We start from the raw sequence: 56469 nt of genomic DNA, 5'->3' as shown, positions 1-56469 counted from the left end.
GGAACCCACGACCATCGACCTGGAGACCGTGCGGCGACTGGTGGAGACCAACGTCATCGGCGTCATCCGGGTCACCAGCGCGATGCTGCCGTTGCTGCGCCGTTCGGCGCACCCGCGGATCGTCAACCAGTCCAGCCACGTCGGCTCCCTGACACTGCAGACCACGCCCGGCGTCGACCTCGGAGGGATCAGCGGGGCCTACGCGCCGACGAAGACCTACCTCAACGCCGTCACCATCCAGTACGCCAAGGAGCTGAGCGGCACCAACATACTGATCAACAACGCCTGCCCCGGTTACGTGGCCACCGACCTCAACGGCTTCAGCGGGACCCAGACCCCCGAGCAGGGCGCGGCGATCGCCATCCGGCTGGCGGCCCTGCCGGACGACGGCCCGACCGGCCAGCTGTTCGACGAGAACGGGGCCGTGCCCTGGTGACCTTGGCCTGACCTTCGGATCGGTGACTCGGGCGCGAAGCGGGTCTTGGGCAGGGCGCGGCTGTTCCGCCAGCGGAGACAGGCGGCGATGGCGGCGTGTGGCTCATCGACCATCTCCTCGGTGAGCAGCGGGGCGCTGGCGGTGATCCGTCCGACGCGCGGCACATCCTCCGGTAGCTCAGGTTGGTGCCAGGCGGCGTCAGGCTGAGGCGGATTCCCAAGTCAGCGCATGGTCGAGCGAGCTGGGGCACGACTGCATACCCGGGTATGTGGCGAGACTGATCAGCACGTCGAGTCGGCGGCCCGCGTCCTGCAATTCGGCGACCTTCGCTTTGATACGGGAACGCTCGTCGAGCAAGCGTTCCAGCAGCTCAGGGTCGACTTGGCGGGCATCGATGGCGGGCAGGAGGGTCGCGATCACGCGGCTGCCGAGGCCTGCTGCGTAGAGCTGCTGGATGATCCCCACACGGTCCACGGCCGACTCCGGATAGACGCGCTGACCGCTGGTCGTGCGCTGGGGCTGCAGCAGGCCCTGTTCCTCGTAGTAGCGCAGGGCGCGCGTGCTGACCCCGGCCTTGTTGGCCAGTTCGCCGATACGCATCGTGACTGCTCCTGCCGGCGACGCCGCCTGTCGCGACTTGCCCTTGACGTCAACGTGAAGTCTTAGCGTAGGGCGCTGCGGGGCGGAAACGAATCTCCCTCCGCCCACCGAAAGGAACGATCATGGATATTGCCGGTTCCACCGCACTCGTGACCGGAGCCAACCGCGGGATCGGTCGGCGCTTCGTCGACGAGCTCCTGGCCCGGGGAGCCAAGAAGGTCTATGCCACTGCTCGCCGCCCGGAGCTGATCGATACGTCCGACTCGCGGGTCACGCCGCTGTACCTGGACTTGCTGGACGAGAAATCGATCGCGGACGCAGCCGCAGCAGCGCAGGACGTTGCGGTACTGGTCAACAACGCCGGCATCGCGACCGGGGCGCAGCTGCTGACCGATGACTTGGACCAGATCCGGCAGGATCTGGAAACTCACCTCTTCGGTACGCTCCGGGTCATTCGCGCCTTCACTCCACACCTCGCTTCCAACGGCGCAGGAGCGATCGTGAACATTCTGTCCGTACTGTCGTGGGTCGCCACCCCCCAGGGATCGGGGTCCTACTCCGTGGCCAAGGCCGCGGAGTGGAACATGACCAACGGCGTGCGCGTGGAACTCGCCGATCAGAAGATCCTCGTCCAGGGCGTGCATCTGGGGGCCGCGGATACCGACATGATGGCGGGACGCGATGCCCCCAAGATCGACCCGGCCGAGGTGGCACGAGCCAGCCTCGACGGCGTGCAGGCCGGGGCCATCGAGGTGCTCGTCGACGACCCCAGCCGCTTCGTCAAGGCCGCCCTCTCAGGCGACCCTGCGCAGCTTTACAGCGTGCCGTCCGGGAACTGACCCGTCCCGGTGCGCCCAGACCGCGGCGCCGGTTCTCGCCCAGCACTGAGCGGGGCTCGGTGCCGGCTTGCGGCCACTTCGGACCAACCGGCGCCGCGGACATCAGGACACCGGCTGACTTGCCGTGGCCGATCGGGTGTGGCAGCGGTTGAGTGAGCAACTCGCCGACGAGAGGGCCCACGTCGGATCGCCGGTGGTTCAGGTGACGGGTCGGGCAGTGAGGGGGTCCCGGAGCGTGGGCCGGGAGTTTTGGAGTCCGCGTTGCCGGCGGACGGAAGGTCATATTCGGCGCGGTACGGCCCCGTCCTGCCAGCGGTAGAGATCGCGCAGCAGGGAAATCTCGGCGCCGTGATGGATCAGCTCCCTGTTGACGTGCAGGACGATGCCCTCCATGGGAAACCGCTCGGGACCCACCGTGGGCGGATTCTCCAGGTCAGCGTCCGAGAGCTCGCGGACCCCCGCGTTCCATCTCTCATACATCTCATCGAGCTGTTTCAGCGCCTCGTCAGCGGTCGCCGCGTAAGCGAATGTCTGGGAGTCGACGTCCTGGCCTCCGAAGTGCCATCCGACCCGATATCCCAGACAGGAGACGATGATGTGCGCCAGCCGCCAGGCAATCGTGGTCACCGGCGCCGGCACCGGGTCAGGGGACGCGGAATCCATCGTCCATTCCCCCGAACCTGCCGACATCGGTGCGGCCGACGAGCCACGTGGGCGGATGCTCCAGCAGCCACGCACCGGCTCCCAGAAGTACTCCTCATCGGCAAGACCGTGCAGCCGCGGCCGCAGGTTCTTGTGCCAGTGCCGGTCCAGCTGGTCCGCGATTCGCTCGCTTCTCGTCATTTCCGCACACTACATACAACGGAGACCTGGCTGCGCCCCTGGCGGACGCCGGCACCGAGAACATCAGCGCGTCTCTGACTCACGGCGTGCTGACGGTGCACGTCCCCGGGCACCAGGCCCAAGCATCGGATTCCAATCGGGTGAGGCGAGTCCGGGGCGGCGCGGAACCGGCCGCGCTTGACGACAAGTGCCCCGGGCGAAGGGAGGTCACGATGGACGTCCTGGTACTGATCGGCCGCATCCTGCTCGTGGGGTTGTTCCTCAGCTCCGCCGCCGGTCACCTCACGAGGACAAAGGCCATGGCCGGGTACGCATCCTCCCGGGGTGTCCCCGCCGCAGGTCCTGCCGTCTTCGCGAGCGGCCTGCTGCTCCTGGCGGGCGGCCTGAGCGTCCTGCTCGGGATCTGGGCCGACCTCGGGGCCCTGCTGCTGGCTGTGTTCCTGCTCCCCACCGCGTTGCTGATGCACGCCTTCTGGAAGGAGACAGACCCGCATGTCCGGCAGAACGAGCAGGTCCATTTCCTCAAAGACGTCTCCTTGGGCGGGGCGTGCCTGATGCTGCTGGCGCTGTTCTCGTACGCCGGTGCGGAGCTGGGCCTGACCATCACCGGCCCGTTGTTCGACGTCGGCTGACCGGGCCCGGGGGCCACGCACTGGCCGCGGCGGCCGGCGGACGGGCCCGCAGCGGTGCCAGTCCTCGCCACGAGGCTGCCTGAGCTGCGTCGGCATCGGCCCGGCAGGCTGGCCGGACGGGCGGGTGCGCGGGGCATCGCCGACCATGCCATGCCCACGCAAGTCTGGCCTTCGTACACGCCGCGCTGCGGCGTCCCCGTCACCCGCACAGCGCAGTCCGGCCACCGTCCCCCTTCGGCATCGAGCCGCAGACCGGCGCACCGACGGGTTCCCTCCCCGCTGTGGCTCACCAGGCGCGGTGGGCGACAGCTCGCGCAGGATGGTGCCTGTTGCCCGGCCGTGCCTTTCCGCCTGCGGCGCAACGCTGCCCATTCCTCGTTCTTTCAGGGAGCATCCTATGGCTGTGACAACGGAGGAACTCGTACCGATGCTGGAGGATGCGCGCCAGGCGCATGCCGCGGTCCTCGACCGGTTCCGTGCGGATGTGGCGGTCACGCCGCCGGGACCGCACCGGCAGCTGCTCGAGCGTCATACCGATGAGGTGGAGGAGAGTGTCGACCTCATCCAGCACCAGGTGCGCCGACTCCAGCGGCGGGGCCTCGTCGGCTCGGCGGCTGCTACGGCGCGGTTCGTCGCGCGGGGCGTGGCGGGCACGGCGCTGCTGCCGCTGCGGGCCGGTTCAAAAATCGTGACGGGGATCGTGTACGGCACGGGTCCGGCCGATGCGCGGCAGCTGCTGAGGAACACGGAGGAGGAATACGCGGCCGCGGCGCGGGCGCTGGCGGCGTCGCGGGCGGGTGAGGTCCTCGCCGAAGGGGTGGATGACCAGGCAGCCGCCGATGCGCTCGGCTCGGTCCGCCGCCAGGACGAGGAACTGCTGCAGGCACTGGAGCACAGCCTCGCCGAGCACGCCCGCGCCGTGGCCACGCGCACCAACGGCTCCCGGCCGGCCCAGGGCCGCGGCGGCGCTCTGGCCGACGCGGCAGGCCAGGCGGTGCGGGGCGCTTTCGAACGTGCTCGCGAGATGACGCTGCGCGGCGGCCGACAGGCTGGGGGTGCGGCCGAGGGCGCGCTGCGGGAGACGGCTCAGCCCGGCCGCATGGCTGAGGAAGTTCAGGGAGTGGTCACGCGGGAGGAGGATCTGCCGATTGCCGGGTTCAGCCAGCTCAGTACTGAGAAGATCCAGCAGCGGCTGCGCACGCTGTCTCAGTCGGAGCTGACGGTGATCGAGGGCTACGAGCGCGCGCATGCCCACCGCAAGGGGGTGCTGGAGGCGATCGAGCGGATGCGCGGCAGTGAGCCGTGGGACGGCTACGACGCCATGGGCCCGGCCGAGATCGCCGCGCGGCTGCAGGACGCCCCCTCCGGGGTGGCGCGTCAGGTGAGGGAGTACGAGCGGCGCCACCGGCAACGCCTGGACGTCATCTCCGCCGCTGAGGCCCGCATCCCCAGCAGCTGACCGGGCACAAAAGGAAGCCGCCCCGGGGCACTCATGTATGCGGGTCCCGGGGCGGCACACACCGGCGTGGGCCCGCCTGCCGCGCGTGCTACTGCCTGTGGGGCGGGGCACGTCGCGCGGCGGCCCGGGCTGGGCCTGTGCGTGGTGCGGTCACTCGCCGGTCGTGATCTCGATGTTGCCCAGGCGCCCGAAGAGGTCGTTGAATTCGGCGAGCGGGTCCATGGTCCAGCCGGGGAACCGCCGTTCGCCGAGCCGGGACGTGCCGCGTCGTACAGGCAGTGTCATCGCCTTCACCTCCGCACACGCTGTGGTTTCGTACCTTTTGCGAAGTTCCCCCACGGTTGAGGCTGACACCGGCCGGCGCCCCTCGAATTCGCGCCGGCACATCGTGCGCCGGCGAGCCGAGCGGCATCCCGATCGACTCCTCCGCAGGAGTGGAGGTCCCTCCTGCCGGCACGGCCCGCAGCGGCCGACGCCCCGGGGCAGCCATGCGGGTGACACCTACTGGCGCGGCGACGTGCACGAGTGCCTGCGCGAGTATCGCACCCTCGCGACCAGCACGTTCCTCGCGCACGCCGTCGCCCTCATCGTGCCGCGCTCCGCTCAGTGCAGGGCCGTCCTCAGAGTGGAGCGGGGGGGTGGGTGGCGGTGCCCGTGCACCGGCGCCGAGAGATCACTTGTCATGAGGGCTGCGGCTCGCCGGTCCCGGGCGTGGCCGGCTGCGGCCGGCCGAAGAGCAGGTCGTAGCCCGGTGGCAGCTGCAGGAGGACTCTGCCCATCAGGTCTTCGCCCGCGGCATCGGCCGCGACGCTGAGCACCGCGCTGACATCCCAGGTCGCTGTCTGTTCGGTGGCTCCCTCGATCCATGCCGCTGTGGCCCGGATGAACCGCTCCGGGGAGAGCGGTTCACGCGCCTGGAGCGGGTTGAGCAGCACCATGGCGAACGTTTCGGGGAGCCGGGCTGCCAGCTCGGCTCGTGCCTCACCCACCAGGTGTGCGCCCAGGAGGGCGAGTACGACGCGGGCGGCCCGCTCCGCCTCCTGCGGTGTGCTGTACTCACCCCGCTCCTGCACCGCTGTCAGGAACCCGTCCCACTGCATGCGCATGGAATGCCTCCCTGGTCCATGCGGGTCGACCGATCGCGGCAGGCACTGACGCTGCATGGTGGCCCCGCCGTGATCGTTGGCCGCCACTGGTTTCACCTTCAGGACTGCCGACCTCGGGGTCAGCCCCTGCTACCGCTGAGGGACGGCGAGTTCACGACCCTGGTAGAAGCCTTCCTGCTCCTCGGCGACGTACGGGGCCATTTTGGCGCGCCGCTGCGCCTCGGGCTCGGAGGCCCGCCAGGAATCGCACGCCTCCTTGGAATCCCAGAAGGAGACGCCGGTGATCTCCAGTCCGTCCTCGGACCAGTAAGCGAAGGCGCGGCGCAGACCCTCGGGGTAGGGTTCCGGCTGCCACGCCCCCTCGAATTGCTCCAGGGTGCCTGGCCGAAGGCGGCGCGTGGTCACCCAGACAAAGTGCTCCTCCATCACGTCCTCCTTGCAGCGCCGTTCAGCTTGCCGCCCCCCCCTGAAGTTGCCGGGACGTCAGGTGACGCTGCCGGTGCTTCCGGCGAAGCCGGGACCGGCGAGCCGAGCAAAGGTGTCGTGGTCCATCTTGGTTCCTTCCGGCCGGGGCAGGCCGCAGACAGGTGGGCGGCACGCCGACGTGCTCCCGGGGGCGAGTCCGAGGGCGTCTTCCCTTTCAGCATCGCGCCGATGCCCTCATCGCGCATACGGCGGGCGACGCCGGTGACGTGCGCGTGGGCTGGCCTCGGTCGGCAAAGCGGTCAGGACTGCGCCCGAACAAGCGCCCAGCTCCATATCGGGCAGTCAGCCACCGCTTTCCGCGAAGGGCGACAGAGCCGGTGCGCGCCTGGCGCGCGGCGCCAGAAGCCGTATCGATGCCACCATGAATCTTCCCTCCCTTCGGCATGCCAACAGTCCCCAGGGGTGAGCCCCAGGGCGCCGCACGCTGCAGGCGCCCACCAGGGGCAAGCGCATGCGCTGAACCCGCCGAACCCGGCGCCCGGGATGCTGCTGCACCCCGCTCACCCGTGCCGGGCAGCCGAACCTGCGCCGGCGACTGCTTGTCTGCTGCTTGCTGGGGGCCGGGGGGAGACCTACCCGGCCGGTGGTGGTTCGGCGACCTCTGCCTGAGCGGGCCGCAGCAGCTGGTCACCGACCCGGTAGCCAGGGCGCAGGATCGAGGTGCAGGTGGGCTGTGCAATGTGGTCGGAGTGGGTACAGGAGACGGCCTCGTGCACGGCGGGGTCGAAGAGGTCGCCCACCGCGCCGAAGGACTCGAGCCCCAGGGCCGCGAGTTCCCTCTGAAGTAGGTCGGTGACGCGCCGGAAACCGCCGGTGACCTCTCCTTGCTTGCGGGCCTGATCGACGGCGTCGAGGACAGGCAGGAAACGGGCGAGCACGTTGGCCACGGCGATCTCGCCGACCGCGCGGCGGTCGCGGCTCACCCGCTTGCGGTAGTGCTCGTACTCGGATTGCAGGCGCTGCAGGTCCGCGATGCGGTCACGCAACTGGGTCCGCAGGTCATCGGCTTCGCCTGCGGCCGAGTCCGCCTTCCGGACGGGTTCGATGTCGCCGCCGCGGCGGGGCTCCAGGCTGGTGCCTGGCGCCCGCCGCCGGTTGTCCCGGATGAGCGACAGCGGGTGCTCGCCGGGTCGGTGGGTGTCGCTCGGGCGAGTCATCCGGTGCCCTCCTGCCGCTTGTCGTCGTCGACGATCTCAGCGTCGACGACGTCCTCGTCCTGCCCGGCGGTGCCTGCCCCGCCACCGTCGGCACCGGAGGCGGCCTGCTGCCGGCCCTGCGCCTGCTGTGCCTGGGCGTACATGACGGTGCCCACCTTCTGGGCCGCGGCGGTGACCTTGTCGGCGGCCTGCCGCAGGGTCGCGGTGTCGGTCGATTCCGCCTTCAGCGCCTCCTTCAGCTCCGTCAGCGCGCCGTCGACCTCGGCCTTGACGTCACCGGGGATCTTGTCGGCGTTGTCGGTGAGCAGCCTCTCGGTCTGGTAGGCGACCTGTTCGGCCTGGTTGCGGGTTTCGGCGGCCTCGCGGCGGCGCCGGTCCTCCTCGGCGTGCTGCTCGGCCTCGCGCATCATGCGGTCGATGTCGTCCTTCGCCAGCGAGGAGCCGCCGGTGACCGTCATGCGCTGCTCCTTGCCGGTGCCCAGGTCCTTGGCGGAGACGTGCGTGATGCCGTTGGCGTCGATGTCGAAGGTGACCTCGATCTGCGGCATCCCGCGCGGGGCCGGCGGCAGGCCGGTCAGCTCGAACACGCCGAGCTTCTTGTTGTACGCCGCGATCTCACGCTCACCCTGGTAGACCTGGATCTGCACCGACGGCTGGTTGTCCTCCGCGGTGGTGAAGATCTCCGAACGCTTCGTCGGGATCGTGGTGTTGCGCTCGATCAGCTTGGTCATGATGCCGCCCTTGGTCTCGATACCGAGGGACAGCGGCGTGACGTCCAGCAGCAGGACGTCCTTGACCTCGCCCTTGAGGACACCGGCCTGCAGGGCGGCGCCGACAGCGACGACCTCGTCGGGGTTGACGCCCTTGTGCGGGTCCTTGCCGGTCAGCTCCCGCACCAGCTCGGTCACCGCCGGCATCCGCGTCGAGCCGCCGACCAGGATGACGTGGTCGATGTCGGACACCCTGATCCCGGCGTCCTTGATCGCGTTGTGGAACGGGCCCTTGCACCGATCCAGCAGATCACTGGTCATCTGCCGGAACTGGGCCCGGGTGAGCTTCTCCTCCAGATGCAGCGGCCCTTCGGCGGAGGCGGTGATGTACGGCAGGTTGATCGTCGTCTCCGACGAGGACGACAGCTCGATCTTGGCCCGCTCGGCGGCCTCGCGCAGCCGCTGCACGGCCATCTTGTCCTTGCCCAGGTCGACGCCGTAGTTGTTCTTGAACTGCTTGACCAGGTGATCGACGATCCGCTGGTCCCAGTCGTCGCCGCCCAGGTGGGTGTCGCCGTTGGTGGCCTTGACCTCGACCACGCCCTCGCCGATCTCCAGCAGCGACACGTCGAAGGTGCCGCCACCGAGGTCGAAGACCAGCACTGTCTGGTCGTTCTCCTTGTCCAGGCCGTAGGCCAGGGCGGCGGACGTGGGCTCGTTGATGATCCGCAGGACCTTCAGCCCGGCGATCTCCCCGGCTTCCTTGGTCGCGGTGCGCTGGGAGTCGTTGAAGTACGCCGGCACGGTGATGACCGCGTCCGTGACGTCTTCACCGAGGTACCCCTCCGCGTCCCGCTTGAGCTTCTGCAGCACCCGCGCGGAGATCTCCTGTGCCGTGTACTTCTTGCCGTCGATGCTTCCCGTCTCCGGGAACCGCCAGTTCGCGTCGCCCATGTGGCGCTTGACGGAACGCACGGTGCGCTCCACGTTGGTGACCGCCTGACGCTTGGCCACCTCACCGACCAGCACCTCGCCGCTCTTGGCGAAAGCGACCACCGACGGGGTGGTCCGCGCCCCTTCCGTGTTGGTGATGACCGTGGGCTCGCCGCCCTCCAGCACGCAGACGACCGAGTTCGTAGTGCCGAGGTCGATTCCCACTGCACGTGCCATGGTCCTCTCCTCCATCTGCATCCCAGCTAACAATCTGTATAAAGTTCACGTCTCGGACTGTCGAGAAATTCCCGTTTCGACCTCCTTGGGTGCTTTGGTGACGGGCGGAACGTAGTCGCCCGCGAGCGTGCGGTCCCACCATGCGCCGGTCGAGCGCAGCTGGCTCCAGGTGGTGAACCGGTAGAGGTAGAGGCGAGCCCGGACGTAGGTGGGCGGTGCAGCGGGGAACGGATTACCGCGCAGCAGTCGCAGCACAGCCCGGTTGCCGTCGAGGAGCGCGAGGAGAAGGGCCGCGAACCAGGACGCCGCGTAGGCCGGGGACAGGGCGGCGAACCACATCAGCCAGTCGAGACGCAGGTGGTAAGGGGCCACCTGCCGTGGCAGACGCCGCACCTCCCCCGGCTTGCCCTTGAAGCCGTATTCCTTCCACACCGTGGCATCGGTGAGCTCCGGCTCGTCCGTGCCCTCGACGACCACCTCGTAGCGCTCCCGGCCGACGCTGCCGAAGGCGCCGTAGGTGTTGACCAGGTGCAGCGGGGTGAAGGAGGCGTTCATCAGTTGGCGGCGGGAGAGCAGGTTGCGGGCCGGCCAGTAGCTCAGCACCGCCACCAGGAGCGTGACCCCCAGCACCGTCCCCTCGTACCACGCCGGTGTGGCCGCGAACTCGGACGGTGCGGGAAGGTCCAGCGCATCGGTGATGGCCGAGCCGCCGAGGACGGGCAATGCGAGCACGACCGTCAGCCAGTTCAGCCAAGCGAAGTTCCCGGACGCCACCAGCCACAGCTGGGTGACGATCATGAAGACAGCGGCCACGCTCGCCACCGGCTGCGGGGCGAACAGCGCGAACGGCACGACGACCTGGGCGACATGGTTGGCCGTGGCCTCCACCCGGTGCACCGACTTCGGCAGGTGGTGGAAGAACCAGCTCAGCGGGCCCGGCAGCGGCTGGGTCTCGTGGTGGTAGTAGAGGCAGGTCAGGTCGCGCCAGCAGGGATCACCGCGCAGCTTGATCAGCCCGGCCCCGAACTCCAGCCGGAACAGCAGCCACCGCAACAGGTACAGCACCAGCACCGGCGGAGCCACCTCGTCGTTGCCGATGAAGATCGCGAGAAAACCCGCTTCGAGCAGCAGCGACTCCCACATGAACGCGAACCACGTCTGGCCGACGTTGACGACCGACAGATACAGCGTCCACAGCACCGCCCACATCGGCATCGATGCCCACAGCGGCACGAGGTCGCCCGCTCCCGCCGCCAGAGCGGCGGACAGCGCTACTCCCGTCCAGGTCACGGCGGCGAAGAAGCGGTCGGAGTAGTGCAGGAGGAAAATGTTCGGCGCCTGCTGAGTACTAACTCCCCAGCAGAAGATCACCACAGCCCCTGAACAGCACCGCACCGACCGGCACGCCGCGCCGCCGCTGGAAGCAGGCGGCCATGAACAGCCCCAGCAAGGCACCGCGGCCGGGTAGGCCGCTGACCGCCGCTGACCGCCGCTGACCGCCGCTGAGGGCTTGCTTCCCGCCTCGCAGTCAGGACGACTCCACTCCCCCGGCACATCCTTCCCGGCTGCCGCCCGCCCCTCAGCCCGCGGCAGCCGGATCAGGCTTCCGAACGCCCATTTCCCAACCGCAGGGCCGCGCCGTGCCACTACTCCTGCCCTATGGGATGTGACGTGGCTCCTACGCGAGCTCTGCCCTGCCTGCACAGAATGAGGACTTTCCCCCTGTCATCGAGTCGACAGCCTTGCGAGAAGGAAGTCCGCACATGTCCGAGCACGTGCATGTTCGCATCAACCAGGGGCTGGGAGTCACCGAAAACGGTGAACTCGTAGAGCATTCCTCCTGCCGCTGCGGGGCCACCTGGACCCAGACCTACCAGGTGCCGGAAGAGAGCTCCGAGTAACCAAGGCGCCTTATCGCCAAGCGTTCACTGGCTGCATCCGCGACCCATGAGTGATCAACTCTGCGGCCCGCCAGATGATGGTCGCATACCGACGCGCCACTCCGGAGCGGCGCAGCATCGTCGGACGACGCCCCGCTACAGCGAGCGGTGGACTCGCGGCGGGGTGCGGGGAGTGGGCGCCGGTCGTCTGAAAGGGCAAGCTGGCCGGGGTCGCCCCGTCACATTGCACCTCGGCCGCGCACCGGCGCCGGCATCGGCATCGGCATCGACTCGATCAGGTTCGCCATCGGCCGACTCATCCCTCCACGCCGGTGGCGTCGTGGGACGCGCCGACGGGCTTGGACTCCGGGGAACCGCGCTGACGCAGATAGACCGACAGCACCGCCATCGAGGCAACCGCCAGCATCTCGGACTGCCAGTTCTGCAGCGTGCGGTTCCAGAAGTCAGCCGCTCCGAGGTATTGGGGCCAACTCAAGGGGGACTGCAGCTGGCGCAGCTGCTGCTGGTTGAAGGCGGCGACTCCGGTGACCGACTGCACCAGCCACGACAGGATGAAGATCGTCCCCATGACCAGCAGCAGGGAGTGGGAGTAGATCTTCCGCCGCCACCCGCGCGCCCCGGCCCATCCGGGAGAGTCCGACGTGGCGTGCTCGCCGACCATCTGGTCCTCATCCGACTCCGGGCCGTGCCTGCCGAGCTCTTTCGACTCCGGGGATCCACGCTGCACCAGCCAGATCGTCGCGGCGATGAAGAAGAAGAACTGCAGGTACTCCGACTGCCAGTTCTCACTGGCGTCGACAGCGAAGTCGGAGGAGGTCACGTACTCCCAGAAGCTGACCGTGGCGAGCTGCTCGGCCACCATCTGGTTGTTGAAGTCGGCGTGCCCGGCGACGGCCTGTCCGATCAGCATCGCGAGGAACAGCGCGGTGAAGAACAGGCCGAGCCCGTTCTCGTAGAGGAAACGCCGCACAGTGCGCGCGCCGGCAGGCCGCTGGGAAGGCGCCTGACTCATCGCTGCATCAGCCCCAGCGCCGCGAAGTAGGCAAGTCCGGCGCCGATCAGGATCAGCTGTGCTGCGAACATGGCCTTCACCGTCATCACCCGCTCTTGACCTGGCACTGGTAGGGCTGTGCGGGGCGCTGCCGGCAGCCGACCGCGATCACCAGCCACCCCTGCGGAAACCGGGACAGGAACAGCGTGTCGTTGTGCAGCACCACGCGCGCCTGCTGGCCATAGACGTCGACGGTGCGTACGCGACCGCCCACCATCAGCTCCTCCAGGCCGATTGCCTGCGAGCAGGGGCGTTTGGCCGACTGTTCGACCTCCTGCCGTGCACCCGGGGCCAGAGCCGCGCACAGGCGGGCAGGTGCCTGTTGCGCGAGTGCCTGTTCAAATCTGGTCACAGCCGCCTGGACATCGTCCTCGCGCTCGGAGACGCTGCCGCAACCACTCAGCGCGCTCAGCGCCAGTGCGGCCACCGCTGCCATGCCGTACCGCCATTCCCGCATAGCGTCACCTCTCGGTGCCGGACCGGCGTGCGGCACCCGCACAAGTACACAAAGCGTGCTGAACAGCGCGTTCGTGCCACGCTTGTCCAGTCCCTCGTTCGGTCCAGGCCGGGGCCGGCAGCGTGTGCCCCGGCTTCCGGTCCCCGTCCAGGGCGCCCGGAAGAGTCCCACGACGACCATGCGCCCGGCGCCGAGCACCACTGAGGGTCAGAGCAACCCGCTCGACCGCGCCTTCATGATCACTTGGGCGCGGTTGCGGGCGCCGAGCTTCCGCATGACCTCCCGCAGGTAGATCTTGACGGTGTTGACCGACAGGTTCAGCTCGGCACCGATCTCGAGGTTGGTGTGGCCGGACGCGACGAGGCGCAGGACGTCGTACTCACGGGCGGTGACCGGTGAGACGGAGGTGGCGGTGTGAGTGAGCTGATAGGTGCCGCTGCGGACGACGCTGCGAACAACGTCACGGACCGCCGTCACGTTCGCGTCCTTCACGAGCAGCCCGCAGGCCCCTGCCGCGAGAGTGGAGGCGACAGAGGCGTGCTCCGGGAAGGCCGTGAACACCAGCACCCGAAGTAGTCGTCCACCGAGTCCGGCCCTCCGGCTCGGTGGACCTTGCCTGTCAGGCCGGTCCCCGGGCGGACCTCCAATCCACGCAACAGGCCCGTCCGGTTGCCGACCACGCGTTCGAGGCTCAGCGTCCCGAACGTGGTGGGAGAAGCGGCCCAGGCCACCTCTCCCGGGCCCGCCATCGCCGCGATCGCCCTGCGCAGGGCCTCACCGCGGTCGAGGGCGGTGACCAACTCGGCGTACTGTCCCGCGAGATCGGCGAGCGACGGGCCGGACAGGCCGCCGTCGGACACCTTCGCCGTCACCCGTCGCCGCCGTACTTGATGGGTTCGCGCCGCATGATCTTGCCGGTCGAGGTCTTGGGAAGGTCGTCGACGAAGCGGATCAGGCGGGGGCGCTTGTAGGCGGCGAGGAACTCGCCCGCGAAGGCGATCAACTCCTCCTCGGTCGCCTTCGCGCCTTCGGCGGGGACGACGTAGGCACAGGCCAGTTCGCCCTTGACGGCGTCGGGGACCGGTCCGGCGGCGACCATCGCGACCGCCGGATGTCCGGCCAGGACCCGTTCGATCTCGGCCGGGTACACGTTGTAGCCACCGGTGATGATCATGTCTTTGCGGCGGTCGACAGGGATGAACCGGGCGTGTTCGCCCGGCCGTTCAGGTTCGCCGGGGGCCTGAGGCCGGGACGGGTCTCCTCATCCATCAATACCCCCCTGGGTATCCTGCTACTGTCCTCCTATACCCGCCGGGGTATTCGACGCGAGGAGGCCATGTGACCAGCACGACGTTCCCCCAGGTGACGGGGCACGAGCCGGAGCCACCCCCGCCAGCACGGTCCGGGCCGTTGGGGCGGCTCGGTGACTGGACCGCGGGGCACTTCAAACACGTACTGATCGGCTGGCTGGTCGTGGTGGCCGTGCTCGGCGCCTTCGCTCCGCAGGTCACGTCGGCTCTGTCCGGGGCGGGCTGGCAGAGCAACGGCTCGGAGTCGGTGCGGGTGCGCGAACTGGCGCAGGAGCACTTCGGCGGAAGCGCCTCGTCCGCGATCCAGGTGGTCATCAGCTCGAAAGGCGACAGGGTCACCGACGCGCCCGTGCGAAAAGTGATCGCCGAGGTCACCCGCGAGCTGAGGGCCGACCATCGGATCGGCGAGGTGATCGCACCCCAGCCGGGCGTCAGCATCAGCCGGGACGGGCGGACCGCGGTCGTCCTCGGCGGCGCCGATGCGAACACCGACGACATGGTGCGCGCTGCCGACGACCTCAAGGACCCCCTGCGGCAGCTGTCGACCGACGACATCACCGTGCGCGCGACAGGCGCCTCGACACTGTGGAGCGACTTCAACACCGCCAACCTCGATGCGATGATCCACGCCGAGATCCTGTCCTGGCCGGTCGTGCTCGTCGTGCTGGTCATCGCCTTCGGATCACTGGTGGCCGCCGGCCTGCCCCTGCTCCTCACGATGGCGGGCCTGGCCGCCTCGGTCGGCTCGCTGGTCCTGCTCAGCCACGTCATGCCCATCTCCATCTGGGCCATGGACTTCGCCCTGATGTTCGCGCTGGCGCTGGGCATCGACTACGCGCTCTTCCTGGTCGTCCGCTTCCGCGCCGCCCTGGCAGAGACCGGCGACCGTCGCAGCGCAGTCGTCCAGACGATGGACACCGCCGGGAAGGCCGTCCTGCTGTCCGGCCTCACCGTCCTGGTCAGCCTGTCCGCGGTGACCCTGGTTCCCGCCCCCGCCGTACGCACCATGGCGATCGGCATCATGCTCTCGGTCATCTTCGTCCTGGCCGCCACCCTCACGCTGCTCCCGGCCGTCCTCGGCAAACTCGGCCCGCGCGTCAACAGGTTCGCCCTGCCCCGAACCCGGGCCGACCGCCCGTCCTCACCGCTCTTCGCAGCCTGGGGCGAGCGTCTGTGGCGTCAGCCGCTGCGCTTCGGCGCGCTCGCCCTCGCCGTGCTCATCGCCCTGGCCGTACCCGTCTTGGGCCTGAAGACCGCGATGCCCTCCATCAAGGTCGTACCGGACAGCGACAGCTCGCGTCAGGGGTACGAACTCGTTCAGACAGCCCTCGGCAAGGGCGCCCCGGGCATGCTCCAGGTAGTCGTCCCCTCCGGTGATGCCGACGCCACGGTCAAGGTGCTCACGTCCACGGACGGCATCGCCGCCACCGCGCCGGCCCAGCAGGCCGTCGACGGTTCTCGCTGGACCATGATCCAGGCCATTCCGTCCGTCGACCCGTCCGACGGCCAACTGGCGCACACCGTCGCCGACCTGCGCTCCGACCTCCCTCCCCGTGCCCTGGTCGGCGGTGCGGCCGTGGAGAACCTGGACCTCAAACAGGCCCTGGACGACAAGGCGCCACTGGTCATCGGAGTCATCCTGGCCCTCGGCTTCGTGCTGCTCCTCGTCGCCCTGCAGGCCCCGCTGATCTCCGCCCTCGCCGTCCTGACGAACCTCCTGGCCACCGGCGCCGCCTTCGGAGTCGCCAAGCTGATCTTCCAGGACGGGCACCTCTCCGGCCTGCTCGGCTTCGAACCACAAGGCTTCCTCGACGGTTGGGGACCGGTCTTCTTCTTCGCGATGATCTTCGCCATCGCCATGGACTACACCGTCTTCCTGCTGTCCTCGGCCAAGGAGCACTACGAGCACACCCGCGACCCGAAGCACGCGGTTGTCGGCGCGCTCGCCCATTCCGGTCGCGTGGTCTTCGCCGCCGCCGCGGTCATGGTCGCCGTCTTCTTCACGTTCGCGCTCGCCGACCCGCTGCCGCCCAAGGAAATGGGCATCGTGCTCGGCGTCGCGGTCCTGCTCGACGCCTTCCTCATCAGGCTGGTCCTGCTGCCCGTCCTGCTCCGCCTGACCGGGCGCGCCGCCTGGTGGGCCCCGGCTTGGCTGCGCCGGATCCTGCCCGACGTGCGTTTCTCCCACGACTGAATCCCCGAGAGTGGACGGCATCGCCGATCGCGAAGAGCCGCACCTGTGGACGTTCGGCGCCAGTCCGCATGCCGCATGCTGGCGGCACAGCCCGAACGTCTGCCGCGGCAGTCCGCGGAGCCCGGCGCTCTCTCTCGCTGACGCGCGCGCCCCTCTTGCACGACTGCACGACCGGCCCCTTGCGCAAAGCGATGTCCTGCTCACGGCAGACATGTTCAGGACGGCAGCGACCGTCCGCCGTGCGACGCATGTCGCCAGTGGGGAGTGCGGTCCTTGTCGACCAGGGCCGCGCGGACGCCCTCCAGGAAGTCGGGCGTGCGGATGGTCGTGCGTGTGAGGGCGAGTTCGGAGTTGAGGCACTCGCGCAACGTGTGCTGCCTGCCCCGGGACAGCAGGGCGTGAGTGATCTCCAGGCTCTGCGGCGAGGCGGACTCCAGAGCGGCCGACGCGCCTGCCGCCCAGGCGGTGTCGATCTGACGCAGACGTTTCTCGATCTCGCCGAGGTTCGGCGCGCCGAACGCCCAGTCCACGTCCCCGCGTACCTCCGCCAGCCTGCTCTGCGCCACCGGGGAGCGGCCGGTCAGGCGGTTCAGGACCACGTCCACCGGGTCGCCGGGATGGTCGGCCAGGGCGTCCCCGACCGCGTCGAGCCCATCGGCGGGGACGAAGTGCGTGGCCAGCCCCGTATACAGGGCGTCGGCCGCGTCGAGCCGGTGCCCGGTCAGTCCCAGGTACATGCCGATCGCGCCGGGCAGCCTCGGCAGGAAGTAGCTGGCCCCCACGTCCGGGAAGAACCCGATCGCGGTCTCCGGCATCGCCAGCACCGCGCGCTCGGTGACGACACGGAAGCCACCGTGGACCGACAGCCCCAGACCGCCGCCCATGCACACGCCGTCGATGAGCGAGACGACCGGCACGCGATACTCGGCGATCCGGGCGTTGAGCCGGTATTCCGACGCGAAGAACCGCTCACTGGCCTCGGCATCCCCGGCGAGGCTGTGCTCGCGGATCGTGCGGATGTCTCCACCGGCGCAGAACGCCTTCGTGCCGGTACTGGCGAGCACCACAGCGGACAGCGGTATGTGCTCCCACGCCACGAGCACACGGTCGATGGCGGCCACCATGCCTGTCGTCAGTGCGTTGAGCGCCTTGGGCCGGTTCAGCAGGATCCGGCCGACGCCGCGGCGCACGTCGGCGAGAACCTCGACCGCAGCGGTATCAGTCATGGGCCGTCATCTCGTGGTCCCTGCCTTTCGTGGCCATCACGGTTCCTCACTCGCAGGATGTCATGAGTGGATCTGCGCGTAGAGATCCTGGATCTCGTCCACGGTGGGTACGACAGAGTTGTTGGCCGGGGATCCGGACGCGAGCGCCTGCTCGGCCATGAGGCGTGACAGGCGGAACCACTCGACCTTGTCGATGCCGTGGGCTTGAGGATCTGGGCACCTCAAGATCCTTGCACAGGGCGCGGAGCGCCTCGACGAGTCTGTCGGCGGCCGTGGCGTCGCCGTCGGTGGCGGCTCCGAGGGCGCGGGCGCAGTCGGCGTACCGGCTCTCGGCCGCGGGCACGGAAACGCTGTCACCGCGGGGAAGAGCATCGCGTTCGACAGACCGTGGGCGACGTGGAAGTGAGCGCCGATCGGACGGCTCATGCCGTGCACGAGCGCCACGCTGGAGTTGGAGAAGGCGATGCCGGCCCGGTGGCAAGCATCATCGCCTCGCGTGCCTCGGTGTCTCCCTCGTCGGCGTAGACGCCCTGTACGTGGCGGCCGATGCTCCGGATCGCGTTCACGGCAAGGCCGTCGCAGAAGGGATTGGCCTTGCGGCTCACATACGCCTCGACAGCATGAGTGAGCGCGTCGACGCCGGTGTCGGCGGACCGCTTTCCGATCTTGCTCGTCATTCAGTCGACAGATGAGCGGCGGCACATCTGAACTGTAAAGGACTCTTCGCGAAGAACCCTTTGCGAAGAACCCTTTGCGGACTATTGTGTGTGGCATGGCTGATGCAGTGGAGAGGCCGGATGGCCCAAACGTTGAAGAGGACTCGGTTGTCCTGGATGCCAAGGGGCTGCGTGCCCTGGCGCATCCGGTGCGCGTGCAGTTGGTTGGGCTGCTGCGGAAGTACGGCCCGTCGACGGCCACCCGCCTCGCAGAGCGGCTGGGCGTGAATTCAGGTACGGCCAGCTACCACCTCCGGCAGCTCGGCGCGGCCGGTTTCGTCGAGGAGGACACCGAACGCGGCAACGCGCGGGAGCGCTGGTGGCGTTCCGTGCACCGGACGACCTGGTTCAACGATCCGGAGCTGGCCGAGCAGGAACCCGAGGCCGCACTGGCCTACCAGCAGTCCGTCGCCGCCATCTACACCCTGCGCACGCAGCAGACCCTGAACGGGCTTCAGACGATGCCCCGCGCATGGCGGAACACGTTCGACATGAGCGACTGGGCCCTGCGGCTCACGCCCGAGGAAGCCGCCGCCCTAAACCGGGAGTTGACGGAAGTCATCGCGCGCTACCGGCGAGACGCGCCGGAGACGGCCGCCAGTGCCCCTGAGGGAGCCGAACGGGTTGCCGTGATCACGCAGATCCTGCCCGAACTGGATGCGCCCGCCGCGTCCTTGCTCCCTTCCGGCCCTCAGGAGGAGGAAGGAAGACCGACGTCATGACCGACGACGCCTCGGAGGCCAGCGGCATACCCGGCAAGAGGTCCTTACGGCCGCTGGGCGGAGTGCTGGCAGCCATGGCCGTGTCGCTGACCGGCACTCGGATCTCCGTTGTGGCCCTGCCCTGGTTCGTCCTCGTCACCACCGGAAGCGCCACCCAGACCGGACTGGTCGCCTTCTGCGAGATGACTCCCTACGTGGTGGTCAAGGCGTTCACCGGACCGCTGGTGGACCGGATCGGCCCGCGGGCCGTTTCCTGGACCACAGATCTGGCCAGCGCGACCGCAGCCGCCGCGGTTCCCCTGCTCCACACCCTGGACCTGCTCTCCTTTCCCCTTCTACTGGCCCTGGTCGCGCTGATCGGCGCGGCCCGGGGACCTGGCGACCTGGCCAAGGAGGTGATGGTCCCGGAGGCGGCCGAGCGCGGCCGGGTGCCACTGGAGCGGGCCACCGGTCTATCCGGCGTGATCGAGCGGCTCGCCTCCACCGTCGGCCTGGCGGCCGGCGGATCCCTGGTGGCGCTGATCGGTCCACTGACCGGACTCGCCGTCAACGCGGGCTGCTTCGCCCTCGGATCGGTGATCATCAAACTCGCGCTGCCTCGCGGCATGGGGCACGCGGCCGAGGAAGCCCCCTCGCCAGTTGGGGAGACGGGGCCGGGCTACTGGCGGCGGTTCGGCGAGGGCCTCACCTTCCTGCGCGGCGAGCCGCTGCTGCTCACCGTCATCGTCATGGTCGGCATCACCAACCTGCTGGACGCGGCGATCACCTCGGTGCTCGTACCCGTCTGGGCCAGGGAGTCCGGCAACGGGCCGACCGCGATCGGCCTGATGGGCAGCATGATGGGGGCCGCGGGCGTCGGCGGGAGCCTGATCGCCGCGGTGGTCGCGCACCGGCTGCGGCGGCGGGTGGTGGTTCTTACCGGGTTCCTGCTGGCCGGGGCACCGAGGTTCCTGATCCTCACCTTCGATGCCCCGTTGGAGGCGGTACTGGCCGTCTTCGCGATCAGCGGATTCGGTGCCGGCTTCGTCAACCCAGTGCTGGGGGCTATCCTCGTCGAGCGGGTGCCGCGCCGGATGCTGGGCCGGGTCAACGCCCTCGGGGACTCGCTGGCCTGGGCCGGCATCCCTCTCGGCGGGCTGCTCGCCGGGGCGGCGGTGAGCGCTGTCGGACTCGTGCCGGTGATACTCGCCTGCGGCGCCACGTACTTCATCACCACGAATCTGGCTGGACTGCGGCCGGAATGGCGCGAGATAGACCGTACGCGTGGGCGGGGCGTCCTGAAGCCGCATTCCAAGGAAGACAGCGCACAAGGCAGTGCGACTGTAGCGACATGACGTCTAATACAACTTCACCGTCCCCGACTCGCTCAAGACCTGGATGGACCGGGTGACCCTGCCGTGGCTGCCGCTCGCGGGGAAGTCCGCCGTGATCCTCAGCGCCCGCGGCGGCGCCTACGGCCCCGGCACCCCCCGGGAGTCCTTCGACTTCCAGGAGCCCCTCCTGCGCGCCTACTTCTACTTCTCGGCGCTGGGGCTCGAGGACGTGGAGTTCGTGCACACCGAACTCACCCACGCCCCGGTCATGCCGTTCCTGGCGCAGTTCAAGGACACCCACGAGGCGTCCCGCACCGCCGCTCTGGAAGCTGTCGAGGCACTGGCCACCCGCGCACCGGCCGAGACGCCCACGGCCTGAGCCGGTGTCGGCGGCCGGGCGGCCCCCCGGGCCGACCGGCGTCACAGAACGCACTCACACCCGAAGCGCCTGGGAGCGGACGTCATGGCGCGCCTGGGGCAGCGCATCGACGACGAGACGCTCCAGGCGGTGTTTCGGGCATCCGGACTTTCCTGACGGGCCGGACGTCTCTCGCTGTCTACTCGTCTGCGATCCGGCACACCCGACGAGATGGGGCGACCGGTGGCCCGGACCTCACGGATCGCGCGCTCGCGGAGCTCGTCCGGGTGGGTCGTAACCCTGACATCTGGGACTCCACGCTCGCCCTTTGCAGGGCCGGTTCGCGGTTCGGTGTGCTGCCGGGCGTGAGGAGGAAGTTCGCGAAGGGGACGCGGCGCTCACCGTCCGGGCCCAGCAGATGCACGCTGGCCTCCAGCACCGCGATTGCCACGGCGATGTCGGAGGGGTGTGTGGCGACACAGGCATCGGAGGTGCCGAGGATGGCGTGGCCGCGGTTGTGTCCGTGCAGGGCGGCACAACCCGAGCCCGGCTCCCGCTTGTCGGCGGTCACATCCGGCGTCGGCTGCATCCAGGGCCGTCTCGCGCATCACCGGTAGCTGCCGACCGGTGCCCAAAACGGGCCCGCACAGGAGGTTCCACCTTCCGCGGATCCCGGGGTACCGGACGGACTCGGCGGGCCGCGGGCGGTCACGTACCGCTGTGCCGCAGACTGGCACTGATCGCTTGACCGACCAGGGGATGGATTTCATGACTGACCGGCCTTTGACGCTGATGGCAGTGCACGCCCACCCGGACGACGAGGCTACGGGAACAGGAGGTGTCCTGAGGCGTTATGCGGCGGAGGGCATCCGCACGGTGCTCGTCACGTGCACCGACGGTAGCTGCGGTGACGGTCCTGGAGGTGCCAAGCCGGGCGACCCCGGGCATGATCCAGCTGCCGTTGCCCTGATGCGTCGAGGCGAGCTCGAAGCGAGCTGTGACATCCTGGGCGTCGGTCATCTTGAGCTGCTCGGGTACGCCGACTCGGGGATGATGGGCTGGCCGGCCAACACCGCGCCCGGATCGTTCTGGAGTACGCCGGTGGAGGAGGCAGCCGCTCGGCTGGCCGAACTGATGCTGCGTTACCAGCCTGATGTCGTGGTGACCTACGACGAGAACGGGTTCTACGGCCATCCCGATCACATCCAGGCGAACCGGATCACGATGGCAGCGCTGTCGCTGACCGGGGTGGCGTCGAAGGTCTACTGGACGACGGCGCCGCGCTCGATGATGAAGGAGTTCGGGCAGATCATGCGCGAGTTCGGTGCGGACTGGGAGGAGCCGGATCCGTCCGAGGCCGGAGAGGGGCCCGAAATCGGCCTGCCCGACGAGGAGATCACCACATGGGTGGACACCACCGAGTTCGGCAGCCAGAAGTTCGACGCGCTGGCCGCGCATGCCAGCCAGGGTGAGAACATCTTCTTCCTGCGGATGGGCAAGGAGAGGTTCACGCAGCTCATGGGCGTGGAGACGTTCGTCCGGGTCCACGACACCACCGGAGCGCCCCTGCCCGAGAACGACCTCTTCGCCGGCCTGCGCTGAGCTGCGGCCGGCGGCCGTCCCTCGGACACACGGAGAACAGCAGCCCTGCGCCTCGAGCCGCGTCTCCCGGAGGGACGGCTCCCGGCCGCACCCCGGCAAGGTCACCGATCTCAGGCGCCGTCGAGCTGTAAGAGGACGAGGCATACGGGTCGGCGAGGCGCCGCAGCGTCGAGACGCGCCCCCGCCAACCCGGCCTGGAACAACCCGGCTTCGGCCGCCGTCTTCGGCCAGGTCTACGTCCCTCCGACAAGAAGTTCGGCGCCGCCGACCTCTCCTACACCACGGACGTTCCCCCGGCCAAGCGCGGAAAGCTCGAGCTCGGTGACTTCCTGCTGAACGGACTCAGGCAGAGACCGCCGATCCATGGATAAACCTTCCTCTCCCGCCCCTGCACGGGCGCTCCTACGGTCGAGTCCGCAGGCGCTCACCAGCCCGCCGCGACGAAGGAGCGAGACCCCCATGAAGATGACCGGCAACACGATCCTGATCACCGGCGGAGCCTCCGACATCGGGCGGGATCCGGACCGGGCTGGGCTTGGAAACCACAGCCGCTGAGTTGATCGCCGACATCGCCCTTTCCGGCTGGCGAGCAATGATGACGAAGGGCTCTCGGGCAGCGGAATCGAGATCGCCCGAGTGTGGGCGACCGTGGCCGCGTCCATCACACTCGCCGTGCGCGATCCGAAAGCCGGTGAGCCGGTCGCTGCCACGATCACTGTCGCGACGGGCAACACCTCCGGCCCTGTGAGCCGCCTCGGCCTGGCCAGTCATTCGGCCCGCTGCATCCTCTGTTCGACGACGTCGGCATGAGGGTGGTCCTGCCGAGCCGCAGCTGAGCACCCGGGAGTGCGAGCAGCACCTCGCGCCCGGTCCGGTCCGTCACATATGGGTCGCCGTCAGCGAGAAGAGTGCGCCGGCCACCCGCTCACCTCTGCTTCGAGAACGGCCACGAGCGTCCTGGATACGGACGACGTACCCGCCGGCCACACCGCAGTGGGGGCCGGGACATCAGTTGCCAGTCTCTCCTGCCCCCCTCGCTCGGGGCCCTGGCACAAAGGATTACGAGGCCCATGATGAAGACATCGACGACCACCAGACCGCCGACTGGCCTTGTCGAGACGGCCTTCACCGTCAACGGCGAGGAGGTGTGCCTCGCTCTGGATGCTCGCGAGTCTTTGCTCGACGTACTGCGCGAGCGTCTCGTGCTGACCGGAACGAAGAAGGGGTGCGATCAGGGGCAGTGCGGCGCCTGCACGGTGCACATCGACGGCCGTCGCGTCGTGTCCTGCCTGACTCCGGCGGTCCAGGTCGCGGGACGGGACGTGATGACCATCGAGGGCGTCGCGGCTCCCGACGGCACGCTGCACCCGTTGCAGCAGGCGTTCGTCGACTGCGACGCCCTGCAGTGCGGCTACTGCACACCTGGGCAGGTGATGTCCGGCCTGGCCTGCCTGGCCGAGGGCCACACCGAGACCGACGGCGACATCCGTGAGTACATGAGCGGCAACCTGTGCCGATGCGGTGCGTACGTCGGCATCACCGCCGCCATCCGCCGGGTGGCCGACCAGATCAAGCAGACCGAGGTGTAGACGGTGCGCTCATTCGCCCATGTGGTGCCCGACAGTGTCGCCGGGGCCGTCGATGCCCTGGCCGCCGCCGTACCGGGCACCAAGATCCTGGCCGGTGGCACGACCCTGTACGACCTGATGAAGCTCGGCATCGAGGCTCCGCCGGCCGTCATCGACATTCACCGTCTCGCCGAGCTGACCGAGATCAGCACGGGTGAGGACGAACTGTCTTTCGGTGCGGGAGTGAAGATGGCCGAGGTCGCCGACCATCCGGTCGTACGGCGCGACTATCCGGCGCTGTCGGAGTCCATGTGGAGGGCGGCGTCCCAGCAACTGCGCAACATGGCGACGGTCGGCGGGAACCTGCTGCAACGCACGCGATGCGGCTACTTCCGCGGCGGAGCGGAATTCCCCTGCAACAAGCGGAATCCCGGCAGCGGCTGTGCGGCTCTCGACGGACTCGACCGCACCCACGCGCTGCTGGGCACCAGCGACACCTGCATCGCCACCTACCCGGGCGACTGGGCCGTAGCCCTGATCGCGTTCGACGCCGAACTCGACGTGGTCGGCCCAGCAGGCGAGCGAACGCTGCCGCTCGGCGAACTGCACGTCGAACCGGGAGACAACCCTCTGCTCGAACACACCCTGGCTCCCGATGAGTTGATCCTGCGGGTCCGCGTTCCCGCGACCCCCGCCGGTCGCGGCTCCACCTACCACAAGATCCGTGACCGGGAGTCCTACGCCTTCGCCCTCGCCTCGGCCGCCACCGCCGTGACGCTGGACGCAAAGGGAACGGTCACGGACTGCCGGATCGGTTTGGGAGGGGTCGCCACGCGCCCCTGGCGAGCGACGGCAGCGGAACGCTCGCTGATCGGCGGACAAGTCACCATGGAAGCGGCCCGCCTAGCGGGGGAAGTCGCCTTCGCCGAGGCCCGCCCTCCTCGCACCGGCGCGTTCCGAGTCGAACTGGGCATCCGCACCGTCACTGACGCACTGCTCACCGCCGGGAAGCGAGCCGCCCGATGAAGAACCCAGACCTGCGTCGCGTCGACGCCCACGAAAAGGTCACGGGCACCGCACGCTACGGCGCCGACCGTGTCCCGGACGACCTGGCGTATGCCATGTTCGCCTTGGCCACGATCGGCAAGGGCCGCACCGTGGCCATCGACACCGCCGCGGCCGAGGCGGTCCCCGGTATCCGTCTGGTCCTGACCCGGTTCGACGAGGACGAACTGCGCGGCCCCGGGTTCCTGATGGGCGGCGGCTTCGCCTTCCAGAGCCTGCAGCCGCTCCTCAGCGATGTCGTCGCCTACCGGGGACAGCCGATCGCGTTGATCGCCGCCGACACCCTGGTCGCAGCCACCGAGGCGGCGGAACTCGTCCGGGCACGCTACGAGACCGAGCCGTTCGCCGTCGAAATCGACGACGAAGGGGCCACCTCCGTCCTCCAAGAAGAAGCCCTGTCCTGGTTTCCCGACGTCAAGGTGGGCGACGCCGAGAGCGCGTACGCGGCGAGCCCGGTGCAGATCGACGAGACCTACCTGCACCCGGCCCAGCACCAGGTCCCGATAGAGCTGATCAGCTCAGTCGTGGAATGGCAGGGCGACAGGCTCGTGGTGCACGAGAGCACCCAGAACGCCGGCGCACTCCGCCACGGAGTCGCCGCGCAACTGAACCTCGATCCGGCCGACGTCGAAGTGATCTCGCCCTACATCGGAGGCGGCTTCGGATCCCGCAACGCACTGCAGCCGCACATCGGGCCGCTGGCGCTGGCCGCACGCCGGCTGAAGCGTCCGGTCAAGCTGGTCATTCCGCGCCCGCAGACGTTCCACACCAGCAGCTTCCGGCCGGTCAGTCGTCATCGCATCCGGCTCGGCGCCGACCGGTCGGGACGGATCCTGGCCGCCCTCCACGACGCGGAGCACCAGACGTCCCGCCACGACCTGTACCCCGCCATGTTCACGGAGGTGACGTCGAGACTGTACGCCGTACCCCACTTCGGGGGACGTCAGCGCCTTGTTCGGAACGATGTCCAGACGCCGGGATACATGAGGGCTCCCCACGAGGGCCCGGCCACCTTCGCGTTCGAGTCGGCCATCGACGCACTGGCCCACGCCACCGGCCAGGACCCTGTCGAGCTGCGGCTGGCCAACGACACCGCCACGGACCCGGTCACCGGTCTGCCTTTCTCCTCCCGCCACCTGGCGCAGTGTCTGAGGCGGGGTGCGAAGCGGTTCGGATGGGACAGACGCGATCCGCGGCCGGGGTCGATGCGTGCCGCTGACGGATCGTTCGTGGGCCTGGGCGTCGCTGTCGGCGCCCACCCGGTCATGGTCGCTCCGGCCGTGGCCCGATTGTCCGCGGCGGCCGATGGCCGGGTGACTGTCGGCGTCGACGGCCACGAGATGGGGCAGGGCATCCGCTCGGCCATCGCTCTCCTGGTCGCGGAGGACCTCGGTGTTCCCGTGCAGGACGTCGTCGTACGGGTCGGTGACACGCGTTTCGCGCCGCAGCATCTCACCGCCGGTGCGTGGGGCACGGCGACCGCGTTGCCCGCGGTGCACAAGGCACTGCGCGAGCTGCGAAAGCAGTTCGGCACAGGTGACAGCGGGGCAGTGGATGTGGCAGCCGCGGTTCGAGCCGCCGGAGGCGGGGCGCCGGAGGTGGAGGTGACCTCCTTGGGACAGGGCCAGCCCCCGGAGATGCTCGACCGTTCACGGGCCGGCCTGTTCTCCGCTGCTGGTCCGGTCTTCCCGGACTTCACGGCGTTCAGCTGGACCGCCCATTTCGTCGAGGTCAGGGTCGAGGCCACCACACGACGCATCAGTGTGCCCAGAGCGCTCTGCGTGGCCGACTGCGGGCGGGTCGCCAGCCCGGTCACCGCGGCCAGTCAGGTCCGCGGGGGCGTGATCTGGGGCATCAGCCAGGCGCTCCGGGAGTCGAGCGAGGTCGACCCGCGCTTCGGCGGGTTCCTCAACACAACGCTGGAGGAGTACCCGGTCGTGGTCAACGCCGACATACAGGAGATCGACTTCGACTTCATCGACGAGCCCGACCTGCTCCTCAACGACGTCGGGGTGAAGGGCCTCGGCGAAGTCACGATGATCGGCGTGGCAGCCGCTGTCGCGAACGCGGTCTTCCACGCCACCGGACAGCGACAGAACCGGCTGCCCATCCGGATCGAGCACGTGATGTAGGCCGTCAACTCGTCAGGATCACTCCTGGCAGGAGTGCCTGGGTGGTGCGACCGACGCCGCACCACCCAAGCGACAAAGGCTCGTTGTCGGCGCAGGACGAGTCGACCGGGATCACTAGAAAATCAGCCCCCCACCGCGACCCCGGAGAACGACCCATGCTGAACATCGCGGACACACTGGACCGCTGGTGCCGCGAGGCACGCCCCTTCGCCCTGGCCACCGTTGTCGATGTCACCGGAAGCGCACCCCTGCCCGTCGGTACGTCGGTCGCGGTGGACGAGGACGGCAACGCCGTCGGCAGCATCTCGGGCGGCTGCGTCGAGGGAGAGGTCTATGAACTGTGCCGAGAGGTGCTCCACGACCAGAGTCCTCCCCGGCGCGCCTGGTTCGGCTACTCCGATGACGACGCCTTCGCCGTGGGCCTGACCTGCGGCGGTGAACTCGACGTCCTCGTCCAGCGTGTCGACCCCGCAACCCGGCCGCATCTCGGCGCGGCCCTCGCCGAGGTTGCCGGGGGCCGACCCGCCGCCGTGGCACAGGTCGTCGACGGCCCCGACGGACTGATCGGCGCCACCCTGAGCGTTCTCGGCGACGGATGGATCGCCGACGGGACGCCGGCCGCAGGGCCAACAGGCCAGGCCAACCTCGTCGCCACCTCGAGCACGAGCGAGCTCTACACATACCTGAGCGAGAAGATCGGCGGCCTCGACGGCGTGCAGGCCGTGGAAACCGCCCTGACCCTGCGGCAGGTCAGGCAACTCACCTACGAGCCGAGCCGCTGACCGCCGGACGGCCACCAGGCGACTGAGATCGCACATGGCCCTTGTGTGGGGACCGACGAAGCGACCGTGGTTGGGTGCTGCACAGTCGACGGACGCGCTCGTCACCTCTTCGTCTCGCCGACTCGGGGTACAGGGCAGGCGGCCCGGCAGCCCGCGTTGCTTTCCAGCAGCCCTACGACCGCTCTCTCATCGGCGACCAAACGGTGCTCATGCCCGTATGCCGTACTGCGGTCCTGGCCACCAGGGTCCCCTACCGGCGGCTCGCTGCGCCTGGTCTGGCGGCGCTGACCGGCTGTGGCGTCTTCTGCGGCTCAGCCGGGGACCGCCGATCCATGGATGAACCGTCCTCTCCCGCCCCTGCGCGGGCGCCCCTACGGTCGAGGTCGCGGGCGCTCACCGGCCCGCCGTACCGAAGGAGCAAGACCCCCATGAAGATGACCGGCAACACGATCCTGATCACCGGCGGAACCTCGGGCATCGGCCTCGGCCTGGCCCTGCGCCTGCACGAGGCCAGCAACAAGGTGGTCGTCGCCGGCCGGCGCAAGGAACTCCTCGACGAGATCACGGCCGAGCACCCGGGCATCGACGCGCTCGTCCTCGATGTGGCGGACCCGGACTCGATCGCCCGGGCCCGTGAGACCGTGGCGGCCAGTCACCCGGGGCTGAACGTCCTGGTCAACAACGCCGGCATCATGCTGCGGGAGAACCTCCTCGACCCGGCCGGACTCCCGGTCGCCGAGGATCACGTCACGGTCAACCTGCTCGGCACGATCCGGATGACGTACGCCTTCCTGCCCCTGCTCGCGGGCAAGGACGACGCGGTCGTCATGAACGTCACCTCCGCGCTCGCGTTCGTGCCGTACCCGAGCACCCCGACCTACAGCGCGACCAAGGCCGCGCTGCACTCCTTCTCCGAGAGCCTGCGCATCCAACTCGCCGGTGCTGACGCCGGCGTCCAGGTGATCGAGGTGGTCCCGCCGGGCGTGCGCACGACCCTGCTGGGCCAGCAGGACAACGACCACGCCATGCCGTTGGACGACTTCCTCACCCAGGCCCTCGATCTGCTGCGCGAGAAGCCCGACGCGAAGGAGCTTGTCGTCGAGGGCGCCAGGTTCATCCGTGACGCGCAGGCCAACGGCTCCTACGACAACGTCCTCTCCATGATCACCAGCAGCTGACCGGCCGGTCGTCCCCGCGAGCGTCCTCGACGTCGGACTCATGAACGGCTTCGCGCCGGTGGGTGGGGAGTGCTCATCCATGGATCGGCGGTCTCTGGATAGGCGGCCGGGCTACGGCGAGGATGGGGGCATGGACAAGAAGGAACTGGCGGAATTCCTGCGCCACCGGCGTGAGACGCTGCGGCCGCGCGAGGTCGGGCTGGTCGAGGGGCCGCGCAGGCGTACCCGAGGACTGCGCCGCGAGGAGGTCGCGCAGCTCGCCGGCATGTCCACCGACTACTACGCCCGGCTGGAACAGCAGCGCGCTCCGCAGCCCTCCGTCCAGATCACCACGGCTCTCGCCCGTGCACTGCGGCTGACTCTGGACGAACGCGACCATCTCTTCGTCCTCATCGGCCACAACGCCCCGGCCCGCTTCCAGCGCTCCGAACATGTCAGCCCGCCGCTGATGCGGGTCCTGGACCGCCTGGACGACTCCCCGGCCATGGTGCAGACCGATCTGTTCGACACTCTCGCGATGAACCCCTTGGCCGTGGCGCTGCTCGGCGACCAGACCCGCCACACCGGTCTGGCCCGCAGCGGCTACTACCGCTGGTTCATGGACCCGGCCGAACGTCTGATGGTTCCCGAGGAGACCCACGAACGCCATGGCCGCGCCCAGGCCGCGCGCCTGCGGGCCGCGCTGACAGCCGGCAGCGACACCCCCCGAGCCGCCCGGATCCTCGCCGAACTCCAGGAAAACAGCCCGGAGTTCGTGCGCATGTGGGAACTTCAGGAGGTCGCCCAACGCTACGACGACTGCAAGACCATCCTCCATCCCGAACTCGGCCGCATCGACGTCGACGCCCAGGTCCTGTTCACCGAGAACCGCGCGCAGACCCTGGTGGTACTGACCACTCGCCCCGGCACGGAGAGCCACAGCAAACTCGAACTGCTCTCCGTCATCGGGCACCAGCAGCTCACCCCCTGACGTCCTGGGCCGGGAGACGGGTCAGTGCTCGGCCCAGCCCCCTGTGCTGTCCGGGCTACGTCATGGGGCCGCCGATTTGACCGGATGCAGCCTCCTTTTTACTCTCGAATGCATGCGGAGGCAGCATCCGTTTTGAGGGTGCATGAGCGCCGGTGAACTGCGGGGACGCAAGCCCCGCGCGGATGTCCAGCGCAACCGCGCCGCCCTCCTGGAGACCGCACAGCGTCACTTCCTGCAGCACGGGGTCGGCACCTCCCTCGAGGCGGTGGCCAAGGAGGCCGGCGTCGGGCCCGGCACCCTGAACGGGCACTTCCCCACCCGGGAGGCGCTGCTGGCGACTGTGCTGCAGACGCGCTCCGAGGAACTGGTGGCCCGTCAGACGGACATCGAGCAGTTCGACGACCCCGCCGAGGCGCTGGAGCAGTGGCTGCGGGCGATGGAGGACTACTTCAGCGCCTTCAGCGGGCTGCCGGACCCGCTCATGACCGCGGCCAGGGCGCAGGAGCCGGACCACCCTCTGTGAGGGCCGCAGTCGGCATGTACCGGACCGCTGTGTGACTGAGCTGCTGGGCACGGACTCGTCAGCGCCTTCATGCCCACTGCTAGGAGTCACGGGACGGGGTGTTGCGTCGGGTCTCCGCGAGGTGGATGTCGATGTACCCGGTGAGGATCAGCGCGTCCTGCGGCTCGTCAGCCTGGAAGGTGACGCGACGCAGCAGGCTGACTCCGTCGAGCGTGACGCCCTCGCGGGCGAGCACGAAGACGAGGGCGAGGAGAGCGGACCGGGCGTTGCCGTCGTCGAAGGGATGGAAGAAGCACACGTCGAGATAGGCACGTGCGGCGCGGGCAGTGAGGGGAACGGGCCGATCGGCGTGGCGCGCGCTCTCGGCCAGGCAGGCGTCGAGGCGGGCCCGGGTGTCCGGGCCGATGCCGTAGCGTTCCCTGCCCCCCTTGGCGAAGGCCGGCAGGTCGCGGAACGGCGGTGGCTGCGGTGTGCCCAGCACGTGCTGCTGCCAGCGCTGGAGCAGCTCGAAGTCGAGGGCGGCGCTGCGCGCCGCGTCGATCCGCAACAGGTCCAGGGCGGCGAGCAGGCCCCGTGCGCGGGCGGGATCCAAGGCGCCGTCGAAGGTGCGTATGTCCTCCGCCACGCCGTCGCGCGACGGAACCACCGGTTCGTCCCCACCACCGTCCGGAACGTCCTGCCATGGCACTGTCGCGCGCACCGCGAGCCAGCGCTCGAGGTGGTCCGGCGCGGGTCCGGCGGACTGTGCGCCGTCGTCCGGCCGCAGCGACAGCGCGAGCCGCTCCGCGACGTCCTCGACCAACACGATGTCGGGGCCGGTCCAGCTCGCGAACCGCCCGCCGATCGCCTCGTCGACCAGCTCTTGCGCGAGGTCGGGCGCGACGCCCCAGCGGCTGAGGAACCAGGTGAGCACTTGACGGCAGTGTCCGTGCCAACCGCTGCCGCAGCCGGTGCGGTCGGTCACCTGCAGGATCAGGTTCCGGGCGGCACGCTCCCAGAGGATCCGCTGGTCCTCGATGCCAGCCAGGTCCAGCGGGTACGCCTCGAACCACCCGGCGAGACTCTCCAGCCACTCGCGCCATTCGCGCAGCGCCGCAACGACACGGGCGAGCGTCTCCTGCGGTGTGGTGATCGAGTCCCGGGGGCAGCACCAGTTCCCGACGGGTCCTCCGTCGAAGTCGCCTTCGTCGTGCGACCAGCGCCAGCCCACGGTCCAGCGGCCGTAGTGCTCGGCGAGTGCGTGCGACATGGCGTCGGCCCAGGGCTCTCCCTCGCCCCAGCTCCAGGCATGCATCGCCGGGTCACCGAAGTGGAGGTCCGGGCGGCTGGGTACCCTCCGGGCGGGCCCGAGTGACCACACCACCTGCGGTGCCGACGCGCTGTCGAAAAAATGACGCGCGGGATCCACATCGCCCCAGGTCAGAAAACGGGGGGCCAGCTCGACAATCACCGCGCAAGCCTGCCACGTCACCCCGACCGTGGTTCAAGCGAATTACCGCGGAGGCGCCAGCCGAAGTGTTCGGTCTCATCCCGTCAGTCGCCCTGCTCAGGCCCGTCCTCCGATCTTGGTGACAACAAGCATGCCTCTGTGACAACTACCGCGCTTCGGCTCACATCCTGGTAGCTCCAGAACATGATCAGCCGCGGTCATCGACGCGGATCGGCCGCCGAACGGGAGGTTCCGCGCGGTCACACTCCGCTGCTGGATCACGAAGATCGACGTGAAGTGCGGGCGACTTCCCCCTCCGGTCGCCCAACCAGCCGGCGAGGCGTGGGCCGTCGCGACGATGACCAAGAACGCCAGGACAGGTGTGTGGTCCTACACCGTCCCGCCCTCCGGCACCTTCGGCCACCAGTTCTACGCCGACTGCGCCTCCGCCACGCTCAGCGCCTGCACGGCGAAGACCGACCCCGCCAACCTCGCCTGGAACACCACGAGTTCGGCCGTCGTCTTCAGCCAGGTCTACGTCCCCTCCGACAAGAGGTTCGGCACTCCCGACCTCCCCTACACGGCGGAGGTTCACCAGCGACTCCACGCTCACTTCTTCTTCTGCTCGAAGAGCCAGTCCCGGATTCCTTCGATGGTGTAGGCGGCCCGCCAGGTGCAGACGTGGTTGTCGACGGAGTTCTCCGTCAGGCCGGGCCACACCACCGTGCCCTTCTTCAGCGCCACGAAGTTGACCGGAGTCTTCCTGGCCCGCATCCGGGCGGCGTGCGGAGCGAACCCACCCGGTGTCAGCTGGCCGTCCCAGACGGCGCGGCTGATCTTCGCGCCCTCCTTCTCGATGGTGTCCATGATGCCGGTCATGCCGGGGTAGGCCTGCTCGTCCCCCTGCGACACCACGGCCCAGATCTTCTGCTTGGCCAGCGGCTTGACCTGGGAGAGGTCGTCCCACTGTCCGGCCACGAGGAAGGAGGCGGCGAAGAGGTCGGGATAGGTGAAGTCGAGCGCGATCGACGTGATCGTGCCGCCTGACTGGCCGGTGGTGTACAGCCGCTTCCTGTCGATGCTGTACTTGTCGGCCAGCGATTCGATGAGCCCCTTGATGGTCTGCAGGGCCGGTGCGTTGCCGTCGCTGCCCTCGTCGTCCTCGCCGGTGAACTGCGGTGCGAGGACGAAGCACTCGCGCTTGGCCTGCTCCGACGGGGTCGCCCAGATGACGGCCCCGAGCCCCTGGGTCAGCGTGATGAGCGGATTCGTACTCGCCGTGCCCCCGTCGTGCATGAACAGCACCAGGGGATACGACTTGGACTTGTCGTAGTTCTTCGGCACGAACAGGTTGTACTGCAGGGACCTGCCGGTGTCGGCGTCCGTGTACTTCAGCTGCCGGAAGTCGTCGACGATCAGGTTGTCGACCTTGCTCGTCGTGATCGCCGTGCTGTTCGCGGCGTACGCGTCACCGCCGGTGGTGGTCACCGTGCCGACCTGGGTCACCTCGGCCGACGCCGTCTTCAGCGTGGGACTCTTCATGCCTCCGCCCCCGCCCGGGCCACCGGACGGAGAGCCCGACGGCGAGACGGTCGCGGACGACGACGGCGAAGCCGAGGCGGAGGCGGACGCGGTGGGCTGCTGCGAGGAGGACGACGAACCGGAGAAGCCGTCCTCGTACAGGCGGGCCGCCTCGTCCAGGGGCGACAGCTCGATGACAACGTAGCGACCGTCGGTCCCGTGCCCCGCCTTCGCCGCAGCGGTGTTGGCGTAGACGTTGGTCACGGTCCTGTCGGTGACCTTGAACGCGGCCGGCGACAGCTTCGACGCGTCGATCTCCGTGTCGTACTCGAGGGCCACGGCGGTGAGCTTCTGCCCGTCCCCGAACACCTCGGTGATGGCCGTGCCGGCGACGATGTGACCAGAACTTGCGGCCAGTTGCACCCCGGCGACGCTGGTACCCGCCGAGCCGGAGGAACACCCGGCCACAGCGGGAACCGCAGTTGCGGCGACGATTCCGGCGAGCAGACTCCGGCGTTTCACTGATCTTTCTCCCTTGATAAACCGACTCGATACACCGACTCGCACAAGGAGTTCGGCTCGAAACCCCGCCCGCACACGCCACCGCGCCGATCGTCAGCCGTCTCCGGCCGCACCGGCCGGAACGTCCGCCCCCGACGGTCACATCTCTTACGCAGTGATAGAGACCCTAGGTCGGTACCGAAAATATCGTCAACAATATCGTCGACTACCTAGGAACTTCACAGCGGACGGATCCCCCGCCCGCCGCCGCACACCGCTGCCGTTTCGCCACCACTCGGCTTGTTCTTCAACCCCGCGCCGGTCGGACGGTCGCGCGGTGGGGAAAATTTCGGTGCGTGTCGGGGGCAGAGTGGTCAGACTCGCGGCATGACAGCGAAGATCAGCCGCATCAACCCCGATCAGTTGCATGAGACGCCGGGCTACCACCACATCACCGTGGTGGAGACCGGCCGAACGGCTTATCTGGCGGGGCAGTGCCCCCTCGACCAGGGCGGCTCTCTGGTCGGCCCGGGCTCCCTCGAGGTGCAGGTCGAGCAGGTTGTCGTGAACGCACTTGGTGCCCTTGCGGCGGTGAATGCCCAGCCGCAGCACGTGGTGCGTTCGGTGATCTACGTGCGGAGCGCTGACAGGGAGGATCTGGGCCTCGCCTGGCACCGGCTTACCGCTTCTGCCCTCGGGCCGGCCTTCACGTCCGCCAGCACGCTCTTGGGGGTTGCGCAGCTGGGCTTCGCAGGGCAGCTGGTCGAGGTGGACCTCACCGTCGCGCTGCCCGACTGAGCGGCCCTCACGCCTCGAACAGCGTCTCGAACTGCTTCGCCCACATGGTGATCGTCACCTACGACGCGCGCACGCGGCTTCAACCTCTACGCCGGCTCCATCCGCCACGCCTCCTTCGCCGACATCAGCACCCACGGCGACGGAGCGGTCGGCATCCAGGTCTCCATGCCGCTGCCCATCCTGGACGTTGGCACCGTGCGGTTGCGATACCCATGCGGCGCCGCATGCGGGCGACTGTGACGACCGGCAGTACGGGGGCTCCGCCCACGAAGACCGTGCAGACGTCGGTCCCGCCGGCCATGGAACTGAGGACGACGTCGCCGCTCACACGCCGGTACACCCGGTCGTATCCGGCCGGACCCCGCGGTGAGCCCGTGGCCCTCACCTGCCGCAGCCGGGGCAGGCTGATGCCGTCGAGCTCGAGGTCGCTCTTGGCGGACGATTCAAGTTCTCCTGTGTACCGGGCGGGACGTCGCTGTGAGCCGCCCATGAAGTCATATGGGTCCCCCATGAAACGAGCAGGATCGTTGGCATCATCGTCAACACTTCTCTACGTTCGCAGGAGCGGATCACTCGGTCCGCGAGCATCTGTGAGCACCGGCGGGACACTTCCGGAGAGGGCATCAAGTTGAAGCACAAGGCAATCAAGCGTAGGTCGGTCGTTCTGGGGATGGGTGCGACCGCCGGTGTCGCGGCGGTCGGTGGCATCGCCGCCAGCGCGCAGGCGTCCGGCGAGACCGCCTCCGACTCGTCCTCCTCGGACGGCCTGGTCTTCGATCCGGACGGCTACACCGAGATCACGACGACCCTGACGGACACCGACGGCACCGCCCACGACGTGACCTACCACTTCTGGAAGGCCATCACGTACGTCTCCAAGCCGGTCGACGAGAAGTACCAGAGTCTGATCGTCAGCGTGCCCGTCGAGATCGACGGCAAGGCCGTGGACGCCTCGAACGCGCCCATCGTCCTGTCCAACGTCATCGCCGGCTACGTCGAGTCCTCGGTGGCGGCGGCCACCGGAATCGGCGGCGCCGCGGGAACCGGAGCACCGCCCACGGGTGGCGGCGGCCCGTCCGCGTCTCCGTCGGCATCCGCCTCCGCGACGGCCTCCCCCGCCCCGCCCAGCGGCGGCGGGGCGGCCGCCATGCCGCAGATGGCGCTCCTGGCCGGCTACGTCGTCGTCGAGCCGGGCGCCCGGGGCCGCACCACCACGAACTCCGCCGGCGAGTACTACGGCACGGCCCCGGCAGCGATCGTCGACCTCAAGGCGGCCGTACGGTATCTGCGGGCCAACAAGGGCCGCATCCCCGGAAACACCGACCGGATAGTCTCCGCCGGCGTGAGTGCAGGCGGCGCCCTGTCCTCCCTGCTCGGCGCCTCCGGCGACAGCCCGCTCTACGACGAGCTTCTGAAGGAGATCGGCGCTGCCGACGCCTCCGACGCGATCTTCGCGACCGGCGCCTGGTGCCCGATCACCGACCTGGAGCACGCCGACGGCGCCTACGAGTGGAACTGGGGCACCAACGTCACCCAGTCGACCGGCAAGGTCGTCGACCAGACGGTGTCGAAGGACCTCCAGTCCCAGTTCGCCGAGTACCAGGCGAAGTTGAGGCTGCGCGGCCTGAAGGGCTCGGGCTTCGGCACGCTCACGGCCCGCAACTACGACGACTACCTGGTCACGCAGTACCTGGAGCCCTCGGCCACCACCTACCTCGCCGCCCTGTCGGACTCCGACCGCGAGACCTACCTGGCGAAGAACACCTTCATCACCTGGAAGAACGGCAAGGCGACCTTCGCCTGGGACGACTTCCGCAACCACGTCGGCACCCGCAAGAAGACCGCCCCGGCCTTCGACGCCTTCGACCTGTCGGCCGGCGAGAACAACGAGTTCGGCGCGGGCACCACCAAGGCCCGCCACTTCACCGCGTATGGTGCCAAAAACGACACAACGGGCCTGACCACCAAGCGCGTCGCGAGCGACATCCCCGCCAAGCTCGACCTGATGAACCCGATGTACCACCTGGTGGAGAAGGCCAACCCGAAGCGGAGCAAGCACTGGTGGATCCGCCTCGGCACCAACGACACCGACACCTCGCACGTCATCTCCGCGAACCTGGCGGCGGCCGCGACGGGCCTCGGCGACGACGTCAACCACCTCTACTACTGGGACCAGGGCCACGGCGCCAACATCGACCTGCCCGACTTCGTGGCCTGGATCGCCAAGGTCACCGGCTACAAGGGCGCGAAGAAGTAGCCCCGGCACACATAGCCGCCCGCCCGGGCCGGTCGGGGCTCGGGCGGGCGGATCCGTGCGTGGCGCCAGGGCTCAGACCAGCGGCCACAGCACGGCGGTGAGGGCGAAGCCGGCGCATCCCATGACGGTCGTCAGGACCGTCCAGGTGCGCAGGCCCGCGGCCACGTCGAGACCCGCCAACTTGGTGAACATCCAGAACCCGGCGTCGTTGATGTGGGACAGCGCCAGGGCGCCCGCGCCCATCGCCAGGGCGACCAGCGACAGCTGACCCGTCGACAGGTCGGCGCGGTGCAGCAGCGGGGTGAGGATGCCGGCGGTCGTGATGAGGGCCACGGTCGCCGAGCCCTGGGCCGCACGCAGAGCGAGGGCGGTCAGGAAGCCCAGCACCAGTACGGGCAGTCCGGTGCGGTCCAGGACGTCGGCGATGGCGTCGCCGATGCCGCTGGCGACCAGGACCTTGCCGAACACACCGCCCGCCCCCGCCACGAGGATGACCATCGCGACGGGCGGCAGCGCGGAGCCCATCACCTCGGCGATGTGCGCGCGGTTCCAGCCGCGGCGGGCGCCCAGGAACCAGCCGCACAGGGCGACGTCGATCAGCAGGGCCACCATCGGGGCACCGAGGACGGTCAGTACGGCGCGCAGGGTGGAGCCCTCCGCGAGCGTGTTCTGGCCGATGGTGCCAAGGAGGATCAGCAGGATCGGGGTGACGATCAGCACCAGGACCATGCCGAAGGACGGCGGGCGGACGACGGTCTCCGAGGGTGCGGGCTTGGTGAGTACGGCGGTGGCGTGACCGCCCTCCACGGGAGCCGGCGCGCTGCCACCCCCGGTCCCGGCCTCCGGCTCGCCGTACACCTCCGCGTACACCGCCGGGTCCATCGGGTACTCGCGGCGGGTCAGGCGACGGGACACGAGGTAGCCGAGCAGGGCGACGACCGCCGTGACGGGGAGGCCCAGCAGCAGCATCAGGCCCTGGCTGGCGCCGATCGTCGCGGCCACCGCGACCGCGCCGGGGTGCGGCGGCAGGAAGGCGTGCACGGTGAGCATCGCGGCGCCCATCGGCAGCGCGTAGACCAGCAGCGGCTTGCGGGCGGCGCGGGCGACGCCGTACGCGATCGGCATCAGGATGATCAGGCCGACCTCGAAGAAGACCGGGATGCCCAGGACGAACCCGGCGACGGTCAGGGCGAGGGGTGTACGGCGGGAGCCGAACCTCTCGATGAGGGAGTGCGCGAACTCGTGGGCGCCGCCGGAGAGTTCGATGATCCGGCCGATCATCGCACCCAGCGCGATGATGGTGGCGATGTGGCCGAGGGTGGCGCCCATGCCGTCCTCGATGGTCTTCACCAGATCGGCGGCGGGCACACCCGCGGCGAGCGCGACGCCGATGCTGACGACCATGAGGGCGACGAACGGCTGCACCTTGGCTCTGAGGATGAGCAGGAGCAGGGTCGCCACACCGGCGACCGCGATGGTGAGCAGGGCGGTGTGGCTCATCGTCCCTCTCCTTCCGGGGTTGCTTCTGCGGATGTTTCCGACGACCTGGGAGACAGGACGGTGACGACGGAGGAGTCGTCGCGGGCGCCGAGCCCGGCGCGCTCGCCGAGCAGGTAGAGCTGTTCGGCCGCCGCGGCGAGCGGCACCGGCACGTGGGCGTTCTTGGCGATGCCGGTGACGATGCCCATGTCCTTGACGAAGATGTCGAGCCGCGACTTGACCTCGGGCTCGGGTCCCTCCTCGTACGTCTGGACCATGCGCGGCCCTCGGTCGGCGAACATGAAGGAGCCGGCGGCGCCGTGCTTGAGGGTGTCCACGACCGTGCCCGGGTCGAGCCCGAGCTCGCGGGCGAGCGCGATCGCCTCGGCGGCGGCCGCGATGTGCACGCCGGCCAGCAGCTGGTTGACGGCCTTCATCGCCTGGCCGTCGCCGGGGCGGGGGCCGACGACGGTGAGCGTCGAGGCGAGCAGGTCGAGCACCGGCCGGGCCGTCTTCAGCGCCGCGTCCTCGGCGCCGACGACGATCAGCAGATCGCCGTTTCCGGCCCGTACCGGGCCGCCGCTGACCGGCGCGTCCACGGTCAGCACACCGCGCTCGGCGAGCCGCCGGGCGGTGGTGCGGGCCGCCTCGGGGCCAACCGTGCTGGTGAGGATCACGACCACGCCCGGACGGAGGGCTTCGGCGGCGCCGTTCTCGCTGAACAGTGCGCCCTCGACCTGCGCCTGGTCGCGTACGGCGAGCACGACGACATCGGCGTCACGGGCGGCCTCGACGGGGGAGGCGGCGGCGCGGGCGCCCTCGGCCGTCAGAGCGGCGCGCCGGTCGGCGGCGATGTCGTAGACGGACACGGGCAGTTCACCGGCCAGGCGGCGCGCCATGGGAAGTCCCATGGCGCCCAGGCCGAGCACGGCCGTGCGGGGACGGGGGTGCGAAGACATCTTCGTCCTCCTGGAGAGAGAAACTGGGAGAGCGGAGCGGGTCGACCGCCAGGGATGGGGAAGGCCCCGGCAGCGGAGAAGGCGCGGCACGCGAGAGTGGTGCGCTGCGGCGCGCGAGAGTAGTGCGCTGCGGCGCGCGGTCGTAGACGGTCTCGTGCCGTACGGCGCGGTGATGCGGTTCGTCGTCAGCGGAGCCGGGTTAAGGTCACGTGGTTCCTCCCTCGGCCTGAGGGCTGAGGCGGCCTATGACCTCCAGGGCGGCGTCCCGGACCGCGTCGCGGCCCGCCGCCCACACGGAGACGACGTCGGAGCCGGGCAGCGCCGCCGGCAGGCTCGCGCGGACGGCCTCCAGGTAGGCGCGGCGCAGTTCGGCGTTGACGTTGACCTTGGCGACGCCTCGGGCGAGGGCGCCGTGCAGTTCCTCGACGGGCAGGCCGCTGGCGCCGTGCAGGACGAGCGGGACCGGGACGGCCTCGTGGATCGCGGCCAGCCGCTCCAGGTCGAGGCGGACGGGGTCCTCGGTGAAGCCGTGGACGTTGCCGACGGCCACGGCCAGCGCGTCCACGCCCGTCGCGGCCACGAACCCGGCCGCTTGGTCCGGATCGGTCATCGCCGCGGTCTTGGCGACGGCGTAGGTGGAGACGTCCTCGTCGCCCGGCAGGGCGCCGAGCTCGGCCTCCACCCAGGCGCCGTGGTCGCGGGCCCGCCGGACCGCCTCCTTCGTCAACGCGATGTTCTCGGCGAACGGCAGGTGGGAGCCGTCGACCATGACGGAGGTGTAGCCCGCCTCCAGGCAGGCCGTGATCTCGTCCAGGTCCCGGCTATGGTCGAGGTGCACACCGAGGCGGGCCGCGGAGTCCTCGGCGGCGTCCAGCGCCAGCCGCATCAGGGCCTGTCGTCCGGCGTGCTTGAAGGGGCTGGAGCCCGCCTGGATCAGGACGGGCCGTCCGGCGACCTCGGCGGCGGCCGTGATGCCCTGGACGGTCTCCAGGTTGTAGGCGACGAATCCGGGCAGGGCGTGGCCGGCAGCGGCGGCCTGCTTCAGGGCATCGGTCCCGTGCAGCAACATCAGGCACTCCTGAGCAGGTCGAGGGCGTCGGCGAGGGCGTCGGCGCCGCCGACGTTCCCGGCGAAGACGATGTAGGGGACGCCGGCGGCGGTGCCGTCCACCGGCTCCCAGAGGGAGACGATGCCGGGCAGCAGCGTGCCCCGGGCCCAGGCACGGCGGATCTCCAGACCGTGGGTTGCGGTGTCGCTGGAGGTGATGCCGCCCTTGGCGACGACGAAGGCGGGCCGCCGGATGGAGTTGACCTGCCGTACCGCCTCCACCAGCGCGGCGGAGATCCGGCGGGAGATCGCCAGACTGTCGTCCGCGTCGGCCCCCGTCACCAGGGTGCGCGAGGTGCGGATCACTGCGTCGGCCGCGTCCAGCGCGCCGGCCGCCGCGGCCGCGACCTCGGCGATGTGGGCGTCGCGCCGCTCCTCGTCGAGCAGGAGGGTGACGTCGAGTTCGTACTCGGCGATCCCGCCGCGCTCCCGCAGCCGGTCCAACTGCCGTGTCGTCAGCGAGACATGAGACCCTACGGCGATCAGCCCGTGCGGCGCGTCCCCGCGCAGCCGGCCCAGTTCCGCCGGCGTGAGCGGCGCCCGCCCGGCCTGTCCGGCGCGGGCCCGGACGAACGACGGACCGACCCGGTACAGCAGCCGTGTGCCGTTCTCCTCCGCCTCCGCGAGGGCGAGGGCCAGCACCCGCAGGTCGTCGTCGCACACCGCGTCGACCACGGCCGTCCGCCCGCCGCGCAGCGAGGACAGCAGCCGCGCCGTGTGCTCCGGACCGCCGCCGCGCAGGTCGTCGAGGTCGATGCGCAGGACCTCGTCCGCGGGCACGAGTCCGCCGGTCTTCTCCTGGACCCACTCGGGCAGCGAGGAGCTGTGGTAGCCGAAGGTGGCGTCGCGGGCGAACTCGCTCTCGCCGACCGGCAGCAGTCCGTCGGCCGTGCGCATCCAGTGGCGGGAGCCGACGGTCAGTCGGCCCGCCTCGATGTAGGCGGGGACCAGCACCACTCCATCCGGGGCGCCGACGTGCAGCTCGGTGAGCTCCTCGGCCAGGACGTCGGTCTCCAGGGGGAAGTGGCCGCGCAGGGTCGAGTCGCCGCGGCTGGCCAGGACGTAACCAGTGCCCTCGGCCGCCGCGGCCTCGTGCAGGGCGCGGACCACCTCGCGGTTGCGGGCGGCGGCGTCCTCGGGGGACAGGCTGCGGGTGTTGGTGAGGACGAAGAAGGCGGCGCTGTCCTGGCGCAGCGCCCAGCGCAGGTCGTCCACCGTCCAGGAGGTCAGGACCGGCACGTCCGCGACCGTCTGGGTGCCGGTCGGGTCGTCGTCGAGGACGACGAGCCGGGGGCCACCGGATATGCGGGCGGCCACGTCGGCGGCGCTCACCTCGCGGACGGGCGGGAGCCCTTCCAGCACCGCGGCCTCGCTGACGGGTCCCGTCTGGGCATGGAGGGGTAGGGACATGGCGAATTCCTGGTCTCTAACGGGGGTTGAGGGAGAGTTGGGGGCGTCAGTCGAGGTCGCGCTTGATCACATGGGTGCGCAGGTCGTCGGCGGTCTGGTTCATGTGGCCGTCCATGGCGACTCGGGCGGCCTCGGGGCTGCCGGACTCCAGCGCGGCGAGCACCGCCTCGTGGTGCGCGATGGCGTTCGTACGGATCTCGGGGACGGCCGAGGTCTCCCGGCGCCCCTCGACGAGGAGCGGGCCGAACGGCTCGAAGAGCAGCGGGACGAACAGGTTGCCCGTCGCCCGCATCACCGTGTCGTGGAAGTCGATGTCGGCCTGCACGAACTGCTCGGTGTCGCCCGCGTCGGCGGCCTCCCGCATCACCGCCAGGTGCTGGCGCAGCACCTCCAGGTCATCGTCGGTGCGGCGGGAGGCGGCCAGTTCGCACGCGCCGTTCTCGATGAGCCGCCGTGCCTCGATCAGCCGCTCCGACAGGGCGCCGCTCGACGTCCGCGAGGCCGCCCGCACCACCGGCTCCAGAGCGGTCCACCGATCTGGCGGGTTGACGTAGGTGCCCCGGCCGCGCACCACCCGTACGACGTTCTGCGCACGCAGCTGCTTGACCGCCTCGCGCACGGTCAGGCGACTGACCCCGCCCTGCTGCGAGAGCTCTCCCTCTGGCGGGAGAGCGGAGTCCGGCGGGTACTGGCCGTCGATGATCGCAGTGAGCAGCTGCTCGGCAAGGTCATCGGAGAGCGACATGACAGGAACCTCTTCGTTCGGCAACCACATCTGACATCAGACATCTGATGTCTATGTGCCGGAAACGATGACACCGGAGGTAAGACTCGTCAATACCCCGGTCGGAAACGATTGAGGAGCAACCGTTCGGTCCAGGTCTTGATGCGCGCGTCGGTGACGTGGGTTGGCCGAGGTTCGTGCTGGTGTGTGATTCCGCGGTCATCGCTCACGGGCCGATGGCCCGTCGAGGGCGGAGTTGCCGCGGGTGCCCGTGGCACCAGTGACTGAGCGAGGCGAAGGGGGTACGTGCCCGCGGGCACCGCCGGCCGGACCGCAGGTGCCGCCGGGACATCGAAGGCGTGGTCAAGGCCCGCCACGGAGATGCCCGAGCGCACCTTGTAAGTGACCAGGCTCCCGCGCTTGTACAGTCCGAGATTTCTGAGGCCGTTGGGGTTGTCGGTGCGCGGGGCGAGTGGCTCCATCTGCAGCAGGTTGGCGCCGACGTTGCCATGGGTGCGCATCACGCCCTTGGGCACCCCCGTGGTCCCTGACGAGTAGGGCAGGACGGCCAGGTCGTCCGCGAAGACGCGAGCAGCTCCGGCGGCGGGCGTCGTGGACAGCAGGTTGTCGTAGGGCGTCTCGGGTTGGCCGGGGTGAGGACGCCTCCGGAACGCAGCACGCCGTGGAAGACGGCGGGGTAGTCGGCGGAGTTGGGTGCGACGAGTGCGGCCACGTCACCCGGCTTCATGCCCCACGCGGCCAGAGCGTTCGCAATGCTGCCCACGGCAGACACGAGTTCGCCGTAGCTGTAGCGGTGCCCATGAGGATCATCGACGGGGCTCCTTGGGAAGGCCGAGCACCATCTCGCCGATGATGTTCCGCTGGATCTGCGACGACCCGGCGTAGATCGTGCCGGCGCGCGAGTTGAGGTAGACGCTCGTCCACGAGGCCGAGGAGTTCGGCGCCCCGGGGTCGTCGGTGTGGTACCAGTTGGGCGAGGGGCGCCCGCTCGGCGCCAGGCCCTCGAGGCCCAGGACGTCGAGGGCGAGCTCGGTCACCACGCGGTGGTACTCGCTCCACAACAGCTTGAAGGCGGCGGCCCCGGGACCGGGCTCGTCTCCCTGGATCAGTTGCGCCGCGATGCGCCGGCCGTGGCAGCGCAGCTGCTCGACCTGGACGTGACACCACGCGAACGCGCGCCGGATGCCAGGGTCACCGACGAGTCCTCGATCGCGGATCAGATCGGCCAGCCGGCTCAGCTCGTTGCGGAACCTGATCGGGGCGTGCAGTGCCGTCTCTCCCCGCTCGAAGCCGAGCAGGGTCATCGCGACCGACCAGCCCTGGTTGATCGGACCGACGACGAGTTCGGCCTGTGTGGTCGCGTTGTCGAAGAAGACCTCGTTGAAGTCGGTTTCGCCCGTGAGGTTCCGGATCGGGCGGATCTCCACACCGGGCTGGTCAAGTGGGACGAGCAACATGCTGATGCCGCGGTGCGGAGCTGCCTCGCGGTCGGTCCGGGCCAGCACGAACATCCAGTTCGCCACGTGGGCACCCGAGGACCACAGCTTCTGTCCGTTCAGCACCCAGCGGTCCCCGTCGAGTTCCGCGCGCAGTGCAAGGGACGCCAGGTCGGAGCCGGCACCGGGCTCGGAGAAGCCCTGGGCGAAGACGTACTCGCCGGCGAGGATCCGTGGGAGGAAGCGCTCGAGCAGGGCCGGCTCGGACCACTGCAGCATCGTGTTGCCGAGCATGCTGATGCCGAAGGAGTCGTTGTCCGAGCCGAAGGGGATGCCGGCGCCGGTCAGCTCCTCGACGAGTACGACGAGCTCGGCGGCGCTGAGCCCGGCGCCGCCGTACTCCTTCGGCCAGGACGGTGCGAGCCAACCGCGCGCGGCGAGCTCGGAGCGGATCCGGCCGCGGAAGGCGTCATACTCCGCGCCGTCGAGGGTGCCGATGCCGCGCGCGTCAGCGGTCAACTGGCCGGCGACGAACTCCCGCACCTCGGTGCGAAACGACTCGACCTCTGCGTCGAGCCGGGGGCGGGTGAGCTGTGGTTCCACGCTGTGGTCCTCCTAGCGGCCTCCGTTGTACTGCCGGTCACAAGGTTGCGTAGATAGACTGACCTCGTCAAGTGCTAAGTCTTATTTAGATATCCGCTACGATTGCGTCATGAGGAGAACGTCATTCGCGAACTGGCCGTGCTCGATCGCGCGCACGATGGACCTGCTGGGCGACTGGTGGACGCCGCTCGTGCTCCGTGAGGCGTACTACGGCATCCGCAGGTTCGACGAGTTCCAGCACGAGTTGGGCATCGCCCGAAACACCCTTTCGGACCGCCTGCGCAGGCTGGTCGACGAAGGACTGCTGGAGAAGGAGCTCTACAGCACCGAGCCGCAGCGCTACGAATACCTGCTCACCGAGAAGGGACGGGACTTCTTCGGCGTGATCGCGGCGATGTCGCGCTGGGGTGACACCTGGCTGGCGGAGGAGGCGGGTCCGCCGGTGGTCTTCCATCACGAGTCGTGCGGCAACGACACGCATGCCGAGGTGGTCTGCGCCGAGTGTCGGGAGGCCTTGCGCTCCGAGGACGTCACGATGCGGATGGGGCCCGGCTATCCGGAGCGGCTCAGGGAGCGACCCGACGTCCAGCGTCGGTTCGCGCGTCAGGCTGGAGCATCTCGGGCGTCGGAATGATCCGAGCTCGGTTTGATCGCCCGCGTCGTCGACGCAGGCCGTCAGTTCGAGGATGGTGCGGGCCACAAGCTCCGGATCGTCGTACATGGGCACGCGTCCGACTCCCGGCAGCGTGACCCACTCGGCATCCGGCACCAGCTCGGGGAATCGGGCGCTGTAGGGCCGGCGCGGGATCATGGCGTCCTCCTCGGCCCACGCGATGCGAACCGGGCAATCGACAGCTCCCACCGTGCGCTCGGTTGTCAGGAGCCACTCCTTCAGGGGCTGCCAGATCGTGCACTCGGACATGTCATGGGCGAAGGCGAGAGCAGCCTCGGCCGACATCCGGTCGCCATGAGCGACGGCGAGCTTCAGGCCGATCCTCCGGCCGAATCCGGAACGAAAGAGCACCGGCAGCAGGGGAACCCCGGCCAATCGACGTGTCATCGCGAATTTCAGATTCAGCATGCGGAGGTGCGTTCCTTCCGGATCCCATCCGAGCGCGGGCGACAGCGCAGTGACCGTCAGGGCGCACCCGCGGGCGGCCAGTTCCAGGGCCAGCCATCCCCCCAGGGAGTTGCCGACAAGGTGGGCGCGGCCCACGCCCGCGGCATCGAGGTCCCGCTCCAGCTGGTCCGCCAGGGCCCGAGCTGTCGGCCGAGCTCCTGGCCGTAGCGGTGTCCCGCCCGCATGGCCCGCGAGACGAGCCATGTCCACGCGGTGCCGGCGTTGCAGTTCAGGCACCACGGGGTCCCAGTTTCGCCAGCTGGCCGTATAGCCGTGAATGCACAGGAGATCAGAAAAGGCGGGTGGCATCGGCCTTCCTCGCCGGGTGGGTGAATTCTGTTGCGGATCGCAGGGTTGCGTAGATAGACGGACTCTGTCAAGGCCCGGAATTCCTCCTGAACTCAATGGTTGCATATTAAGACTCACTCTGGTCATGATGGCGTCCTCCCTATTCGGAGATGCCGTCGGAGGAGGACGTCCATGCAACTGTCCGAGGAGCACCACCAGCTGGCCCTCAGCGCCCGCGGGGTGCTCGGCGCTGCGGCTCGCGTCGATCCGGTGCCGCCGACATGGGAAGACCGCGCGGCCGGACTGAACCGGGAGCTGTGGCGGTCACTGGCAGACCTGGGCCTTGTGGGCGTCGGCGTGGCCGAGGAACGCGGCGGATCCGGCGGCGGCATGCGCGAGCTGTGCGTCCTCGCCGAAGAGGTGGGGTCCGCGGTGCCGCGCATCCCGTTCTCCGGGACAGCCGCCGTGCTCGCGGCTACCCGCATCGACGTGTCGGACGTCGTCGACGGGTCGGCGGTGACGGTGCCGGCCTGGGAGACCTTCCCGACCGGACTCGTCCCGCGATCGCGCACGGACGCGCTGAGACTCCACGGCGACACCGTGGACGGCACTCTCCTGAGCGTCGCCTTCGGCATGGACGCCGAGCGACTCCTCGCGTTCGCCGGCACTGTGCCGGTGATCGTGGACCTTCAGGCGCCCGGCGTTCGCCGGACTCCCGTCGACTCCTTCGACGTCACCGAGCCGTCCGCGGCCATCGAGCTCGTCGGGGTGACGGCCACGCTTGTGGAGCCGGTCGCGAGCCTGGACCGGGTCCGGGCGGTGCTCGCCGCGGAGCTGATCGGTACGGGCCAACGGGCCCTGGGCGGCGCGGTCGAGTTCGCCGGGCAGCGCCATCAGTTCGGTCGTGCGATCGGATCCTTCCAGGCGATCAAGCATCTGCTGGCGGACCGGCACGTCCAGCTGGACGCCGCACGACTCCTCGTCGAGTGGGCTGCGGCCGCCCTCGACGACGAGCGACCGGACGCAACGGCCGCCGCGCAGACCGCCCTTGCCGCGGCCATCGACGCCGCCGACTGCGCGACCCGTGATGCCCTGCAGGTGCACGGCGGCATCGGGTTCACCTGGGAGCACCCCTCGCACGTCTACCTCAAGCGCGCACGGGCACGTCGTTCCCTGCTCGGATCGGTCGCGGCCCAGCTCGACGCCCTCGCCGATCAGGTCCTCGCTGCGCACTGACCGCCGAGCATTGGACACCGCCGCTGCCGAACGGCCCCGGCAAGGCGCTGAAGCTCAGCATCGGCCCGGTCCGGAACCCGCTCCCGATCTGCATCGCCGCCATCGGTGACCGGTGCCACGCCGGTCGCCGCGGACGAGCCCCGTGCTCGATGCGACGTGGACCCCCAGGCGGATCTTGGCATCGCGCTCGGCCTCGGAGTGGGGACAAACCCGACGCAAGCTGTCGAGGAATTCGGCCTTGACAGCGATGGTCTTAATGCGCAACTTTAGAGGTCACAGCCTCAATTCGGCTGTTCCGACGTCTGGAAGGAGGCTCTGCTGTGGAGTGGACGGGCGCGCTTTACGCGGACACGCCAACGGTCGAGGTGGAGACCTGGATCGACGCTCCGCCCGAGAAGGTATGGGCGTTCGTCTCAGACATCGAGAGGATGCCGACCCTGAGCGCGGAGCTTCAGTCGGTGGAGTGGCTCGACGGGGTCACCGGGCCCGCCATCGGCCACAGGTTCATCGGTCGCAGCAAGCACGAGTCGCTGGGGAGGTGGCAGACCACCTCGTATGTCGTCGAGTACGAACCGCCGCGGGTTTTCGCCTGGGCGGTCCAGGACCCCGAACACCCCTCCGCGATCTGGCGCTTCACGGTCGAACCGCAGGACGGCGGGACGCTGCTGCGGGAGTGGATGCAGATGGGGCCGGGCCGCTCGGGCCTTTCCTTTGCCATCGACCGTATGCCGGAGAAGGAGCAGAAGATCGTCTTTGTGCGCATGCGTGAGTTCGAGACCAACATCACCGCCACTCTCGAAGGAATCAAGAAGTTGACCGAGGAGCCCGGAAAGGCGCGTGGATGATGCGTACGGCGACCACGATCGAGGCGTCCACGAACTGGCCGGAGACGGTGGACTTCGTCACCGAGGCGGAAAAGCTCGGCATGGACATCTGCTGGGTGGCGGAGGCCTGGGGCGCTGAGGCGCCCTCACCGCTGGGCTACCTCGCCGCGCGCACGGAGCGCATGCTTCTCGGCTCCGCGATCATCCAGCTCGCCACGCGCACCCCGATGGCCATCGCCCGCGCCGCGATCACCCTGTCGAACATCTCCGAAGGCCGCTTCCTGCTGGGACTGGGCCCGTCCGGACCCCAGGTGATCGAAGGCCTGCACGGCGTCCCCTTCGCCCGGCCCTTGTCGCGCATGCGGGAGACCGTCGAGATCGTGCGGCAGGCCGCCATGGGAGAGAAGATCTCCTATTCCGGGCGGGAATTCCAGATCCCACTGCCCGACGGGGAAGGCAGACCGATGCGCCTGTCGATGCGCGCCGAGCATGACATCCCGATCTACCTGGCCACCCTCTCGCCGAAGATGCTGCACCTGACCGGGCAGATCGCCGACGGCTGGCTGGGCACCAGCTTCGTTCCTGAGGGCGCCAAGGAGGCGTACTTCGACCACTTGGACGCAGGGCTTGCCGCGTCCGGTCGTACCCGCGCCGACTTCGACATCTGCCAGGGCGCGGAGGTGGCCTTCGCCGAGGACGAGGACGCGTTGCGCGCGATGGTGGCCGGCCGGAAGAAGGAGCTGGCGTTCAGCCTCGGCGGTATGGGTTCGGAGCGTACGAATTTCTACAACAACGCCTACAGCCGCCAGGGTTGGGCGGAGATCGCGGCGGAGGTCCGTGAGCGCTGGCAGGCCGGTGACAGGGACGGCGCGGCCGGTCTGATCACCGACGAGATGGTGCTGGCCACCACGCTGATCGGCACCGAGGACATGGTGCGGCAGCGGCTGCGGGTGTGGCGCGACGCCGGAGTCGATATTGCCCGCTTCTACCCCGCCGGCGACACGCTGGACGCCCGGCTCACCAACCTCGGCCGGGCCATCGACCTGGTCCGCGAAATGGAGCGCGACGCCGACCGATGACCAGCCGCGGACGCACACGTCACGCCTGGGACAAGGGCCATGAGCCTCCGGACGCGAAATCTGAGTGACAGCCAGGGGGCCTCGACCGCTGTCCTCGTGGTGATTCCGCCGGATGGGTCAGCGTCGGGCCAGGCCTTCGCGCCGGGCGGTGGCCGCGGGGGCCGCCCGCGGGTCGAAGGGGGACCGGCGATCGCGATGCCCGCCGCGCCGGCGCCCGAGACGACCGTGCGCGGATCGGTGAGCTTGCGGCCGGTCAGCCCGGCGGCGTTGCGCAGGGCCGCAAGCGTAACGACGGCCGTACCGTGCTGATCGTCGTGGAACGCCGGGATGTCGAGGCGCTCTTGGCCCGGTCGGCGTGGCTGGGCCGGACGACGACGGCTCATGCAGCGGCTGATCGCCTGCTCGTCCGCCCTGTTCGCGGTTACCGGATGGAGGATCCGATGGAAATGCCGCCGTCAACGTCCAGGACGATGCCGGTGATGTAGCCGGCGGCCTCGCTGGCGAGGAAGGCCGCGGCTTCGGCGATGTCCTCGGGCCTGCCGGTGTGGCGCATGGGGATCTTGTTGGTGAGTTTGTCGCGTGCGGGTCCGTTCATGGAGGCGAGCATGGGGGTCTCGATGAGGCCCGGCGCGATGGCGTTGGCGGTGATGCCGTGGCGGGCGCCCTCGAGCGCGAGGGTGCGGGTCATGCCGACGATGCCGGCCTTGGCGGCCACGTAGTTGGTCTGGCCGAAGTTCCCGCGCCATGACATGGAGGAGAAGCTGACGATACGTCCGTAGCCCTGGCGTTTCATGGGGCCGAAGGCGGCGCGGGCGCAGTGGAAGCCGCCGGTGAGGCTGACGTCGACGACGGCGTGCCAGTCGTCGTCGGTGATGTCCTCGACGCGGTTGTCGCGGATGATGCCGGCGTTGTTGATCAGCACGTCGAGGCGGCCGAGTGCGGTGGTGACGCCGTCGATCCAGGCGTTGACCTGGGCCGAGTCGGTCACGTCCACGACGTCGGTGCGGAGTTTCGTGTCGTGGGCGTCGGTGATGGTTTCGGCGGCCTCGGTGAGCGCCTGTCCGTTGACGTCGGCCAGCGCGACCGTGGCGCCCTCCGCGGCGAACCGGGTCGCCATGGCGAGGCCGAGACCTTGTGCAGCCCCGGTGATGGCGACGACGCGTCCCTGGTAGCGATTCACTTGTCGTCCGCTTTCGTGGTGTGGGGTGCGAGGAAGGCCCGCAGCGCGTCGGGCACCGAGCTCGCCGACCAGTTGTCGGCGAAGGTGGCCAGTTCCTCGCGCAGGGCCTGCTCGGGGGCGATGCCGTCGATCCGGTGCAGCAGCGTCTTGAGCCTTTGCTGGGCTGGGCTGTGACGGTCGGCCAACTGGTGGCAGATGCGGGTGGCGGTGGCGTCGAGGTCGGCCTCGGGCACGATCGCGCGGATCCAGCCGGTGTGCGCGAAGGCGGTCGCGGGGAGCAGTTCGCCGGTGAGCAGGAGCCAGCGGGACAGGCCCCGTCCGACTGCGTCGGGCAGCCGGACGCTTGACCCGCCGGCCGGTACCAGCCGCCGCTTGACGTGGCCGTCGCCGATGAGCGTGGTGTCGGCGGCGACGACGACATCGCAGGCCAGGGCGAGTTCGAGGCCCCCGGCGACGGCGTGACCGTGCAGCACGGCGACCCAGGGTTTCGGGCTGGCCGCGATGCGGGTGAAGCAGGCCGACACGTCTGCCAGGAAGTCGACCGGGTTGTCGCCGCGGTCGTGCAGCTGGAGGAACTGGTGGAAGTCACCGCCGGCACAGAAACTCCGTCCCTTGCCCGCCACCGCGACGACCGCTGTGCCGGGGTCGGCCTCGGCACTGGTGATCTGCTTGTCCAGGGCTTCGATGAGGGTGACGTCAAGGGCGTTGCGCCGCTCGGGGCGGTTGAGCAGCAGCCACCGGACGGGTCCGCGTTGCTCGACGAGTAGAGGTTCGGTGGTGTCGGTCAACGTGGCTCCGGGGTGGTGAGTTCGGCGCGTCGGCGGCTGCGCAGCAGATAGCGCTGGGTCTTGCCGCTCGGGGTCTTGGGCAGGGCGTCGATGAAGTGGATCGTGCGCGGGTAGGCGTGGGCGGCGTAGCGGGTCTTGACCAGCTGCTGGAGCTCGGTGGCCAGTTCCGGTGAGCCGTCGTGGCCGTCGCGCAGGACGACGTACGCCTCGATGACCTCGCCGCGGACGTCGTCGGGTGCGCCGATCACGCTGCACTCGGCGACGGCGGGGTGCTGGGCGAGGACGCTCTCGATCTCGAACGGCCCGATCCGGTAGCCGGCCATGATGATGACGTCGTCGTCGCGGGAGGAGAAGAAGAAGTCGCCGTCGGCGTCGACGCGCCCGGCGTCGCCGGTGAGGTAATGGCGGGCGTCGGCGGTGAATTTCGCGCCGGCCTGCCCGGGGATCTGGTAACCGCGGAAGGTCATCAGCGGGCTTTCGGCGACGTCGATCGCGACCCGGCCGAGCACGCCCGGTCCGGCGGGCTCGTCCTTCTCGTCGGCCAGCACGGTCAGGCTCCAGCCGGGCAGCGGCCGGCCCATCGATCCGGCCTTGAGGGGGCGGGCGAGTTCGGGATGGTGGTGGTTGGCCAGGGGCATGCCGACCTCGGTCTGGCCGAAGTGATCGTGCACGGCCAGACCGAGCGCGGCGCCGGCCCACTCGTTGACCTCGGGCGTCAGTGGCTCCCCCGCGCTGGAAGCCCGTTCCAGTCGCAGGCCCTGCGGCACCGGCACCGACGAGGAGCGCAGTCCCCGGTACACGGTCGGGGCGGCGGCGAAGTCGGTGACCTGATGGTCGACGAGGGTGCGCCAGGTCGTCTCCGGGGAGAACCCGCCGGCCAGCAGCAGGCTGGGGATGCCGCCGGCCATCGGGGCCACGATGGCGGAGTACAGCCCGTAGGCCCAGCCGGGGTCGGCGGCGCACCAGTAGCTGCTGTCGCGGGTGACGCCCAGGCCGTACTCCAGATAGACCTGCCAGCCGGCGATGTAGGAGACGGGGTGGATGACGCCCTTGGGCTTGCCGGTGGTGCCGGAGGTGAACATGTGCACCAGCGGTCCGTCCCCGCTCGTGGGGATGGCGGGCACCGGCTCCGGCGACGCCGCCGCCACGAGGTCGGCCAGCGACAGGTCACCGCGCGACGTGGCGGCTCCGGTGACGACGACGCGGCGCCGGGGGTCGTCCGGCATGTCGGGGCCCGGGTCGAGTTTGTGGCGCTGGTCGGGGTCGACGACCACCACGTGCGCGCCCGCGCCCTCCAGGCGCAGAGCGATGGCCTGGGGCGCGAACGCGGTGAACAGCGGGACGTAGACCGCGCCGAGCCGCCAGATCGCAAGGATGACGGTGACCAGGTCGGTGCCCTTGCCCATCAGGGTCGCCACCCGGTCGCCCGGACCGACGCCGAGTCCCTGCAGCGCCCGCGCACAGCGGTGCGAGTCCGCGGCGAGCTCGCCGAAGGTAAGCGTGGAAGCCTTTCCGGCGCCGTCGACCACGGTGAACGCGACGCGGTCGGCGGGGTGCCGGTCGCACAGCAGCCAGGCAACGTCGAGTGAAGGAGCCGCGAAGGCGGCGGTCAGTTCGGCGACCCGGTCGGCGGCCCTCATCGCTGGTCCTTACGGTCGATGATCGGCAGGACCAGACGGCTGGGGTGGCTCGGGCCGTGATGGATGTGGTTGACCGCGGGAATCATCTGCTCTTCGCTCTCACGGGCGATGACGCCGCCGGTGTTGGTGTTGCGGTCGTAGCGGGGGAAGTTGCTGCTGGAGACGTCCACGCGGATGCGGTGCCCGGGAAGGAACACATTGGAGGTGGCCGTCATGTCGACGGTGATCTCGTAGACCGCGCCGGGCTCCATCAGCTCTTCCGTGGCGAGGCCGCCCCGGTAGCGGGTGCGCAGGATCCCGTCGCACAGGTTGATCGCCTTGCCGTCGGGGAAGACGTCGACGAGTTTGGCGGTGAAGTCGGTGTCCACCGCCGACGAGGAGACGTACAGGGTCAGGCTGACCGGGCCGGTGACCTCGACGGCCTCGTCGAGTACGGGAGTTGCGAAGCACAGGACGTCATCGCGGGCGGCGACCGTCCGCTGGTCGACCGGGCCGCAGAACCCCGGTGTCGTCGGCATCGATGCCCCGCCGGCCGAGGGAACCGGGCGGCGCGGGTCGTAGAGGTAGGTCTCGTGCCCGGTGCCGGTCGGCGCCTCGGTGGTCAACACGCCGTCGCCGTCGGCGGTGTTGGCATGGCCGGCGCTGGTGAGGTGGAAGTCGGTCCACCTCGTGTCGGGCAGCGGCCACTCCTGCTCGTCGCGCCACTGGTCGATGCCCATGACGAAGATCTTCACCGGTGCCACGTCGTCCAGAGCGGTGGTGTCGCCGCGGAGCCAGCGGTCGAAGAACTTCGCATGCAGGCCGGTCAGGCCCATCATCTGGGCACTTGCCAGCGGGCCGAAGGAGCGGTCGGGATAGACGCCACTCGCGGACATGTGATCCCACGGACCGATGATCAGCCGCTGCCCCTCGCGTGCCTGCGCACTGCCCGCCTTCTGGCGGGCGGTGGTGTAGGTACGGACGGTCTGCCCGATGTAGAGGTCGTACCAGCCGCCGATGTTGAGCGCCGGGACCGTGGCGTTCTTGAGCTCGGGCGTGAGCTCCATGGCGTCCCAGTATCCGTCGTGGGAGGGGTGGGCCATCCAGTCGTCCCACCACTTCCCGTACGCCGCCAGAACCGGAACCTCGGCCGTCGGCAACACGTCGTTCAGCGGCTCCGGGAACAGGAGAGCCTGACCGAGCTGCTGGAGCTGGGACGCGGAGCCCCCGCCGGCCGCCAGAGACCGCTGCGCGTCGGCCGTGTACATCATGGCGTTCCACAGCGTGACCAGGCTCAGCGAGAGCGCACCGCCCGCGCCGTACCAGGGCGCCTCGTAGTTGTCGATCGAGGTGAAGGCCGGCGCGATCGCCTTGAGGCCGGGGGCGCCGGTCACGGCGGTCTCCCACTGGACCATGCCGAGGTAGGACGCCCCGTACATGCCCACCGTGCCGTCCGACCACGGCCGGTCAGTGATCCAGGCGACGGTGTCCTCGCCGTCGGCCCGGTCGGCCATATGCGGAACGAACTCGCCTTCCGAGCGGTGGGTACCCCGGCAGTCCTGCACCACCACCGCGTAGCCCGCCTCCAGCAAAGCCATGAGGTCGGGCATGACCCCTCCGAGGGTGATGCCGAACACGTCTTTGCCGTACGGCATGCGCACCAGCAGCGTCGGAGCCTTCCCCTCGACCGGATGCCACACGTTGGCGGCGAGGGCTACACCGTCACGCATCGGAACTCGGACATCTATCTCGTACAGGTGCTGCATCGGTGCTCCTCGTCGAGCTGGCGGCATTGCCCCGGATGCGGGTACGTTAGGAGGTACGCTCGTACCCTGTCAATTACCGCGAGGGGGCTGACCTCCCGGTGATTCGCCGCGTAGGCAACGGTGTCGGCGACGGGGACCGGTCACCGCCGACGCCTCCCCGAGCCGTGAGGGAAGGAGCAGGCAGCGGGGCCCATGTTCGCACTGACGCGAACATGAGTTACAGTGAAAAACGCACCCGGCCGGAAGAAGGCAGCCGGGCGCGCAACCCCCGCTAGGAGAACCACGGCATGACCACTGTCGCCGCGTACGCCGCACCCGCCGCGAAGGCTCCGCTGGAGCGCACCACCATCGAGCGCCGGGCGGTCCGCGAGTTCGATGTGCTGATCGACATCAAGTTCGCCGGTATCTGTCACACCGACATCCACCTGGTCCGCGAGGGCTGGGGTGAGGCGATCTTCCCGATGGTCCCGGGCCACGAGATCGCGGGCGTCGTCTCCGAGGTCGGCCCCGGCGTGACCAAGTACAAGGTCGGCGACCGTGTAGGCGTCGGCTGCATGGTCGACTCCTGCCGCGAGTGCGAGAACTGCAAGGCCGGCCAGGAACAGCACTGTGTACGGGGGGCTGTCCAGACGTACAACGCCATCGGCAAGGACGGCGAGATCACCTACGGCGGTTACGCCACGCATGTCGTCGTCGACGAGAACTTCGTCGTCCGCATCCCCGACGGGCTGTCCCTGGACGTCGCCGCACCGCTGCTGTGCGCGGGCATCACCACGTACGCGCCGCTCAAGCAGTGGGGCGCGGGCCCCGGCAAGAAGGTCGCCGTGGTCGGCCTGGGCGGTCTCGGCCACGTGGGCGTCAAGATCGCGCACGCGCTCGGCGCGGAGGTCACTGTCCTGTCCCAGTCGCTGCGCAAGAAGGACGACGGCCTGAAGCTGGGCGCCGACCACTACTACGCGACCAGTGACCCGCAGACGTTCGAAGAACTCGCCGGCTCCTTCGACCTCATCGTCTCCACGGTGTCGGCGCCGCTGGACCTGGGCGCCTACCTCAGCCTGCTGAAGACGGGCGGCGCCCTGGTGAACGTGGGCGTCCCGGAGGAGCCCATCGCCTTCCACCCGTTCTCCCTCATCGGCGGCAACAAGATCCTCGCCGGATCGATGATCGGCGGTATCCCCGAGACCCAGGAGATGCTGGACTTCTGTGCCGAGCACGGGATCGGCGCGGAGATCGAGCGGATCGCCGCCGCCGAGATCAACGAGGCGTACGAGCGGGTGCTGGCGAGCGATGTGCGGTACCGGTTCGTGATCGACAACGCGACCATCTGAGAACCGTCGCACGCCCCGAGGGCCCCGGCGGATCAGTCGGATTCAAGGGGTCGTCGCAACACGCGGTGAGTTGATCACGCCGCGAGCAGTTTGGACAGACGCTCGGCTGGGGTTTCCCAGCCGAGCGTTTTGCGTGGGCGGTGTTGAGTTCGGCGGCGACGGCTTCCAGGTCCTCACGGGTGTGGGTGGACAGGTCGCTGTCCTTGGGGAAGTACTGCCGCAGCAGGCCGTTGGTGTTTTCGTTCGAGCCGCGTTGCCAGGGGCTGCCGGGGTCGCAGAAATAGACCGGGATGTCGGTGGCGATGCTGAAGGCGTGGTGGGCGGCCATCTCGCAGCCTTGGTCCCAGGTCAGGGACCGCTTCGGGTGGGGCGGGAGAGTCTTGAAGCGCCGAGCGGTGCCCACCCCGCATACCCCCGGAACACCACAGCACGCGCCCACACACGAGGTCACGGCGGCGCGTACCTACGGGCCGTGCTTCCGCGGCGTCGA

General features: G+C 69.4%; 49 protein-coding genes and 7 pseudogenes (1 of these 56 only partly in view). 24 read left to right on the top strand and 32 right to left on the bottom strand.

From position 1 onward, the window contains the following. Positions 1-436 carry the 3' portion of an SDR family NAD(P)-dependent oxidoreductase gene (locus ACIBVL_RS40160; RefSeq protein ID WP_399105744.1) on the top strand. It extends 302 nt beyond the left edge of the window, so only the last 436 of its 738 coding nucleotides appear in the window; its start codon lies off the left edge, out of view; the stop codon is at positions 434-436. A 198-nt stretch (positions 437-634) separates the two neighbouring features. Here ACIBVL_RS40160 and ACIBVL_RS40155 read toward each other — a convergent pair whose 3' ends face one another. Next, positions 635-1036: a MerR family transcriptional regulator gene (locus tag ACIBVL_RS40155; RefSeq protein ID WP_399105666.1), complete on the bottom strand. Its 402-nt coding sequence runs from the start codon at positions 1034-1036 to the stop codon at positions 635-637. Between the two features lie 122 nt (positions 1037-1158). Between ACIBVL_RS40155 and ACIBVL_RS40150 the strand changes: the two genes are divergently transcribed. Further along, positions 1159-1875: an SDR family oxidoreductase gene (locus ACIBVL_RS40150; protein ID WP_399105664.1), complete on the top strand. Its 717-nt coding sequence runs from the start codon at positions 1159-1161 to the stop codon at positions 1873-1875. Positions 1876-2154: 279 nt separating this feature from the next. Here the strand turns inward: ACIBVL_RS40150 and ACIBVL_RS40145 are convergent, their stop codons facing one another. After that, complete coding sequence (locus ACIBVL_RS40145; RefSeq protein WP_399105663.1) at positions 2155-2718, bottom strand: DinB family protein; 564 nt, start codon at positions 2716-2718, stop codon at positions 2155-2157. A gap of 212 nt (positions 2719-2930) precedes the next feature. Here ACIBVL_RS40145 and ACIBVL_RS40140 point away from each other — a divergent pair, with 212 nt between their 5' ends. Beyond that, positions 2931-3350, top strand: coding sequence for a DoxX family membrane protein (locus tag ACIBVL_RS40140; RefSeq protein ID WP_399105661.1), 420 nt, complete (start codon positions 2931-2933; stop codon positions 3348-3350). A 397-nt stretch (positions 3351-3747) separates the two neighbouring features. Beyond that, positions 3748-4809, top strand: coding sequence for a hypothetical protein (locus ACIBVL_RS40135; RefSeq protein ID WP_399105659.1), 1062 nt, complete (start codon positions 3748-3750; stop codon positions 4807-4809). A gap of 150 nt (positions 4810-4959) precedes the next feature. Here ACIBVL_RS40135 and ACIBVL_RS40130 read toward each other — a convergent pair whose 3' ends face one another. The 10 genes from ACIBVL_RS40130 to ACIBVL_RS40085 all read right to left on the bottom strand — a co-directional run bounded on the left by ACIBVL_RS40130 (position 4960) and on the right by ACIBVL_RS40085 (position 14021). Continuing rightward, positions 4960-5094, bottom strand: coding sequence for a hypothetical protein (locus ACIBVL_RS40130; RefSeq protein ID WP_399105657.1), 135 nt, complete (start codon positions 5092-5094; stop codon positions 4960-4962). 395 nt (positions 5095-5489) lie between these two features. Further along, positions 5490-5915, bottom strand: a complete 426-nt coding sequence (locus tag ACIBVL_RS40125) for a DUF2267 domain-containing protein (RefSeq protein ID WP_399105655.1) — start codon at positions 5913-5915, stop codon at positions 5490-5492. Positions 5916-6044: 129 nt separating this feature from the next. Further along, entirely contained in the window at positions 6045-6341 is a 297-nt protein-coding gene (locus ACIBVL_RS40120; protein ID WP_399105653.1) for a hypothetical protein, read from the bottom strand. 632 nt (positions 6342-6973) lie between these two features. Next, complete coding sequence (gene grpE / locus ACIBVL_RS40115) at positions 6974-7558, bottom strand: nucleotide exchange factor GrpE (RefSeq protein ID WP_399105651.1); 585 nt, start codon at positions 7556-7558, stop codon at positions 6974-6976. Then, a complete protein-coding gene (gene dnaK / locus ACIBVL_RS40110; protein ID WP_399105649.1) occupies positions 7555-9438 on the bottom strand; it encodes a molecular chaperone DnaK in 1884 nt (627 codons plus the stop codon). The genes grpE and dnaK overlap by 4 nt, the downstream gene beginning before the upstream one ends. A gap of 45 nt (positions 9439-9483) precedes the next feature. Further along, entirely contained in the window at positions 9484-10809 is a 1326-nt protein-coding gene (locus ACIBVL_RS40105; protein WP_399105647.1) for a lipase maturation factor family protein, read from the bottom strand. Positions 10810-11634: 825 nt separating this feature from the next. Continuing rightward, complete coding sequence (locus ACIBVL_RS40100) at positions 11635-12351, bottom strand: DUF6766 family protein (RefSeq protein WP_399105645.1); 717 nt, start codon at positions 12349-12351, stop codon at positions 11635-11637. 85 nt (positions 12352-12436) lie between these two features. Then, complete coding sequence (locus tag ACIBVL_RS40095) at positions 12437-12847, bottom strand: hypothetical protein (RefSeq protein WP_399105643.1); 411 nt, start codon at positions 12845-12847, stop codon at positions 12437-12439. A gap of 207 nt (positions 12848-13054) precedes the next feature. After that, entirely contained in the window at positions 13055-13414 is a 360-nt protein-coding gene (locus ACIBVL_RS40090) for a response regulator transcription factor (RefSeq protein ID WP_399105641.1), read from the bottom strand. Between the two features lie 301 nt (positions 13415-13715). Continuing rightward, positions 13716-14021 carry a hypothetical protein gene (locus tag ACIBVL_RS40085; protein WP_399105639.1) on the bottom strand — a complete coding sequence of 102 codons (306 nt, stop codon included), beginning with the start codon at positions 14019-14021 and terminating at the stop codon, positions 13716-13718. A gap of 164 nt (positions 14022-14185) precedes the next feature. Here ACIBVL_RS40085 and ACIBVL_RS40080 point away from each other — a divergent pair, with 164 nt between their 5' ends. Then, the gene (locus ACIBVL_RS40080) at positions 14186-16351 is read left to right on the top strand and encodes an MMPL family transporter (RefSeq protein ID WP_399105637.1); all 2166 of its coding nucleotides are present in this window, start codon (positions 14186-14188) and stop codon (positions 16349-16351) included. Positions 16352-16566: 215 nt separating this feature from the next. Here ACIBVL_RS40080 and ACIBVL_RS40075 read toward each other — a convergent pair whose 3' ends face one another. Further along, positions 16567-17577: an enoyl-CoA hydratase/isomerase family protein gene (locus tag ACIBVL_RS40075; RefSeq protein ID WP_399105635.1), complete on the bottom strand. Its 1011-nt coding sequence runs from the start codon at positions 17575-17577 to the stop codon at positions 16567-16569. Between the two features lie 60 nt (positions 17578-17637). Then, positions 17638-18254 (bottom strand): annotated as a pseudogene (locus ACIBVL_RS40070) (iron-containing alcohol dehydrogenase). A 95-nt stretch (positions 18255-18349) separates the two neighbouring features. On the opposite strand from ACIBVL_RS40070, the gene ACIBVL_RS40065 reads away from it, so the two are divergent. The 3 genes and pseudogenes from ACIBVL_RS40065 to ACIBVL_RS40055 all read left to right on the top strand — a co-directional run. Continuing rightward, positions 18350-19015: an ArsR/SmtB family transcription factor gene (locus ACIBVL_RS40065; RefSeq protein ID WP_399105633.1), complete on the top strand. Its 666-nt coding sequence runs from the start codon at positions 18350-18352 to the stop codon at positions 19013-19015. Beyond that, positions 19012-20349 carry an MFS transporter gene (locus tag ACIBVL_RS40060; RefSeq protein ID WP_399105632.1) on the top strand — a complete coding sequence of 446 codons (1338 nt, stop codon included), beginning with the start codon at positions 19012-19014 and terminating at the stop codon, positions 20347-20349. The genes ACIBVL_RS40065 and ACIBVL_RS40060 overlap by 4 nt, the downstream gene beginning before the upstream one ends. Positions 20350-20368: 19 nt before the next feature. Next, a pseudogene (locus tag ACIBVL_RS40055) lies at positions 20369-20707 on the top strand (NAD(P)H-dependent oxidoreductase); the annotation flags it as partial. Positions 20708-21017: 310 nt separating this feature from the next. Here the strand turns inward: ACIBVL_RS40055 and ACIBVL_RS40050 are convergent. After that, a pseudogene (locus ACIBVL_RS40050) lies at positions 21018-21260 on the bottom strand (FAD binding domain-containing protein); the annotation flags it as partial. 194 nt (positions 21261-21454) lie between these two features. On the opposite strand from ACIBVL_RS40050, the gene ACIBVL_RS40045 reads away from it, so the two are divergent. From ACIBVL_RS40045 to ACIBVL_RS40010, 8 genes and pseudogenes are all read left to right on the top strand, one after another. Beyond that, a complete protein-coding gene (locus ACIBVL_RS40045) occupies positions 21455-22288 on the top strand; it encodes a PIG-L family deacetylase (protein WP_399105742.1) in 834 nt (277 codons plus the stop codon). Between the two features lie 1070 nt (positions 22289-23358). Beyond that, positions 23359-23877 carry a (2Fe-2S)-binding protein gene (locus ACIBVL_RS40040; RefSeq protein ID WP_399105630.1) on the top strand — a complete coding sequence of 173 codons (519 nt, stop codon included), beginning with the start codon at positions 23359-23361 and terminating at the stop codon, positions 23875-23877. 3 nt (positions 23878-23880) lie between these two features. Next, complete coding sequence (locus ACIBVL_RS40035; protein WP_399105628.1) at positions 23881-24882, top strand: FAD binding domain-containing protein; 1002 nt, start codon at positions 23881-23883, stop codon at positions 24880-24882. Continuing rightward, positions 24879-27053 (top strand): xanthine dehydrogenase family protein molybdopterin-binding subunit, encoded by a 2175-nt coding sequence (locus ACIBVL_RS40030; RefSeq protein ID WP_399105626.1) that lies wholly within the window; start codon positions 24879-24881, stop codon positions 27051-27053. Before ACIBVL_RS40035 ends, ACIBVL_RS40030 begins: the two co-directional genes overlap by 4 nt. Before the next feature lie 155 nt (positions 27054-27208). Beyond that, a pseudogene (locus ACIBVL_RS40025) lies at positions 27209-27691 on the top strand (XdhC family protein); the annotation flags it as partial. 572 nt (positions 27692-28263) lie between these two features. Next, positions 28264-29013, top strand: coding sequence for an SDR family oxidoreductase (locus ACIBVL_RS40020; protein ID WP_399105624.1), 750 nt, complete (start codon positions 28264-28266; stop codon positions 29011-29013). Between the two features lie 130 nt (positions 29014-29143). Further along, positions 29144-29983, top strand: coding sequence for a helix-turn-helix transcriptional regulator (locus ACIBVL_RS40015; protein ID WP_399105622.1), 840 nt, complete (start codon positions 29144-29146; stop codon positions 29981-29983). Positions 29984-30125: 142 nt separating this feature from the next. Beyond that, the gene (locus ACIBVL_RS40010; protein WP_399105620.1) at positions 30126-30506 is read left to right on the top strand and encodes a TetR/AcrR family transcriptional regulator; all 381 of its coding nucleotides are present in this window, start codon (positions 30126-30128) and stop codon (positions 30504-30506) included. Positions 30507-30585: 79 nt separating this feature from the next. Here ACIBVL_RS40010 and ACIBVL_RS40005 read toward each other — a convergent pair whose 3' ends face one another. Then, on the bottom strand, positions 30586-31914 hold the full coding sequence (locus tag ACIBVL_RS40005; RefSeq protein ID WP_399105740.1) for a Fic family protein: 1329 nt from the start codon (positions 31912-31914) through the stop codon (positions 30586-30588). Between the two features lie 379 nt (positions 31915-32293). Here ACIBVL_RS40005 and ACIBVL_RS40000 point away from each other — a divergent pair, with 379 nt between their 5' ends. Beyond that, positions 32294-32596: a hypothetical protein gene (locus ACIBVL_RS40000; protein ID WP_399105618.1), complete on the top strand. Its 303-nt coding sequence runs from the start codon at positions 32294-32296 to the stop codon at positions 32594-32596. On the opposite strand, the gene ACIBVL_RS39995 is transcribed toward ACIBVL_RS40000, so the two are convergent. Next, positions 32545-33978, bottom strand: coding sequence for a hypothetical protein (locus ACIBVL_RS39995; RefSeq protein ID WP_399105616.1), 1434 nt, complete (start codon positions 33976-33978; stop codon positions 32545-32547). The two genes, ACIBVL_RS40000 and ACIBVL_RS39995, sit on opposite strands and share 52 nt — an antisense overlap. 366 nt (positions 33979-34344) lie before the next feature. Between ACIBVL_RS39995 and ACIBVL_RS39990 the strand changes: the two genes are divergently transcribed. Beyond that, positions 34345-34755 carry a RidA family protein gene (locus tag ACIBVL_RS39990; RefSeq protein ID WP_399105614.1) on the top strand — a complete coding sequence of 137 codons (411 nt, stop codon included), beginning with the start codon at positions 34345-34347 and terminating at the stop codon, positions 34753-34755. A gap of 670 nt (positions 34756-35425) precedes the next feature. Further along, positions 35426-37012 (top strand): subtype B tannase, encoded by a 1587-nt coding sequence (locus tag ACIBVL_RS39985; RefSeq protein WP_399105612.1) that lies wholly within the window; start codon positions 35426-35428, stop codon positions 37010-37012. A 72-nt stretch (positions 37013-37084) separates the two neighbouring features. Here the strand turns inward: ACIBVL_RS39985 and ACIBVL_RS39980 are convergent, their stop codons facing one another. From ACIBVL_RS39980 to ACIBVL_RS39945, 8 genes are all read right to left on the bottom strand, one after another. Continuing rightward, complete coding sequence (locus ACIBVL_RS39980) at positions 37085-38512, bottom strand: GntP family transporter (protein ID WP_399105610.1); 1428 nt, start codon at positions 38510-38512, stop codon at positions 37085-37087. Further along, a complete protein-coding gene (locus ACIBVL_RS39975; RefSeq protein WP_399105608.1) occupies positions 38509-39450 on the bottom strand; it encodes an NAD(P)-dependent oxidoreductase in 942 nt (313 codons plus the stop codon). The genes ACIBVL_RS39980 and ACIBVL_RS39975 overlap by 4 nt, the downstream gene beginning before the upstream one ends. Positions 39451-39655: 205 nt before the next feature. Next, complete coding sequence (locus ACIBVL_RS39970; protein ID WP_399105606.1) at positions 39656-40519, bottom strand: ketose-bisphosphate aldolase; 864 nt, start codon at positions 40517-40519, stop codon at positions 39656-39658. Continuing rightward, complete coding sequence (locus ACIBVL_RS39965; RefSeq protein ID WP_399105604.1) at positions 40519-41967, bottom strand: four-carbon acid sugar kinase family protein; 1449 nt, start codon at positions 41965-41967, stop codon at positions 40519-40521. Before ACIBVL_RS39965 ends, ACIBVL_RS39970 begins: the two co-directional genes overlap by 1 nt. Positions 41968-42013: 46 nt before the next feature. Next, positions 42014-42712: a FadR/GntR family transcriptional regulator gene (locus ACIBVL_RS39960; protein WP_307079782.1), complete on the bottom strand. Its 699-nt coding sequence runs from the start codon at positions 42710-42712 to the stop codon at positions 42014-42016. An 89-nt stretch (positions 42713-42801) separates the two neighbouring features. Continuing rightward, complete coding sequence (locus ACIBVL_RS39955) at positions 42802-43227, bottom strand: hypothetical protein (protein ID WP_399105601.1); 426 nt, start codon at positions 43225-43227, stop codon at positions 42802-42804. Beyond that, positions 43212-43484, bottom strand: a complete 273-nt coding sequence (locus ACIBVL_RS39950; protein WP_399105599.1) for an AMP-binding protein — start codon at positions 43482-43484, stop codon at positions 43212-43214. Before ACIBVL_RS39950 ends, ACIBVL_RS39955 begins: the two co-directional genes overlap by 16 nt. Positions 43485-43518: 34 nt before the next feature. Next, positions 43519-44751, bottom strand: coding sequence for an acyl-CoA dehydrogenase family protein (locus ACIBVL_RS39945; protein WP_399105597.1), 1233 nt, complete (start codon positions 44749-44751; stop codon positions 43519-43521). A 109-nt stretch (positions 44752-44860) separates the two neighbouring features. Here ACIBVL_RS39945 and ACIBVL_RS39940 point away from each other — a divergent pair, with 109 nt between their 5' ends. After that, entirely contained in the window at positions 44861-45385 is a 525-nt protein-coding gene (locus ACIBVL_RS39940; RefSeq protein WP_399105595.1) for a winged helix-turn-helix transcriptional regulator, read from the top strand. A 69-nt stretch (positions 45386-45454) separates the two neighbouring features. Here ACIBVL_RS39940 and ACIBVL_RS39935 read toward each other — a convergent pair. Continuing rightward, positions 45455-46180: pseudogene (locus tag ACIBVL_RS39935) on the bottom strand (alpha/beta fold hydrolase); the annotation flags it as partial. Positions 46181-46351: 171 nt separating this feature from the next. On the opposite strand from ACIBVL_RS39935, the gene ACIBVL_RS39930 reads away from it, so the two are divergent. The 3 genes from ACIBVL_RS39930 (at position 46352) to ACIBVL_RS39920 (ending at position 49298) form a co-directional block, all read left to right on the top strand. Further along, positions 46352-47395 carry an acyl-CoA dehydrogenase family protein gene (locus tag ACIBVL_RS39930; RefSeq protein ID WP_399105593.1) on the top strand — a complete coding sequence of 348 codons (1044 nt, stop codon included), beginning with the start codon at positions 46352-46354 and terminating at the stop codon, positions 47393-47395. Positions 47396-47715: 320 nt separating this feature from the next. Then, the gene (locus tag ACIBVL_RS39925) at positions 47716-48240 is read left to right on the top strand and encodes an SRPBCC family protein (RefSeq protein ID WP_399105591.1); all 525 of its coding nucleotides are present in this window, start codon (positions 47716-47718) and stop codon (positions 48238-48240) included. After that, a complete protein-coding gene (locus tag ACIBVL_RS39920; RefSeq protein WP_399105738.1) occupies positions 48240-49298 on the top strand; it encodes an LLM class flavin-dependent oxidoreductase in 1059 nt (352 codons plus the stop codon). Before ACIBVL_RS39925 ends, ACIBVL_RS39920 begins: the two co-directional genes overlap by 1 nt. Positions 49299-49483: 185 nt before the next feature. Here the strand turns inward: ACIBVL_RS39920 and ACIBVL_RS39915 are convergent. The 5 genes and pseudogenes from ACIBVL_RS39915 to ACIBVL_RS39895 all read right to left on the bottom strand — a co-directional run. Continuing rightward, positions 49484-49651 (bottom strand): annotated as a pseudogene (locus ACIBVL_RS39915) (malic enzyme-like NAD(P)-binding protein); the annotation flags it as partial. Between the two features lie 68 nt (positions 49652-49719). After that, complete coding sequence (locus ACIBVL_RS39910; protein WP_399105589.1) at positions 49720-50478, bottom strand: SDR family oxidoreductase; 759 nt, start codon at positions 50476-50478, stop codon at positions 49720-49722. Then, positions 50475-51266 carry an enoyl-CoA hydratase/isomerase family protein gene (locus ACIBVL_RS39905; protein WP_399105587.1) on the bottom strand — a complete coding sequence of 264 codons (792 nt, stop codon included), beginning with the start codon at positions 51264-51266 and terminating at the stop codon, positions 50475-50477. The genes ACIBVL_RS39910 and ACIBVL_RS39905 overlap by 4 nt, the downstream gene beginning before the upstream one ends. Beyond that, on the bottom strand, positions 51263-52906 hold the full coding sequence (locus ACIBVL_RS39900; RefSeq protein ID WP_399105585.1) for an AMP-binding protein: 1644 nt from the start codon (positions 52904-52906) through the stop codon (positions 51263-51265). Before ACIBVL_RS39900 ends, ACIBVL_RS39905 begins: the two co-directional genes overlap by 4 nt. Beyond that, complete coding sequence (locus tag ACIBVL_RS39895; protein ID WP_399105584.1) at positions 52903-54651, bottom strand: CocE/NonD family hydrolase; 1749 nt, start codon at positions 54649-54651, stop codon at positions 52903-52905. Before ACIBVL_RS39895 ends, ACIBVL_RS39900 begins: the two co-directional genes overlap by 4 nt. 287 nt (positions 54652-54938) lie before the next feature. On the opposite strand from ACIBVL_RS39895, the gene ACIBVL_RS39890 reads away from it, so the two are divergent. Beyond that, the gene (locus tag ACIBVL_RS39890) at positions 54939-55979 is read left to right on the top strand and encodes an NAD(P)-dependent alcohol dehydrogenase (protein WP_399105582.1); all 1041 of its coding nucleotides are present in this window, start codon (positions 54939-54941) and stop codon (positions 55977-55979) included. 74 nt (positions 55980-56053) lie between these two features. On the opposite strand, the pseudogene ACIBVL_RS39885 reads toward ACIBVL_RS39890, so the two are convergent. Then, a pseudogene (locus tag ACIBVL_RS39885) lies at positions 56054-56355 on the bottom strand (IS30 family transposase); the annotation flags it as partial. Between the last annotated feature and the right edge of the window lie 114 nt (positions 56356-56469).

The organism is Streptomyces sp. NPDC049687 (assembly GCF_044465285.1).
In the GTDB taxonomy this organism is placed as follows: Bacteria; Actinomycetota; Actinomycetes; order Streptomycetales; family Streptomycetaceae; genus Streptomyces.
The sequence above is the reverse complement of the archived record's forward strand: the minus strand, read 5'-3'. Positions and strand labels throughout refer to the sequence as shown.

Excerpts from the sequence above, each read along its gene's own strand:
- ACIBVL_RS40060 (WP_399105632.1), top strand. The coding sequence starts at position 19,012 with ATGACCGACGACGCCTCGGAGGCCAGCGGCATACCCGGCAAGAGGTCC.
- ACIBVL_RS40065 (WP_399105633.1), top strand. The coding sequence starts at position 18,350 with ATGGCTGATGCAGTGGAGAGGCCGGATGGCCCAAACGTTGAAGAGGAC.
- ACIBVL_RS39930 (WP_399105593.1), top strand. The coding sequence starts at position 46,352 with ATGCAACTGTCCGAGGAGCACCACCAGCTGGCCCTCAGCGCCCGCGGG.
- ACIBVL_RS40020 (WP_399105624.1), top strand. The coding sequence starts at position 28,264 with ATGAAGATGACCGGCAACACGATCCTGATCACCGGCGGAACCTCGGGC.
- ACIBVL_RS39980 (WP_399105610.1), bottom strand. The coding sequence starts at position 38,512 with ATGAGCCACACCGCCCTGCTCACCATCGCGGTCGCCGGTGTGGCGACC.
- ACIBVL_RS40075 (WP_399105635.1), bottom strand. The coding sequence starts at position 17,577 with ATGACTGATACCGCTGCGGTCGAGGTTCTCGCCGACGTGCGCCGCGGC.
- ACIBVL_RS40135 (WP_399105659.1), top strand. The coding sequence starts at position 3,748 with ATGGCTGTGACAACGGAGGAACTCGTACCGATGCTGGAGGATGCGCGC.
- ACIBVL_RS40130 (WP_399105657.1), bottom strand. The coding sequence starts at position 5,094 with ATGACACTGCCTGTACGACGCGGCACGTCCCGGCTCGGCGAACGGCGG.
- ACIBVL_RS40125 (WP_399105655.1), bottom strand. The coding sequence starts at position 5,915 with ATGCGCATGCAGTGGGACGGGTTCCTGACAGCGGTGCAGGAGCGGGGT.
- ACIBVL_RS40095 (WP_399105643.1), bottom strand. The coding sequence starts at position 12,847 with ATGCGGGAATGGCGGTACGGCATGGCAGCGGTGGCCGCACTGGCGCTG.
- ACIBVL_RS39920 (WP_399105738.1), top strand. The coding sequence starts at position 48,240 with ATGCGTACGGCGACCACGATCGAGGCGTCCACGAACTGGCCGGAGACG.
- grpE (WP_399105651.1), bottom strand. The coding sequence starts at position 7,558 with ATGACTCGCCCGAGCGACACCCACCGACCCGGCGAGCACCCGCTGTCG.
- ACIBVL_RS39990 (WP_399105614.1), top strand. The coding sequence starts at position 34,345 with ATGACAGCGAAGATCAGCCGCATCAACCCCGATCAGTTGCATGAGACG.
- ACIBVL_RS39970 (WP_399105606.1), bottom strand. The coding sequence starts at position 40,519 with ATGTTGCTGCACGGGACCGATGCCCTGAAGCAGGCCGCCGCTGCCGGC.
- ACIBVL_RS39895 (WP_399105584.1), bottom strand. The coding sequence starts at position 54,651 with ATGCAGCACCTGTACGAGATAGATGTCCGAGTTCCGATGCGTGACGGT.
- ACIBVL_RS40015 (WP_399105622.1), top strand. The coding sequence starts at position 29,144 with ATGGACAAGAAGGAACTGGCGGAATTCCTGCGCCACCGGCGTGAGACG.
- ACIBVL_RS39975 (WP_399105608.1), bottom strand. The coding sequence starts at position 39,450 with ATGTCTTCGCACCCCCGTCCCCGCACGGCCGTGCTCGGCCTGGGCGCC.
- ACIBVL_RS40150 (WP_399105664.1), top strand. The coding sequence starts at position 1,159 with ATGGATATTGCCGGTTCCACCGCACTCGTGACCGGAGCCAACCGCGGG.
- dnaK (WP_399105649.1), bottom strand. The coding sequence starts at position 9,438 with ATGGCACGTGCAGTGGGAATCGACCTCGGCACTACGAACTCGGTCGTC.
- ACIBVL_RS39965 (WP_399105604.1), bottom strand. The coding sequence starts at position 41,967 with ATGTCCCTACCCCTCCATGCCCAGACGGGACCCGTCAGCGAGGCCGCG.
- ACIBVL_RS39960 (WP_307079782.1), bottom strand. The coding sequence starts at position 42,712 with ATGTCGCTCTCCGATGACCTTGCCGAGCAGCTGCTCACTGCGATCATC.
- ACIBVL_RS40140 (WP_399105661.1), top strand. The coding sequence starts at position 2,931 with ATGGACGTCCTGGTACTGATCGGCCGCATCCTGCTCGTGGGGTTGTTC.
- ACIBVL_RS40030 (WP_399105626.1), top strand. The coding sequence starts at position 24,879 with ATGAAGAACCCAGACCTGCGTCGCGTCGACGCCCACGAAAAGGTCACG.
- ACIBVL_RS39985 (WP_399105612.1), top strand. The coding sequence starts at position 35,426 with ATGGGTGCGACCGCCGGTGTCGCGGCGGTCGGTGGCATCGCCGCCAGC.
- ACIBVL_RS40120 (WP_399105653.1), bottom strand. The coding sequence starts at position 6,341 with ATGGAGGAGCACTTTGTCTGGGTGACCACGCGCCGCCTTCGGCCAGGC.
- ACIBVL_RS39890 (WP_399105582.1), top strand. The coding sequence starts at position 54,939 with ATGACCACTGTCGCCGCGTACGCCGCACCCGCCGCGAAGGCTCCGCTG.
- ACIBVL_RS40100 (WP_399105645.1), bottom strand. The coding sequence starts at position 12,351 with ATGAGTCAGGCGCCTTCCCAGCGGCCTGCCGGCGCGCGCACTGTGCGG.
- ACIBVL_RS39940 (WP_399105595.1), top strand. The coding sequence starts at position 44,861 with ATGAGGAGAACGTCATTCGCGAACTGGCCGTGCTCGATCGCGCGCACG.
- ACIBVL_RS40085 (WP_399105639.1), bottom strand. The coding sequence starts at position 14,021 with ATGATCATCACCGGTGGCTACAACGTGTACCCGGCCGAGATCGAACGG.
- ACIBVL_RS40145 (WP_399105663.1), bottom strand. The coding sequence starts at position 2,718 with ATGACGAGAAGCGAGCGAATCGCGGACCAGCTGGACCGGCACTGGCAC.
- ACIBVL_RS40010 (WP_399105620.1), top strand. The coding sequence starts at position 30,126 with ATGAGCGCCGGTGAACTGCGGGGACGCAAGCCCCGCGCGGATGTCCAG.
- ACIBVL_RS40040 (WP_399105630.1), top strand. The coding sequence starts at position 23,359 with ATGATGAAGACATCGACGACCACCAGACCGCCGACTGGCCTTGTCGAG.
- ACIBVL_RS40000 (WP_399105618.1), top strand. The coding sequence starts at position 32,294 with ATGACCAAGAACGCCAGGACAGGTGTGTGGTCCTACACCGTCCCGCCC.
- ACIBVL_RS40045 (WP_399105742.1), top strand. The coding sequence starts at position 21,455 with ATGACTGACCGGCCTTTGACGCTGATGGCAGTGCACGCCCACCCGGAC.
- ACIBVL_RS40155 (WP_399105666.1), bottom strand. The coding sequence starts at position 1,036 with ATGCGTATCGGCGAACTGGCCAACAAGGCCGGGGTCAGCACGCGCGCC.
- ACIBVL_RS39900 (WP_399105585.1), bottom strand. The coding sequence starts at position 52,906 with ATGAGGGCCGCCGACCGGGTCGCCGAACTGACCGCCGCCTTCGCGGCT.